We start from the raw sequence: 50830 nt of genomic DNA on the forward strand, positions 1-50830 counted from the left end.
TCGAAAGCGGCCTGCCGCGCCATTCATAGAATCCAGAGCGGGACACTTCGAGCCATGCATACATCTTCGCAACAGGCGGGGCGTCTTCGGTTTTCGAAATGGCTGCGGCGTACTCCGCGTCGATGAATTCGAACTTGTCGTCACCGAGGATCCTTTGCGAAGTACGCTGCAACTTTTTCCAGGAAGGCGACTTTTTGTCGCAGCTTCCTCAGCTCACGTTCCTGCTCGGAGCCTGGCACGCTCGTCCAAGGTGAGAGGCGGCTCTTCCCCCGCATGGTCCCGCCGGTATGCATTAACCCAATTCCCGAGTGTGCCTTCGATAAGTCCGAGTTCCCGGGCAACCTGGGCCACCGGACGTGACGTCTCGAGCACCATCTTCACTGCCTCTTCCCGATACTCAGGAGAGAACTTTCTACGCTTCTGCGACAACCGACTTCCCTTTCCGAACAGTCCCACTGTAGTGGGACTGCTGTCCGGGAACTTCGGGGCGGCTCAGTTCGATGAGCAGGGGCTTCTTCGTGCTCGGAGCATGATCGTGGAGGGGTAGGGGCAGGCAGCGGACGGCTTGTTGTTGATCGAGGAGGGTCCGATGCCGTCGGTGCTGGGGTTGATGGAACGGCGTGAGGTGCGGGCGAGGCAGGATCTGGAGTCTTGGACGGAGGTTCTGGAGCAGGCTCAGGCGGAGGTGGATGCCGCGCGGGAGCGTGTCGATCGTGCTCGGGTGGGGCGTGAGGAGCTCGAGTCGGTGCTGGCCGAGGAGAGCGCGGTCGACATGTCGGCTCCGGTGCCGTCCGGTGGTGGGGTGGATGCCACTGTGGGATCGAGCGGCTCTGGCGCGGGGGCTGGGGCGGTGTATGACGAGCGGCCGCCGGTGTGGCGGTCGGGTATGGGTGAGGAGATGCTCAACGGCTTGTATCGGGAGGTGTTCGCCGCGGTGGTGACCGCGTCGGGTCCGGTGGGCGGGGTGGAGCTTGCGCGGGCGGTGGGCCGGGAGGCGGACAGCAAGAACGAGGTGGAGAGGATCCGGCACCGTGCCTACGCGCTGGAGAAGCGGGGCTGGCTGGTGCGGGAGAAGAGCGGGCGGTTCATGCCCGCGCCCGGGCCAGTCGGTCGGGGCGCTTCTCCGGCCAACGCGGGGCGTCGCCGGCCATCCGGCGCGACAGCCTGATCGTCGCGGCCCACCACACCATCTGCTGGTGGTGATCGGCGCGGCGTTCGTGATCGCGGTTGAGGCGGCGTGAGCGAGAAAGCCACGACAGCGTTCGTTCCACCACCCACCTGCGGGCCAGTACGACAAATCCGCGTTGCCCGTCGGAGCGGCGCACGACCTCGATACGGACTCCGTGGCGGGCGAACGCCTTGGCCAGGGCCGGGCCCTGGTAGGCGCTGTCGACCCACACCAGTTTCAGCAACCGGCCCGGCTGGTCCATGAATGTCTCCAGCAGTGCGGGGGCGGCCTTGGAGTCGTGCACGTCCGCTGTCGTCACGGTGACCTCGAGGAGCAGGCCCTCGGTGTCGGTCAGGATGTGGCGCTTGCGTCCGTCGCGTGATTTGCCGCCGTCGTATCCGCGACTGTCCTCGCCGACGGTCTCGGAGGGTCCACCGACTGGCTGTCGGTGATCCCCGCACTGGGCTCGGCGTTGCGGCCTTTGCGCTCCCTGGCCGTGCGACGCAGGCGTTCGTGCAGTTCACCCACGTAGTCGTAGGTCCGCCAGCGGCGAAAGAAGTCGTAGACGGCCCGCCAGTAGGGGAAGTCGACGGGCATGGCCATCCACTTCACACCGTTGTCGACGAGGTAACGCATCGCGTCGATCATCCAATGCCACGAAGTTAGGCGCTCGGCGGCGGTGTCAAGGGGGGGCGAGATGAAGGAGGGGCCTCTGCTATCCAGGGGATCGCCCAAGATCTTCCAAAGAGAGCAGAGGCCAAGTGGCTCAGTCTGTCACGGGCGGAACCGACGTGTTCGCGCCCGGTCATATCGGTGAGTTAACCCAGGTCATCCCACCCGAGCTGGTCGATGCGGTGCTGGACGAGACCGGGGCTCGCGAGCAACGGCTGCGGAGCCTTCCCTCGCGTGTCGGGGTGTACTTTGTGCTCGCGCTCGGGCTGTTCGAGCATCTGGGCAGCGAACTGGTGTGGGGCAAAATCACGTCCGGCCTGTCCGCACGGGTGCCGCAGCCCTCCGAGAAGGCACTGCGTGATCTGCGTCGGCGAATCGGGGTGGCCCCGCTCAATCGACTGTTCGACGTCCTGGCAGGCCCACTGGCCCAGCCGTCCACGCCTGGAGTGCGCTACCGCCGCTGGCGCACGGTCGCATTCGACGGCTGCGGGAGCCTGAACGTCCCCGACCACGAGCGCAACCGGTCCTGGCTCGGCCGCACCCAGCGCCGCCACGGCCCGACGGGCTACCCCCGGCTGATGCTCATGACCCTGTGCGAAACGGGCACCCGCGGCCTGATCGCCGCTGTCTTCGGCTCCGCCTCGAAAGGCGAAACCGACTACGCCCACGACCTGGTCGGCCACCTGACCACGGACATGCTCCTGCTGGCGGACCGCGCCTTCGACAGCAACGAACTACTCGAAGACATCGCAGCTCAGGGAGCACAATTCTTGATCCGCGCTACCAGCACCCGACGACCGCCGGTGCTGGCCGTGCTGCCCGACGGTTCCTACCTGACCCGGATCGGGGGCCTGCCGCTGCGGGTGATCGAGGCCGAAATTCACTCCCGGACTGCCGCCGGCGGCGATTTCGGCGGAACCTACCGACTGCTGACCACCCTCAGCGACCACCGTACCGATCCCGCCGACCATCTCGTGCGTCTCTACCATGAGCGCTGGGAGATCGAGATCACTTACCTGGCGCTCCGTCACACTCTGCTCAAAGGCCGAGTTCTACGTTCGAAGGACCCCATAGGTCTCAACCAAGAGATGTGGGCACTGCTCACCCTCTACCAGGCCCTACGCTCCGTGATGGTGACCGCGGTGGAGACAACACCTGGCTGCGACCCCGACCGGGCCGGCTTTACCGTCGCCCTGGAGGCCGCCCGCGACACCGTCGTCAACCTGATCGGAACGAGTCCCGACTCAGGGCCGAGCAGCCACCACGACCTGGTCGGACACATCGGCGCCCGCGTCCTGCATGCACTGCTTCCTGGGCGCCGAATGCGGCTGTCCGCCCGCATCGTCAAGTGCGGAACCTCCCGATACAACATCTGGAACCGCGACGGGCGCCCACGCGACAGCACCCCGATCACCGCCATCGAGATCACCGTGCATCCCCCGGCCCTCCCCGGTGAGCACGATCCAGGCCGAGCCCTCTCGGGCCGCTGGGGCCTGGTCTGCCAGATCCTGGCCGCGAACTCCAACGAGGCCATGCACACCCGCGACATCGCACAGCGCCTCGGCCTCGCCTCCACGGGGCGCGCGCTCAGCAGTCTCACCGCGCAATTCTGCTACTGGGCTCGCAACGGCCGGCTCATCCGCACGGCACCGAGCACCTACAAGATCACCGTCCCCGAAGCCTTGACATCGCCAACAGGTCCTTAACTTCGTGGCATTGGTCGACCATCTGCCGGTGGCAATGCCCCTCCGGGCGCCCGCCCTGCTTGAGGAGCCAGGCCGGCACCGGCATCGCGGAGCGGACCTCGCCCCACTCCGCGTCCGCCATGTCACTCGGATAGCAGCCCGCCCGCCGCCCCGGAGCGATCGAACCGAACCGGTGCACGTAGCAGTCACACCCAGGGGTGACCGCGGTGGACGCGGGCACAGAGATACTGCTCAACTGATCAGGCAACGGGCTTCCTTGGTCGTGCTGGGTGTCGTAACCGCGTCACTACCAAGGGGCCCGTTCTTTCATGCCCGCGGCCGTACCCGTACCTCCGTGCAGATGGTCACCCGCGCCGCACGCCTCGAACGAGATCCGGTTTGCCACAACGCACTCATCTGCTCTCGTGAGATGTGCGGGCACGTCGTGTGGTTAACGGGATCTTCGAGTGCGCACAGGCGCGCCGAAGGCCGCGGGCAGTGCCGCTGGACGTGGATCGTGAAGCGTTGAGCGGAGAGCGGGCGGTGGACATGGCCGCCCGACGGCGTCAGTTCGAGATACGGATGGCTTCTATCGCCGTGTCGTAGAGGTCGAACAGCGGAGTCGAGCCCCGAAGCCGCAGCCATTCCTCGGTGGCGGCCTGCAGGCAGGTGATGGCCGTCGCGACGATGGCCCTGGCCGCGAAGCTGCGCGCCCCGGACGCCGGCAGCTTCGGTTCGATCAGGGGGGGGCGAGCAGGTCGGTCCACCTCGCCTGCTTCTCGGCGTGGCCGGCCCGCAGGGAGTCGTTGTCGAACAGCATCGAGACGAGCTCGAGGCGGTTCTCGGGGCTGGCCTGAATCTCGTCGAGCACCACGAACGAGTGGCGCAGCGAGACCCAGACGTCTTCATCGGCGGGCCGGGTGCCCCGGTCGGCCCTTGAACCGTCCGCCGGCATGGGCGTTGGGACTGGGTGCGACCGTCCACGGTTGCGGCGGCGGCCCGAAGGAGCCGTAGGCGCCGGGTTCGGGTGTGTGCTCATACCCGGCGGGCACCGTTGGCCACTGCTCATCGGGTTTCGGCTGTTCGCCGGGTGTGCGACCGGTCATGCGGAGAGTCTGGCTGGTACGGCAGTGTTTCCAGAATAGATTTTCGGACTATTCCCCCGACGGGGCGATCACCGTGCCGCGTGCGAGGAGGCCACCTCACCCCATGTTCAGACCGCCTCCTGAATCCCGTCCTGGATCCGGATGCGAGTCCATCCTGACGACGCGGGCCGTCTACTCTCGGGCAAGAGACCGGGGAAGTGGGGTTGTCACGGTGCGTGGACGGATAGCGGGCCGGCCGGTGGTGCTCGCCGTCGCCGCGGTAACGGCGGTCCTTGTTGGGGCCGGAACGTACTGGTTCCAGCCGTGGAAACTGTGGCAGGACGAAACGGTGCGGGACGCGCTGTCCTCAGCCTCACCGACCCCGACAGCGATGGCGTCTGGACAGCCGAAGAGGACTGCCTCGCCGTCGGCCCCGGCCGGGCCGCAGACGATCGCTGCGGGCGAGCTGATCAGTCATGAGCACAAGACGACTAGCAGTGTGAAGACCGTCCGCCTGGCCGACGGTTCGCACATGCTGCGGTTGGAGAACCTCGACACGAGCAACGGGCCGGACCTGCGGGTGTGGCTCACCGACGCGCCGGTCAAGGAAGGGAAGGTGGGCTGGCACGTCTTCGACGACGGCGAGTACGTCAACCTGGGCAAGCTCAAGGGCAACAGGGGCGACCAGAACTACACCCTTCCCGCCGATGTCGACCTCTCCCAGTACACGAGCGTCAGCATCTGGTGCGACCGCTTCGACGTCTCCTTCGGTGCCGCGGCTCTCGCGAAGGCCTGACGACCACGGACCGAGGAGCGGCCCGCGGGCTCTGTGCCGGCGGGCATCACGCCGCTGTGCGGCGCCTGTCACCAGGTGTTGTTCATCCGGGGGCCGCTCAGCCGCGCTTCACGGTGAAGGCGCACCAAGCGGTCCATCCGGTGCGGTGGTGCCGTCTTTACGCGTATCCGCCACCGGTGGTCGCCGTTGCCGAGTTCGCCTTCGGGGAGCTGGAAGGCGGCGGCGTCGCTGGTCAGCGATCCAGCGCACCTTCGGTGCGCGCCGGGGGCGTGGTAAATGTCGTGGCGCGCGCCGGGGGTGCTTCTGTCCGCTTTGACGGGGCCTGTTGCTGGTCCGGGATGGTGGTGGGGTTCGTTCCGGCCGAAACCGATGCCTCTGTGATGCCTGTGAGCTCGCAGGTCAGCGTGGTGCTGGGGGCCTTCCGCGGGAACCGTGGAGTGTTGCTGTGAGCACGTGCGTCAGAATTCCTGATTCACCCTGGCCCTCCCGGAACGGCATACCGAGCGGGAGGGAGCGGGAGCGTGGACGTACTGCACGAACGGTGCGCCGGCCTGGACATCAGCAAGAAGGACGCCAAGGTGTGCGTCCGGACCCCGAGTACGAAACGGCGGGGATCGTTCACCACCGAGACCACGACCTGGGGTTCGACGACGAACGCGGTCCTGGCCTTGCGCGAGCATCTGCTGGCCGCTGAGGTCACGCTGGTGGTGATCGAGGCGACCTCGGACTACTGGAAGCCCTTCTACTACGTGCTGGCCGACGATCTGAACGTGATCCTGGTCAACGCCCGCCAGGTCAAGAACCTCCCCGGCCGCAAGACGGACGTCTCGGACGCTGCCTGGCTGGCCCAGCTCGGCGCCCACGGGCTGGTCCGCCCCTCCTTCGTCCCGCCGCAGCCCATCCGGGAACTGCGCGACCTGACCCGGGCCCGCACCACCGCGACCCGGGAACGCTCCCGGGCCGTCCAGCGCCTGGAGAAGCTGCTGGAGGACACCGGCATCAAGCTGTCCGCGGTCGCCTCCGACATTATGGGCGTCTCCGGGCGGGCCATGCTCGAAGCCCTCGTCAGCGGGGAACGCGACCCGCAGACCCTCGCGGAGATGGCCAAACGCAAGCTCCGGAGCAAGATTCCCGAACTCACCGAGGCGCTGACCGGCCGCTTCCGTGAGCACCACGCCTTCCTGGTCCGGCTGCATCTGAACCAGTACGACCAGCTCACCACGATGATCGACCAGCTCAGCGGACGCATCGAGGAGGCGATGGCGCCCTTTCGTGACGCCCTCGACCTGCTCGACACCATCCCCGGCATCAACCAGGCCACCGCCGAAGTGATCATCGCGGAGACCGGCGGTGACATGACCCGCTTCGCGACGGCCAAGCACCTCGCGTCCTGGGCCGGGGTCTGCCCCGGCCACCACGAGTCCGCCGGCCGCACCAAGAACACCAAAGTCCGGCCCGGCAACCCCTACCTCAAAGGCGCACTCGGCCTCGCCGCGTTCGGCGCGGTCAGAACCAAAGACACCTACCTCGCCGCCCGTTACCGGCGGCTGACCGCCCGCCGCGGCCCGCTCAGAGCACTGGTCGCCGTCGAGCACTCGATCATCACCGCGATCTGGCACATGCTCACCCACCACCAGCCCTACAACGAACTCGGCGGCACCTACTTCACCCAACGCGACCCCGAACGGGCCACCCGCCGCGCGATCAACCAGCTCAACCAACTCGGCTACACCGTCACCCTCAACCCAATGGAGACCGCGGCCTGACCCTCCCCGAACCGGACACCCGGCAGCCGACAACGGCCACCGGGCACACAACCCTGCCCACACCCACCCTGACCTGCTGCTATTTACGCGTCAGCTGCTTGCGTACGACTTGCTTGCCGTCCGCGGCGTCGACCCCGAAGACGACCTTCCGGCGGGGACCTGCGGCGTTGCCGGTCTCCTCGGTACTCGTGGATGGTCACCTGGCCGAACTTCGGCGTCTCGGCGGCCGGCTGCCGCGAACTGCTGGCCACCACCGGCGTTTTCGCCGGGCTCTCCTCGGGCGTCGGCTGGCAGGTCTCCCAGTACCTGCGGGCCCGCTCGCCGGAGGGCGGCCGATCGTCTTCCTGGCGCCGGACCGGGCCACCGGTACGTGGACACGGGCTTCCCACCCCGGAGGGCCCGGTCGCACAGGACCCGGGGTAAACTCCCCGACGGTGATCGAGGACTTGGCCCAGCTGCCCGGCCCGTGGAGTGCCATGGACTGGGCCCGGTGCCCGTACGAGGTGCACGACGACCCGCCGCCGTACGTCCTGGCCACCTACTAAAACTGTTTGCCGCTCGTACCAGCCCTACCACCCTTACCAGCCGTACCGCCTGACAGACCCTCACGCCGAGAGGCCTGCACACCGTGACCAAGATCGCCGTCATCGACGACGGCCCGAAGAGCGACTACGCCGCCATGCTCCCCGAGCTGGCCGGCGAGCCCCACGTCTACGGCCACCACGAGCTGGCCGGCACCGAGGGCTTCGCCCCCTATGAGCACGTGCGGGACTGCGAGTTCGTGTCCTACCCGGAGCCGATGACCGGCTGCTCGGCGGCCGCCGACGGGTCGTTCACCCACCGGATCACGGACAACGAGTACGACCTGGAGCGGACCGCGCGGATCAGGCAGGACCTCGGCAACCCGGGCCGGTCCCCGCAGAGCGCGCTCTCCTTACGCGACAAGGAGATGATGAAGCGCACGACGGAGCAGACCGCGCCGGCGGCCCGGTACGCCCGGCTGGAGACCGTCAGCGACCTGACCGGCTTCGTGGCGGAGACCGGCTACCCGGTGGTGGTCAAGCCGGTGGGGCAGGGCGGGTCACGGGAGATCGTGGTGCTGCACGACGACGAGCTGGTGGAGTTTGCCCGGCGGCACTGGCGGGACGGCCTGATGGTGGAGCAGTCCGTCGAGGACCCGATGTACCACGTGGACGCGGTCATCATCGCGCCCGGCTACCGCTCCGTCGCCTCCTCCGGGTACCTGCGCAGCTGCCCCGGAGCGCCGGCGGGGGAGAAGGCCAGCTCGCTCCAGCTGCACCCGGAGGAGAAGTTCGCCGCCCGGCTGGAGGAGTTCTTGGACCAGGTGCTGGACGCCTTCGCGACGCCGGAGGCAAGCGCTTACCACCTGGAGGTTCTCCACACCCCCGACGACCGCCTGGTGCTCTGCGAGATCGCCTCCCGGGTGGGTGCCCACCGCATTCCCCAGCTCACCAGGGCCACCCACTGGGTGGACCCGCGCCGCACCCGGCTGCGCCAGCCGGTCGGCCTGCCGGTACCGTCGGGCCCCGCCGAGGCGCCCGAGCAGCGTGGCTCGATCTCGGTGGTGCCGCAGGGCCGCCCGGTCGGCGCCCCGCCCCGCCCGCCCTTCGAGCGGATCGACCACTACGAGGTCAACCAGGCGCCGGCCCCCGGCGCCAAGCCGGCCAACAGCAGCTCGCACCCGTGCTTCGTCACCGTGCGCGGCGCCGACCTCGACGAGGTCGAGCAGCGGGCGCCGCAGGCCGAGTCCTGGCTGATGGCCAATCTGGTGGAGCCCGCGGAGGAGGCCGCCGGCACGGTGGCAGGGGAGGTGATCCGGACGTGAGCACCTGGCGCCGAACCTCCGTGACCGGCCGGGTCCTGCTGCTGACGGTCCTGCTGACCGGGCTGACCACCTTCATGTTCCTTCCGCTGTTGGCCGTCCGGCTGGCCGCCCAGGGTCTGCCGACCGGTCAGGTCGGGCTCCTGGTCGGGCTGCTGTCCGCCAGCACCCAGGGCTTCTCCCTGGTCAGCGGGGCGGTGGTGGACCGGATCCGGCCACGGACGGTGCTCGGCGCCGGCTTCACCCTGCGGATCGCCGGGTACCTGCTGCTCGCCTTCGGCCTGACCGGCTCCGCCGTGCTGCCCGCCCTGCTGGCCGGGATCGTCTCGGTCGGGATCGGCGGCTCGCTGATCGGCCTGTCGATCAAGACCCGGCTGGTCCGCGAGGCGGGCGAGGCCCCGCGCGAGATGCTGGCGCTGCGCTCCACCTTCGTCAACGTCGGCGTGGTGGCCGGCCCGGCGCTCGGCGCGGCGATCTACCCGCTCGGCTTCGGCTGGATCCTGGCCGCCTGCATCACCTCGCACCTGCTGCTCGGCCTCTACCTGACGGCCCGTGACGGGCAGGCGGTGCAGGTGGCCGCTGCCCGGGCGGCGGGTACCTCGGCCGCCGCCCCGGCCGAGCCGGGACGGTCCCTTCGCCACTGGCTGCCGCTGCTGCTGATCGGCACCGCCTACTGGGCGCTCTACAACCAGCTGAACGTGGTGCTGCCGATCACGGCGCAGCGGCTGACCGGCAGCACCGCCGCCATCACGCTGGTCTTCACCGTCAACGGCGTGCTCTGCGTGCTGTTCCAGTACAGCCTGCTGCGGCACGTCTTCGGCCGGGCCTCCTCCCGCACCCTGCTGGTGCTCGGCTTCCTCTCCTTCGCCGCCGCCTACCTGGTCTTCGTCCCGCTCGGCGGCTGGGCCGCGCTGCTGGTCTTCATACTGCCGGTCACGCTGGCCGAGATGCTGATCTCGCCCAGCCTGGACGAGCAGGCGGTGAAGGCCGTCTCGGCCCGTCGCACCGGGCTGGCCCTGGGCGCGATAAGCGGGGCCGGGGCGCTGGGGAGCCTGCTCGGTGCCTGGGGCGGCGGCCTGCTGCTCCAGACCCTGGGCGAGGGGAGCGGGACCTGGATCGTCGTCAGCTCGGTGGCGGCCCTGGCGGCGGCCACCGCCCTCCTCCTACCGAAAGGCTCCAAGACCATGCCTGAGACCATGCCCACCGCCGTGCTGCTCAGTCCCCGCGACAAGATGATCGCCGCCGCCGAGTCGCTCGGTCTGGCCGTGGTGGTGGTGGACGACCCCACCCAGCCGAGGCCGCCGGCCACCGGCTGGCCGGTGATCGAGACCGTCTGGACCACGTCCAGGGACGAACTGGTGGCCAGGCTGCGGGAGTTCGCTTTCACTGGGCCGGTGGTCTGTTTCGGCTTCGGCGAGCTGGGCTCGGGCATCTCGGCCGAGGTGAACCAGGAGCTGGGCTGGCCGGGCAACCCGCCGGAGGCGCTGGCCGCGTTCAAGAACAAGGCCCGACTGCGCGCCCTGGTCGGCGACCGGGCCGGCAAGCCGGTGGCGCACGTCCTCGGCCGTACCACCGCCGAGCTGGCCGCCGGGATCGAGCGGATAGGCCTGCCCTGCGTGGTCAAGCCGGTGGACGGCAGCGGCAGCGCGGGCGTACGGCTGCTGACGGACGGTCAGGATGCCAGCCGCTTCCTGCGTGAGGCTGAGGGAGCAGGGCCGCACCTGGTCGAGGAGTACCTGATCGGCGCCGAGTTCAGCGTCGAGGCGGTGAGCGTAGCGGGCCGCCACCGGATCCTCGCCGTCACCGAGAAGCAGACCACCGGCGCCCCGCAGTTCGTGGAAACCGGCCACACCCTCCCGGTCCGCCTCCCGTCGGAGGACGCCGCCGCGGTGGCCGCCCTGGTCCAGGCCACCCTGGACGCCACCGGGTACCGCTTCGGCCCCTCGCACACCGAGCTGATGCTCACCGCCGACGGCCCCCGGCTGATCGAGTCGCACGGCCGCGCCGGCGGGGACCGGATCAGCGACATGCAGCAACTCGCGCTCGGTGAGGACGTGTACGCCCTCACCATGGCCGCCCTGTTCGGCCTGCCGCTGCCCGCCGGGCGGGAGCACCCCCGGGTGGCCGGCATCCGCTACGTCACCTTCGACGGCACCCTGCCGATGCCCGAGACCAGCACCGAGCTGGTCGCCTCGCTGCCCGGGGTGACCGAGGTGCACATCACCGTCCCGGCCGGCCGGCTCCCCGCGCCGATCCTCAAGTCCGGTGACCGGCACGGCTTCGTGCTGGCGGTCGCCGACACCCGGGACGAGCTGGAGGCACGCCTGGAGTGCGCCGTCCGGACCCTCACCGCCGATGCCGTCGCCACCCGTTCCTGAGCACCCCTCAGCCTGCCGCAGCTCCGCTCTCTACAAGATCCTGGTCTCCGAGACGTCCACCGTCGAGCTCAACAACCACTCGGTCATCCCCAGCGCGCTGCACCGCGAGGGCCATGAGGTGCACATCGGCGGCATCGGCGCCCTCAACGTGCACGAGAGCGTGGTCGTGGCCGACCGGGTGCGGCTCACCGAGGAGTTCGCCGCCGAGGGGCGCCGACCTCGCCGCGCATCTGCTCACTCGACCCCAGCAGCCGAACTCGGCCAGTGGCACGAAACCGCCGCCGAGCGGGCCCGCACCCGCTGCGGTCGCCACGCCGCGCCCCTCGCCGCACCCATCAGAAGCCGCATCTCAACGGATCATGGAACGTGCAGGTCGAACAGTGTTCCTGGTCGGGTGATCTTCCGGCTGTACGCGCATGAAGGCAGGGCCTCTCGGTAGCTCGGGGATGCGAATCTGACCGAGCGATGCCGGGAGGCCCTGTTGTCGTTGTCGTACTCGCCCGCGCCTGCCGAGTTGAACTCGTCCGCCGTGTCGTACGATTGCCTCGCGCACGTGTACGGCAACGCGGCTGATCATCCGGACCGGGAACGCTGGTATCCGTCGGGATGGCGGACGCGGAGTGGGCGGCCATCCGCCCACTGCTGCCGGTGCCGGCGTGGTTTCAGGGCCCTGCCCGCGACCAGCGAGGCGGTGATCCAGTGGTCGATGGAGGTCGACGCGCACCTGGCAGGGCGTACCCGCCTGACGGTGGCCGTGGCCTGCGACCCGGCGGGCGCATGGTGGTGCCGCTGCGCCTGCACGGCCATACCCGCGCCGCGGCCTTCGGCCACGAGGGCAACCGGCTGACCGCCGACGCGTGGATGCTGTGCGAGGTGCCCGCGTCGCGCTGGGCGGGCCTGCCGGGCAACGGCGAGGTCCCTCATCGTGGGTGTAGCGCTACCTCACGAGCACATCCCACCGCGCACCGTCGACGTCTTCCAGCGGTTTGACGACCTGGTAGAAGCTGCAGGGGCAAGCTCAAGCTCAGGACGGACTGCGTCCGAGGCCGAAAGTCGATGGCCCGAGAACCGTGAGCGCTTCGGTCGGCCGTGCCCCTGACGGATCATCGCCAGGGGCACGGCCGTCACGCGGTGCGGACGCCCTGCCGTAGTCAGCGGTCTTCTGCAGAACCTGACACCTGGGCGATCCACTCCTCCACTTCGTAGGAACCGCGCGGCATCGCAGCGGACAGGTTCTCGTAACCGTCCTCGGTCACCAGCACGTCGTCCTCGATGCGCACCCCGATGCCGCGGAACTCCTCCGGTGCCAGCAGGTCGTCCGCCTTGAAGTACAGGCCCGGCTCGACCGTGAGGACCATGCCCGGCTTCAGCTCGCCGTCCATGTAGTCCTCGCGCAGCAGCAGTTGGCAGTCGTGTACGTCCATGCCCAGGTGGTGGGAGGTCCCGTGGACCATCCAGCGGCGGTGCCAGCCGCCGCGCTCCGGGTCGAGGGTCTGCTCGAGCGTGACTCCCTCGGGCAGCAGTCCCCACTCGTGCAGGTGGCGTGCGATGACCTTGTTCGCGGCGGCGTGGATGTCGCTGAACTTGTTGCCGGGCTTCACCGCTTCCATGCCGGCCTGCTGTGCCGCGTGGACCGCGTCGTAGATCTTGCGCTGTACGTCGGTGAAGCGGCCGCTCACCGGAAGGGTGCGGGTGATGTCGGCGGTGAACAGGGAGTCGATCTCGATCCCGGCGTCGACCAGGATCAGGTCACCCTCGCGGACCTCGCCGGTGTTCTTCGTCCAGTGGATGGTGTTGGCATGGTCGCCCGCTGCGCAGATCGACTCGTACCCGGTTCCGTTGCCCTCGTGCCGCGCGTACAGGCCGAAGACGCCCTCGACCCATCGCTCACCACGGCCCTTGCGGACGGCCTCCGGCAGGGTGGTGATGATCGCGTCGAATCCCTTGTGGGTGGCGGCGATCGCCTTGCGCATCTCGCCGACCTCCCACGCGTCCTTGACGATCCGCATTCCTGACAGCACGTGGGCCAGCTCCTCGTCGGCCTCCTCCTGCTGCTCACCGGTCAGGGACGCTCCCGCCTGGGTGCGGGTGGTGTCGACGAGCTCGGCGAGCTTCCGGTCGGCCGACCGGACCACGCGCAGCCGGGACGCGGCGCCGTCCTTCGCCAAGTCAACGGCGAACGAGTCGATGTGACGGACAGTCAGTCCGAGTTGTGACTCGATGTCGGCGATGGTCGGGCGGTAGCCGACCCAGAATTCCCCGTACCGGGAGTCGGTGTAGAACTCCTCTGAGTCCCGCGGGGCCGGCGGACGGAAGTACAGGACGGCATGGTGTCCGCCCTCGGGGCCTGGCTCCAGTACGAGGACGCTGTCGGGCTCGGCGTGCGAGCCGAGCCCGGACAGGTGGGCGAAGGCGGTGTGCGGCCGGAAGGTGTAGTCGGTGTCGTTGCTACGTACCCTCAGGCCGCCGCCGGGGATGACGAGCCGCTCGCCGGGGAACCGCTGGGACAGGGCCGCCCGTCGGCGGGCCGCATGATCGGCGACCTCGGCGCGGGGCGCGGGCGGACGGTCGTCGGCCGACCATCCGGAGGCCATGAACTCGCGGAACTCGGTGTTGGCGGGAACGTCGCGGTGGCCGGCCTTGGGCTGATTCTCGCTGATCATGCCAAACATCCTGTCATATCGGTCAACTGTGCGAACCCCTGTCGATCACTCAAGATTCTTGCGTGGGACGGTCGTCGGAAACGGTGTTCGCGTCCGCGGGTCGTCGGTCCCCTGCAGGGTTGCCCCCCTCGCGGCAGCGCACCATGAACGACCGCTCGAAGACGATGACGACCTCTCCCGTCGACTTGGCGCCCGTCGTCTCCACCGTGATGATCCCCTGCCCCGGCCGGGACCGGGACAGCCGCTTGTCGAGGATCCGGCTCGTCGCGTAGAGGGTGTCGCCGACGTAGACGGGGTCCTTCAGGCGGATCTTGTCCCACCCCAGGTTGGCCACCGCCCGCGCCGACAGCGCCTGCACGGTCATCCCGCCGACCAGGCACAGGGTGATGCCGCTGTTCACCAGGACCCTCCCGTACTCGGCGCCGGCGCTGTAGTGCTGGTCGAAGTGGAGCGGATGCTGGTTCATCGTCAGCAGGGTCAGCCAGGTGTTGTCGGCCTCGGAGAGGGTGCGCCCCGGCCAGTGCCGGATCACCATGCCCGGCTTGAAGTCCTCGAAGTCCCCGCCGTGTTCCTCGACGTACTCGTTGTCATCGACCTGACGCAGGGTCATGCGGCTTCACTCCGTTGATATCGCTGAAAGAGGACTGCACGCCGGTACGAGGAGCAGAGCGCGAGCGGTGCTGCCATCAGATCGCCACCATCACGTTGTCGGAGCTGCTCATCCCGCCTCGGACGCTGACGATCCCGGCGGAACCGTCGCCGAAGAACCTGCAGAACAACCCGGCCGGTCGACCGCCGAACACCAGAGGTCCCAGCACCGGGGCGACATCGACGTCGTGCGGCTCGTCGGAACCGTCGGCGATCAGCGCGACCCTGCAGGTCTGCGGTTGCACGAACTCCTGCACCACGCTGGTGCCGCCGCCGACAGCCTCGCCGACGGCCGACTCCCACACGGCCTGGTCGACCTCGCGGCCGATGACCACCTGCTTCCCGCTCTCCCCGAGGCCGGCCTTGAGCACCAGCAGGTCCCGGTTCCCCAGCACGAACGGGAGAAGGTCGACCTGCTGACCCTGGCGGTCGGTCTTCCGCTCCGAAAGGATCCGGGTCCACGGCAGGTAGCGCTCGACGAGCCTGCGCTCGGCCTCGGTCATCCAGGGCCGCCCCTCCGACAGCAGGCCCATGGTGAGCTTGCTGTGCATGAAGGTCGACGTCTGGGTGCCCACCAGCACGCACCCGTTGTCCAGAGCGTCTTGGACCGGCGTGGTGTCGAGGCCCACCTCCAGCCAGTCGGGAATGGTGAAGTTCCGCAGTCCGATCGGATGACGCAGGTGCGGCGCGCAGTCCCACGCCTGATGCAGCTCCTCCGGCTCGAAGAAGCGTGCAGTCAGGCCGTGACTGTTGTAGTAGTCGGCCTCCAACTCGAAGTACCGCCGCTCCACGCCGATCACCTGGGAACTGCCGACGACGGCCACCCGCGGTGCCAGCGCCAACTCGGCACTGAGCGAACGGAACATCTCGGCGCGTACGGCGAGCGGGTTCGGAGAACGGTACGGGGTCCGGCCCTCCTCGTCGGCGTGCAGCCTGTTCCACACCGACAGACGGCTCTGCGTCTCCACCACGCCACCGAGCGCGCCGCTGACGTTGAACTCCACGAACTGCGGCCCGTTCGGCCCTATGACCAGATCCGGACGGACCACGCTGTCGGCGTACCGCTCCTCGATGAAGGAGTCGTCCATCCACAGCCGGTCCTCGTCGGCGGGCATGTCATAGGCCGCCAGTCTGTCCGCGTTGGTGCGCCCGGTCTCCAGGGCGGTACGGCGCAACAGCTCGATCAGCGCGACGCTCACGCGGAAGATCTCGGCGTAGGCCGCGCGCGGGATCGCCATCGGTGCCGCGGGAAGGACCTGCTGGTGCGGCCAGCCGGTGTCCCGGAGCTCGTGCCGCAGCATCTGCCGGATCGTGTCCGCCGACGCGGCGGGCCTCAGCCGGTGCCCGCCGAACCAGGGGTGCCCGTTTCCCGAACCGAGGTCCTCATGCGTGTCCATCCGACACTCCCTCCCTTGCTGACGGAACGGCGGACGGGTCGCCCGGTCCCTGCTCGGCCGCACGGCGCTGCTCGAACAGCGCCACCGCGGCAGCGGTGTCCTCGATGGCCATGCCGACCGTACGCAGGACCGAGGTCCGGCCGGCGACGGCGACCTCGCCGCTCACCAGCCTGCCCAACTCGTACAGGTCCTCGGCCTTGATCAGGCCGGCGGCCAGTGCCGCCCGGATCTCACCCGCGCCGTCCAGCGCCGCGGCCCGGTCCTCGACGATGGTCACGGCGTCGACCAGCAGGGCCGGGTCGAGCTCGACGGCGTCCGGGTGGGTGCCGCCGATCACGTTCAGATGCGCCCCGGAGGCCACCCAGTCCGCCTCCACCACGGGTGTGCCGTCATCGGTGGAGGTGGCCGTGCAGATGATCGCCGCGTCGGTGACGGCATCCCTCGCGGTGTCGCAGACCGTTACGCGGACGGGTCGGGGTGCGGTGTGCCGGATCCAGTCCGCGAGCTTCTCGGCGCCGGCGCGCGTGCGGGAGTGGATCCGGACGGTGCGGACCGGGCGTACCGTCGACACCGCCCTGATCAGGGCACGCGCCTGCACCCCCGCGCCGATCACCGCCAGGTCGTCGGCGTCGTCGGGAGTGCACCAGCGGGTCGCCAGAGCGGCGACCGCGCCGGTGCGGACCGCGGTGAGCTCGGCGCCGTCCAGTAGGGCGGTGATCTGCCCGGTCTCCAGGTCGGTGAGCGCGACGATCCCGTGGATCAGGGGCAGCCCGCGGGCCGGGTTGCCCGGGGTGAGCGTGGTGACCTTGACGCTGCCCACCCCGCGCTGCTCCCAGATGGCAGGGCTGACGAGGAGGACGCGCCGGTCACCGTGCTCGACGACGGTACGGTCCGGGGACCGGGTCCGGCCGGCGGCCAGGTCCACGAACATCTCGCCGAGCACGTCGATCACGCGGGTCATCGGCAGGGCGCCGGCCATGTCGGCGGCCCCGACCGTCACCGGTGCGGCGGTCATGCCTCTCCGCCGTCTCCGGCGTCGCCGACATCGCTGCCGAATCGACTCGTCCAGGCGTCCCCGCGCGAGACCGTGTCGCGCGCCCGCCGGGCGAACGGAGGCCCGACCATGTTGCCGTCCAGGACGGCGATGCCGCCGTTGGCCGCGGTCACGGCCGCCGCCACCCGGCGTGCCTGCCCCAGTTCGTCGGCCCGGGGCCGCAGGATGCGGTTGATCACGTCGAGTTCGCTCGGGTGCACGGTGACCTTGCCGTGAAAGCCGAGTGCCCGCACCCGGCTGGTCTCCTCGGCGAGGACGTCCGGTTCGGCGAGCCGGTAGTTGGCCGTGTCGATGCACGCCGTGTCGAACCGGGCGCAGGACATCGCCATCGCCTGGCGGGCCGCCAGCATGTTCTCCCAGGTGATGTCGACCCCGAGCGTGGCGGCCAGATCGGCCGAGCCGAACACCAGGCCGTCGGCGGCGCGCGCGACGGAGTCGATGCGGGTGACCGCCTCGACCGTCTCCAGCGTCACGTAGATCTCCGGATACGCGCCCGCCGATGCCAGCATCCGGCGCAGCAGGTCGACCTCGTCCGCCGAGGTCACCATCGTCATCAGGACGATGCCGGGCTTCACCGGACTGTCGGCCAGCATCAGTACGTCGTGCACCGCGGCGAGGCTGCCGAGCTCGTTCACGCGCACGGCGACGTTCATCGGCCGCGCCGACTTCTCCAGCGCGGCCCGGCAGACCACGCGGGCGGCCGGCTTCTCGGCGGGCGGTACGGAGTCCTCGAGGTCGATCAGATGAACGTCCGCGTCGTACGACCAGGCCTTCACGACCCGTTCCAGTGACAGGGCCGGCGTGTACAGGATGCTGCGCGGTACCGCCCTGACCATGCCGGTCACTCGGTCACCGACCCGGGCAGCTCGGCCGCCGGACGCGCCCCGGCCTGGATCAGTGCGGCGGAGAGCCGTCTGATCTGCTCCTCGGTCTGGCCGGCCCGCAGCATCACGCGCAGTCCGGCGGTACCGCGGGCGACGATCGGGAAGAACACCGGCGAGGTGTAGAAGCCGGCCGCGAAGACCTGCCTGGCGGCCTCGACGACCGTCGCGTCGCTCATCGGCACGACGCGGATCGGGAACGTGCTCTCGGCCTGCTCGGTCGTGACGAGCGAGTCGAACAGCGCGATGTTGGACCGCAGGCGCCCCTGCAGGTGTGTCAGTTCCTCGGTGCGGTGGATCTCGGCCGAGGCTATCGCCGCACCGACCGCGGCGGCGTTCATCTTCTGCGAGTAGCCCAGCGGGCCCGCGAAGCGTTCGATGAGCCGCCGGGTCTCCTCGGAGTAGCCGTCGAGCAGGATCGCCGTGCCACCGGCCCCGAATCCCTTGGTCAGGGTCGCCACGGTGATGGTCCGCTCGTCCAGCACCGGGGAGTGTGAGCGCACGTAGCCGATGCCGCGTTCGCCGTATGCGGACAGCGAGTGCGAGTCGTCGTAGAAGACGAGCAGGTTGTACTTCTCCTGCAGTTCGGCCAACTCGACCACGGGCGCGTAGCCACCGAGGCTGTCCGAGCCGTCGACCACGTAGCAGACGCGTTCGTAGGTGCGGCACATGTCCTCGAGGAAGTCGAGGTCATGGTGACGGCTGGTCACGACCTCGGTCTCGTCGGCGCAGCTCGGCTTGACGTTGCCCATCGAGACGTGCGCGTTCTTGTCGAAGACCATCAGCGGCCGGGTGCCGTTGCCGAGATGACCCGACGCGATCAGCGGAAGCAGGCCGGTGCTGGCCGCAGCGGTGGAGAGCGCGCTGATCACCATCGCGCCGAACAGCTCGCCGAGCGACTCCTCCAACTCCAGCAGGACCGACGTCTGGACGCGAGTGCGCGGGATGCAGTGGTCCAGCACGCCGAAGCGGCGCAGTGACTCGACCGCACCGTCGATGACCTTGGGGTGGGTGTCCAGGTCCAGGTAGGAGCAGACCGTGAAGTTGACGAACTCGTGCCCGTCGGCCATGTGAAACATGCCGTCCTGGAGGTCACCGACGACGCCGGCGACCCCGTTCTCGTAGGACGTGTTCCAGAAGGCGTTGCCGATCCCGATGAGCTTGTCGTTGTTGCGGTACAGGTGGGTGGGCGTGATGGATTTGCGGTCGCTCATCAGGAGTTCACCTCGGTGGGCCTGTAGCTGTAGACACCCTTGAATCTCCGGTAGGCGTACGTGTACAGCGCGACGCCGAGCACGTGCGGCCTACGGAGGATCTTCTTGGACTTCAGCCAGAAGTTGACGTTGATGTTCATCTCGTCCAGCGACTCGGCCTGGTGCCACCAGCCGAGCGGCAGGTAGAGCATGTGGCCCGGTTCGAGGACGAAGTCACGGCGTTGGGCGAGCTTGGCCGCCAGTCTCGGGTATCGCTTCAGGTCGACGTCGTCGAGGTCGACCACTTTGGACTTGTCCCCGAAGCCCCGCAGGACGGACCTCGGGTAGTACTCCCGCACACCGGGTGGGGCGATGATGAACCGCTTGCGGCCTTCGAGCGCGATGTTGAAGTTCTCGAACTCGTCGAAGTGGCTCTTGGTGAACACGCCCTGGTGGCTGATCCACAGGTTGGCCGCGTACAGGGCGCTGCCGTAGCCGAAGAGGTCCTCGGCGTCGAACCCGATGACGGCGTTCACATCGGCCGGACTGCTCCGTATGTTCGACACCACCCGGTGCCAGGTGTCCGAGCTGGTGAGGTGTCGCTCGTCCGCGAAGAACTCGCGGAGCTTGATGTCCCGTGTCTCCCAGCGTCCCGGGTGGTTCTTGTCACCCGGCTCGGTGAACAGGGTGACGGTCATCTCGGCCAGGCGCGCCGCCACCTCGTCCCGGCCGAGTCCCTGCACGCTGCTCGGGAGCTTGATCACCACGGGGCGGTCGGCCTTGTACAGCCCCTGGGGGCCGATGGCCATGAATTCCTCGAACGACATGCGGGTGACTTCCACACCCACCGTCCCGTTCGCCTCGGGCACAGCTTCCGGTACTGCCATGTCGTTTGCCCTCCTTCTCTGGAGCCGGGTCACATACCTTCGTCAGCCGTCAGCCGTCTGCTCTCAGCCGTCAACCCTCAGCTGTCGGCTCTGCGGCTGCTCAGCTCGGCCACCACGTCCACGATCAGGTCCTCCTGGCCGGCGATGGCCTGCCGTCGACCGAGTTCGAAGAAGACGTCGCGCGGGTCCACACCGGCGGCCGCGGAGAGTTCGACGACCCGGTGCTTGAATCCGGAGAACACTCCCGCCAGGCCGCTGACGATGCTCATCGAGGCGGTCACCGGTGGAGCCGGCATGAGTTCGCGCTCGGCGAGCTCGGCGGCGTCGAGCAGCGCGTACAGGTCAATGCCCGTGGCGTACCCGCTCCGCCCAAGCACCGGGACCAGTACTTCGAGTTGGGTGTTGCCCGCCCCGGCGCCGAAGCCACGGGCGCAGCCGTCGATGATCAGGGCGCCGGCGTCGGCCGCGGCCACCGAGTTGGCCACGGCCATCCCGAGGTTGTTGTGTCCGTGAAAGATCACCGGGACGGTGTCGACCGCCTCGACGATCGCACCGATCCGCGCGGTGACGTCCGCGGGGAGGAAGTGGCCCGCGGAGTCCATGATCCCCACGGCCTGCGCCCCGTATCCGACGGCCCGCGCGGCCTGCTCGGCCAGCTTCTCCGGGGAGGCCATGTGGCTCATCATCAGAACGCAGTGCGCCTCGCCACCGGCATCCCGCAGGAAGCCCAGGTGACGCTCGGCCAGTGACGCCTCCGTGGCGTGCACGCCGATGCGGAAAACGTCGACCCCGTGGGCGATCGCCCGCCGGAGGTCGTCGGAGGTGCCCCAGCCGGGCAGCATGAAAATGCCCATCCGGCTGTGGCGCAGCGCCTCGCGGACGGTCGACAGCATCTCGTCGTCACTCACAGCGGCCTGCCCGACCTGCAGCGAGGAGGCGCCCAGACCGTTGCCGTGGCCGACTTCCACCACCGGAATCCGCGCGGCGTCCGCCGCTTCCGCGTAACGGCGCAGCGCGGTGAGCCCGAGCCGGTGCCGGACCGCGTGCTGGCCGTCCCGCAACGTCGGGTCGTGGATCACCACGTGCTTCATGAGGTCACTCCCGTCCGGGACGCCCGGTCCGGCCGGATCGCGTACTGCTCGGCGACCATGACGGCGGCGGAGTTGATGATGTCGAGGTTTCCGGCGTACGGCGGCAGCACGTCGCTGTGCGCCAGGACCTGGAGGGTGATCGTCACCAGGTCGCCGACCGCCGTGCAGGCAACGACCTCGTACCCGGGAGCGAACGACCGCGTCTGCTCGGCCACCTGATCGACCACCGCGCGCACCGCCACTGGGTCGGCGCCGGCCATGCGGGCATGGATGGCCGTCCGGAAGGTCGCCGGTGGCACCGCCGGACTGATGTTGAGGATCGCCTTGACGTCGGTCACCCCGGAGAACGTCGTCACGGCGTGACCGGTGGTCGCCACGTACTCGTCGAGGTTCAGCCTGGTCGCCCGGCCCGCGACCTCGCTGGCCACGGTCGAGACGACCTCGAAGTACGTCACGGGGAAGTGGGCGGCGAGCGCGTGCACGACCGGCACGGACGCCTGACCGCCGCAGCTGATCAGATTGACGTTGCGTCCACCGGCCGGCGACACCCCGGTCACGGTGGGCGCCACCATCTGCCCGACCTTGCTGGGCGTCAGGTCGATCACCAACGTCCCGAGCGGCTCCAGCAGTGGCCAGTGGTCCCGGTGGGACGCGGCGCTGGTGGCGTCGAAGACGACGTCGAACGGGCGCGGGGCCGCCAGTACGGCCTTGATGCCGCCGGCGGTCGTGGCATAGCCGAGGCTCTCGGCGTACCGCAGGCCCGCCGACTCCGGGTTACGTCCGGCCACCAGCCGGCAATCCAACGCCGGTGACCGGTCGATCTTGCTCACCAGGTCCCGGCCGATCGCCCCGGTCCCGATGACGGCGACGGTCACCGGTTCGGCGACCTCCGGACGGGCGCTCTTCAGACCCGCCGCGGGACTCAACGTATGCCTCCGTGGGACCCGAGGTGGCAGGTCCGCGGATGACGCGAGAGGCAGCGGCGAGTGATGCTGCTAGGCCTCGCCGCATCCGGTTCGTAGGTTCCCATGAACGTTGCCCTCATTTTCGATGTGCGCGGCTGCTCGTGACAGCCTTGACTGCAGACACTCAGATGACTCACCGGGATGTCCTCAGTTCCGGACCGTGCGTCGACGCGGTCCGGTCACGGTGCCTCTGGTGCAGCCGACGGCCGACCGTCAGTGTCGGCAGGCCGCCGCGAGGCGACGCGTGAGGAGTCGACGCGTGGTCGCGCGTTCGGAGGACGGAGAAACCGAGACCACTCGGCCGCCGGCCGTCGCGCCGAATCAATCGCACGCAAGCACGAAGCGGGGTCCTGAACGCAGTGATGTGAAAGCCCAGTTGTCAGCATGCCCTCCCAAGCATGCCCTCCCAAGCATGTACGTTCCCGCCACCGATTCAGCGCCAGCGGCGGCGAACATATCAGAAGACGACAGGGCGCGGCCTCCCTCCGACGGGACGGAACTTGATCTTCTTGGGAGACGTGCGGCCCGTTCGCCCGGCGGACTTGATCTTTCCCTCGACGCCGCTGCGGACGCCGACTATTGTCGAAATCTGCGTGCACCTGACCGAAACAAACCTCGGTGGACGACGGCAGATTGATGGGGCATCAACTATGGGGTGCATCGAAGGGGGACCAATGGACTGTCGGCTGCACTGCCACACAGTGTCATGAGCGCGTCGACAACCGAAAAGGTCGGCCCGCAACGGCTGCGCCTGGGCGCTGATTTCTCCCGACTGTGGTGGTCCGCCGCAGTCTCCTCGCTCGGTGACGGGGCCACGATCGCCGCCGGCCCCCTGCTGGCCTCCCAACTGACCGACGATCCCCGCCTGATCGGCGCGGCCTCGGTCGCATTCACCGTGCCGTTCATCCTGTTCGGCATCCCGGCAGGGCTGCTGGGTGACCGCGTCGACATCCGGAAGATGATGGTCCGCGTAGACGTCGCCCGGGCCGTCGTGCTCGCAGTGCTCACTGCCGGGATCCTCGGCGGCTGGGGCGGGTTGCCACTGCTCTACGTGTGCATGTTCCTGCTCGGTACCGGTGAGGTCATCGGCCGCAACGCCGCGCAGGTGCTCGTCCCGTTCATCACCCCGAAGGCCGGTCTCTCCACCGCCAACGCCCGCATCATGGCCGTGCAGGAGGCAGGTACCGGCTTCGTCGGCCCGCTCCTCGGTGCGCTGATGTTCGGTGTGGCGGTGGCCCTGCCCTTCGGCGTGGATGCGGCCACCTTCCTGTGCTCCGCCGTCCTGCTCAGCCGCATCCGCCGTACCCGGCCGATCGAACGCGGACCGGACAGGGCCGGCGTCATGTCGGAGATGATGGCCGGCGCCAGATGGCTGTTCTCGCATCACCTGCTGCGCAGCCTCGCCCTGGTGTCCTGTCTCATCAATCTCGCCGGGAACGCGATGCTCGCCGTGCTCGTGGTGCACAGCGGGAAGGTGCTCGATCTGGGCCCGTTCGGATACGGCGTCCTGCTCGCCTGCCAAGCCGTGGGAGCCGTCCTGGCCTCCCGGTTCGCTCCGGCCCTGACGGAGCGTCTGGGCAGGGAGGGAGCGCTGGTCGCCACCGCCGTCCTGATCACCGTGAGCGAGACGGTGCTGGCCGCGGTGCCCTCGGTGTACGCGGCCGGCGCGGCCCTCGCGATCTTCGCGTGCGGGACGGTGACGTGGAACGTCGTCGTGGTCGTCCTGCGGCAGACCCTGGTGCCGCAGCACCTGCTCGGGCGGGCGAACAGCGTGTACCGGCTCGTCGCCTGGGGCGGACTGCCCATCGGTGCGGCGGCCGGCGGCATCGGCGCCGCCGAGGTCGGCACCCGCGCCGTGTTCGGCGCCGGCGCGGTCGTCATGGCGGTTGTCGCAGTGGCGCTCTTCGTGGCCGCCCGCCGCCAGTGGATCACACGCGCCGAGCAGGCTTCGCCATCCACGGAAACGAACTGAGCGAACAACCTGCCGACGGGCGGCGCTGCGGTGCGCCGGGCAGCCGGTACCGCAGAACACAGTCGTAGGGAGGGCGCGGGTTTCGCAGTGACCGGGGGACACCGTGTGCCACCAGCTTCTCATGAGGCCTCGATGGGCCGGGACACACCAGAGGTCGGCCCGGTGCCCACGGAATCGCCACGAACCGACGCCCGGCAGTCGAGCGGCCCAGCCGCGGGCTTGCCCGGAACCACCTACTAGCGAATCGGGATCTGCAATGACGACCACGAGCCTGCCCAAGCCACCCAGATCGCGGTTGGGCCACGCGTACGGGGAGCAGCTCGCGCAGCATGCGTTGGCGGACGGCCACCACCCCACGGCCGCCGCCCGGGAGTCTGCCACGCTTACGCTGGCGTACCAGGACCGGTTCCTGAACGGCCCTGCCTTCCTCGGCGAGACCGAGCGCCGCACCGTCGTCGAAGACCTCCACACGGTCTACGAGCTGCTGCGCTCACTGCCGGAGCGTGTGTTCGGCGGAAGCATCACGGCGCTGGCGGCGGCGGTCGGCATGGATCCCGCGCAATCAGCACTGATCACGCGGAGCGCCCGGACCGGGGCACTCCTCCCGCTGGGGCGGGCCGATCTCTATCATGACGGTGCGGGCTTCAAACTTCTCGAGTTCAATCTCACCAGCGCGCTCGGCGGCTTCGAGAACGCCGACATCAACCGGGCGATGCTGGCGTATCCGCCGCTTGAGGAGTTCGTACGGCGGCACGGGCTCCGCTACCGGGACACGCTGGGCCGCATGGTGCGGACCATGAAGGCCGAGTGCGCCGCGAACATCCCCACCGACCGGGCACCCGTCGTCGCCGTGGTGGACACGGTGGACAACTTCGCCGTCGTGGGACCCCGGCTGCGGGTGTTCGCCGCGAAGCTGGCCGACTACGGAGCCGAGGGGATCGCCTGCGACCTCGGCGAGCTCACGTACCCGAACGGCCGTCCGACGGTCTCGGGCCGGGCCGTCGACGTCATCTTCCGGTACTTCCTTCCCGAGGACCTCAGCGACCCCTCCTCGGCGGCCCAACTGGAGCCGCTGCTGGTCGCGGTCGAGCAGGGCAAGGTGGGCTTGTTCAGCCGGCTGGACGCCGAGCTGTACGGCAACAAGGGCACCCTGGCGATTCTCTCCGACGAGCAGCACCGTGACCTGTTCGACGCCGCCGAACTGGCGTGCATCGACCGGCTCCTGCCATGGACGCGGTACGTGCGGCCGCGCGCCACGGACCCCGGCGGCTCCCAGGTCGACATGCTCGCCCACGCCCTGGCCCACCAGCACGAGCTGATCCTGAAGCCGACACTGCTGCACGGTGGCAACGGAATCACCGCCGGCTGGGAGGCGGACGCGGCGGATTGGGAGAGCAAGGTCACCTCGGCCATGAACGGCCCGTTCGTGCTCCAGCACCGTGTACGTCCCGCCGCCGAGCCGTTTCCCGACAGCGTCGGCGGCCTACAGGAACTCTTCCTCAACTGGGGCCTCTACGTGGGTGCACGCAGTGCCGACGACGACGGATACGCCGGAGGCTTCGTACGAGCCAGTGCCGATCCAGCCGTGGGGGTGGTCAGCATGGGCACTGGCGCCACGGTCGGTTGCGTCTTCCACGGTGGTCACTGAGCTCGCTCCGCTGTGACGGGCACCCTTGGTGTGGTGGTCAGGCCGCGAGGGCGGTCTCGGACTCGGCGGGGCTGCGGTAGCCGAGGCTGCTGTGCAGCCTCGCCATCACCGGCTTCCGCTCGTCAAGCTGCTGGGGAACGTCGAACACGCCGATCTCAATCAGGAGTTCGCCGTGCCTCGCCTGAGCGGCACTCGCTCTGCCAATGCTCCACGCCTGCGCCGCGCGGGAGTTCGGCCGTGGAGCGTCGGCTTTACGCGCCGTCGACCGGCCGGAGGCGTACCGCCAGGCTGCTGTATCCGCGGAGGAAGGTCGAGTACACCGGCTCAGGTTCTCCCTGGGCTTCGATCGTGTCCACGGTACGCAGCAGGGCATCGATCACGGCGGCGATCTCGGCCCGGCCCAGGTAGGCACCCAGGCAGAAGTGCGGGCCGTAACCGAACGTCAGATGCCTGTTCGGGGTGCGGGCCGGATCGAAGACATAGGGGTCGGCGAAGACCGTCTCGTCCCGGTTCGCGGATACGTTCCAGGCCGTGACGGTGTCTCCTGCGGCTATGGTGCGGCCCCCGATCTCGACCTCGGTGGTCGCGGTGCGGCCGAGGTGCATCGCCGGGGTCGTCCACCGAAGGATCTCCTCCACGGCGGCCGGGAGCGACGCCCGGCCGCTCCGCAGTGAGTCCCACGAGTCGGGGTTCTGGCTGAAGTGCCAGACCGCGCTGGTCGCTGCCAGCCGGCTGGTCTCGTCCCCGGCCAGGATCAGCCCGTAGCAGTTGAGGACGAGTTCCTCCTCGGTCAGAGGGGCACCGTCGACGTGGGCCGTGGCCAGCGTGCTGATCAGGTCGTCCTTCGGCACTGCCCGGCGGAATTCGGCGAGTTCGGCGAAGTAGAGCAGGATCTCGCTGCGGGCCAGCCAGACGTCCTCGTCGGACTGTTCGGCGTCGTCGGAACTCAGGGCCTGCTTACTCAGACGCAGGAGCTCCACCCGGTCGGACGGCGGCACACCCAGCAGGTCGCAGATCGTTCCCATCGGTATGTGGTCGGCGACCTCGGCCGCGAAGTCGCAGGTCCCGGCGGCGACCGCGGCGGCGACGCGCTCGTCGGCCCGCACGCGCACCTTGTCCACGACGTGCTGCAGGGCGCGGGGGGAGAAGGACTTCAGCAGTGTGGTGCGCAGCGCGGTGTGACGCGGTGCGTCCATCACGGCCAGCATCTTCCCGCCCGCCGGGTCACCGCCGTTCATCAGGGAGGTGAGCATGTTGCCGCGCTGCGAGACGAATCGCTCGGGGTCCTTGTAGACCGCGAGGACGTCCTCGTAGCGGGTGAGCACCCAGAACTCCGGCGTGGTCTCGGTCGCCGGGTGGAGGTAGACAGGATGCTCCTCGCGCAGGCGCCTCCAGACGTCCTCCATCGCGGGCTGGACGAAAGTGGCCGGGTCGGTGAGGTTCACCTGGGCGAGGTCCTCGGCGACCGTACGTGGCGACATGATGATCGTTCTCTCAGGGGGCTTGGGCTGAAAGGCGGTTGGCTGACGTGGGAACGTCGGGTCAGGCGGTCTGTTCGAGTCGGCGGGCGACGATCGGTCCGACGACGGCCAGCGCGGCGGGAGTCATCAGGCGAAGATGCTCGACACCGACGACGTGGCGGTCGATGGTCCCGCCGATGTACGGCCGCCACACCTCGGCGAGTCCGGTCGGATCCCCGGCCTGGTCGGTTGCTTCGAAGAAGAGCAGGTCCCCGTCGAAGTGGGAGGGGCGCACCGCGTCGCTGACCCGGATGTTGTTCGCGGTGACGGCGGTGATCGCCTCGATCGTCCGGGGTCCCACACCGGCCAGCGGGCTGCCCTGTTCCTGCAGGATTTCCTGGACCCGCGCCGCACTCAGCGGTCCGTCGCCGGGCTCCGCGTGGAATGCGTCAAGACCGTCGAAGGCCAGGTGCAGCACGTCACGCGGGGACGGCGATCGGGGAGCAGTCCTGGCCCCGCCGTGGTGCGAGTCCAGGACGGCGAGCAGCCCGACCTCCTGGCCTTCCTCACGCAGCCGGGCCGCGATGGACTGGGCGACGTTGCCCCCGAACGACCAGCCGATCAGCCGGTAGGGGCCGGTCGGCTGAACGCGGCGGATCTGGTCCATGTAGTCGCCGACCATCTCCTCCATGGTCTGCGCGACGGGCTCGGTGCCCGCCAGGCCACGCGCCTGGAGCCCGTACACCGGGATGCCCTTGGGCAGATGGCGCAGCAGTGCCGAGTAGCACCAGGCCATGCCGCCGCCGGGGTGGACGCAGAAGACGGGCGTCCGCGCGCCCGTGGGCCGGAGGGCGAGTACCGGCGTCAGGACGTCGTTACTGCTGTCCGGGCCACCGGACTTGTGCACGGCGCCCGCCAGGCCGGCCGGGGTGCGGAGCTTGAGCAGGTCGCGCATGGTCAGCCGGACGCCGAGCTCCGCCCTGATCCGGCCGACCAGCTTGGTCGCGCCCAGCGAGGTACCGCCGGCTTCGAAGAAGTCGGTGTGGACACCGACCGTCGGCACGGCGAGGGCCTGGGCGAACAGTCGGCAGAGGACCTCCTCGCGCGGATCGCGCGGTCCGACGTCGGAGTCGGCGTCGGCGTCGGGCTGGGCGCGCTGCGGCTCCGGCAGAGCCCGGTAGTCGACCTTGCCGTTGGGCGTCAGCGGAAGGCCGGCCAGCACGACGAAGGCGGACGGCACCATGTAGTCGGGCAGCATCTCCGCGAGTCCTCGCCGGATCGCCTCCTCCTCGGGCGACGACTCGCCCTCCTCCGGCACCAGGTAGGCGACCAGGCGCTTGTCGTGGGCCTCGCCCCCGCGCGCCACGACCACCGCCTGAACGTTCGGCGCCACGATCGCCAGGGCCGTCTCCACTTCGCCGAGCTCTACCCGGAAGCCCCTGATCTTCACCTGGTTCCCGACCCGGCCGAGGAACTCCAGCTCCCCCTGCTCGTTGCGCCGGCCCAGATCGCCGGTGCGGTACATGCGGGTTCCGGGTGCGCCGAACGGGTCGGCAACGAACCGCTCGGCGGTCAGGTCGGCGCGGCCGAGGTAGCCGCGCGCGACGCCGGCGCCCGAGATGTACAACTCCCCGGCTTCGCCCGCCGGGGGCGGCTCCAGCCTGTCGTCGAGGACGTACACCCGCATACCGTCGAGCGCGCGGCCGAGCGGCACGTCCCCGGCGGGTCGCGCGGTCATCGGGTGATGTGTGGCGAACAGTGTCGTCTCGGTCGGCCCGTACATCGCCCGGACGACAGTGCCGGGGCACGCGTCCAGGACCCGCCCCACCGCCGTCGGGGAGACCACGTCCCCGCCCGTCATCACCTCGCGGACGCCCGCGAAACAGTCCGGCGCCTCGTCCGCGACCACCCGGAACAGACCGGCGGTCAGCTGCAGACCGGTGATGCTCTCCTGCCTGACGAGGTTTCGCAGGGTGTCGACGTCGATGTCGGGCGGGGCCATCACCAGCTGTCCACCGCGCAGCAGCGGCACCCACAGCTCGTAGGTGGACACGTCGAAGGCGTACGGGGCCAGCATCAGCACCCGCTGGTGGGCGCCGCCGTCCCACAGACCGTCGTCGACCAGGGCCAGCACGTCCCGGTGGGTCACCGCGACGCCCTTCGGTGTCCCGGTCGATCCCGAGGTGTAGATCACGTAAGCCAGTTGGTCCGCCCGGGACTCCACGCCGGGGTCGGATTCGGCGGTGGCGGCCGGTGCGGCAGGGTCGAGGACCGTGAGACCGTCGTGCGACGGCAGCCCGCGCCCGCGCATGGCCTCGTCGGCCAGCATGACCCGGACGCAGGCCTGGCTCATCGTCAGCCGATGGCGCGCGGACGGGTTTCCGCTGTGCAGCGGGAGGTAGGCGCCGCCTGCCTTGAGCACGCCCAGGATCGCCACCGCCAGGTCGACCGAGCGCTCCATGAGGACCGCCACGGGCTCCTCGGGGCGCACGCCCAGTTCCAGCAGCCGGTGCGCCAGCCCGTTCGCCCGTCGGTCCAGCTCCGCGAAGGTCAGCCGGTCCCGGCCGGAGGTGACCGCGACCGCATCCGGCGCGAGCCTCGCCTGTGCGGCAAAGCGCTGCTGGACGGACTCCTGAGCCATCACTTGCTCCACTCCTTTATCAGGGCCGCGAGACGGTCCAGCCCGAGATCGATCTGCTGCGGGGTCACCGCGCTGGTGGAAAGCCGCAGTTGGTGCTCGCCGCCCGGACCGTCGTAGAAGTGGCGCATCGGCGTCCACAGCACGCCGTACTCCCGGGCCGAGTGCTCCAGCAACGCGTCGTCGACGGGGAACGGCAGTGTCAGCACGACGAAGAACCCTCCGGCCGGCGCGTTCCACTCCACCCCGGCCGACCCGGGAGCATCTGAGGGGAACCTGGTGGCCAGACCGTCGAGGATCTGCCGGAGATTGCGGGTGTACGCCTCGCGTTCGCGGAGGTTGGCGGCGACCAGACTGCAGCCGTGCACGATGAGCTTGCCGCCCACCACCGCCTGGGCGATGGGGGAGGTGTTCACCGTCAGCATGCTCTTGATCTTCGAGAGCTGATCGGACAGCAGACCGATCCGGCCGGCGCCGTCGGCCACCCGTTGGTCGGCCACCACATAGCCCACCCGGGCGCCGGGCAGCGCCGTCTTGGCGAACGACCCCAGGTAGACCACGCTGCGGTGCTCGTCGAGCGCCTTGAGGGTCGGGGGCCGCTCCTCGCCGCCGTGGAACAGGCCATACGGGTTGTCCTCCAGGAGCAGCAGGCTCTCCTCCCGGGCGATGTCCAGCAGGCGTCGTCGCATGGCGTACGTCAGGCTCAGGCCCGAGGGGTTGGCGAAGTCGGGCATGACGTAGCAGGCCCTCGGCCGCAGGCCGTCGCGCCGGGCGCGACGCACCACCGCGACGAGATCGTCGAGGTCCACCCCGTCGGCCCCGCCCGAGACGGGCAGGACCGGCATGTCGACCAGCCGCGCAGCGCCGGTGAGGCCCACGTAGGTCGGCGCCACTGCGAGCAGCACGTCCTCGGGGCCGGCCCGCAGTGCGCGCAGGATCAGGTACATGGCTTCCTGGCAACCCACCGTGACCACGACGGCCTCGGGATCGGTCTCGATCCCCTCGTCGACCGCCAGGTTCCGGGCCACCAGCTCGTGCACGATGCCCTTGGTCCGGCCGTACTGGTAGAGCGTGCGCCGGACCTCCGCGGGCGACATGCCGCGGTCGCGGGCGAGGTGGTCGGTGAAGACGCGCAGGTAGGTGTGGACGTCCTCGAGGTCGAAGAACTCCTCGTTGGGTCGGCCGGCCGCGAACTGGACGGCCTGCGGATAGCGGTTTGCTATCTCGTTCAGCAGGTTCATCGATGACAGCGCGGGGTCCTCGAGTGCTCCGTGCAGGTCCGCCGTGCTGAGGTCGACTGTCAGCCGGTCGGCGATCTCAGTGGTCATGTCCGCCTTCTCCGCATCCACTCGGTCCTTGTCGCAGGGCGGCCTTCGGACCCAGCAGCGTGCGCAGTCCACCGGCCTCGCCTGGGTCGGCACAGCCGGCGAGTGTCAGGCAGTCGGCGAACTCCGCACGCAGCAGCGACAGCACCTGCCCGGCTCCCGTCGCGCCGCCGAGCGCCAGACCCCACAGCAGCGGCCGGCCCACCATGACACCCGACGCTCCCAGGGCGAGCGCCCGCAGGATGTCGGTCCCGCTGCGCACCCCACTGTCCAGCAGCACCTGGCAGTCGTCTCCCACGGCTTCGCGCACCTGGGGCAGCACCGCCACGCTGGCCGGTGAGCCGTCCAGCTGCCGGCCTCCGTGGTTGGAGACCACCACGGCGTCGGCGCCGCAGGCGACGGCCCGTGCCGCATCCCCACCGTCGAGGACTCCTTTGACGATCAGCGGCAGCGCGCTCTGCTCGCGCAGCCACTCAAGGTCCTGCCAGGTCACCGAGGGGTCGAACACCGTCCTGGTGTGTTCGGCGACCGCCGACCCGCCGGCGACCCGCCCGTGCGCCTCGGAGGGACCGGCGTCCAGGTTGACGGGGCTCACCCAGGAGGGAAGCACGAACTCGTTGCGCAGGTCGCGCAGTCGCCGCCCCATGACGGGCACGTCGACGGTGATCACCAGGGCCCGGCAGCCGGCCTGCTCGGCGCGTCCGATCAGGCCGAGCATCCGTCCGCGGTCGCTCAGCCAGTACAGCTGGAACCAGATCGACGCCCCCACCTGCGCGATGCTCTCCAGGGAGCAGCTGCTGAGCATGCCGACGGTGAACGGTACGTCAGCGGCCCGCGCGGCGGCGGCCATCGCCAACTCGCCCTCCGGGTGCAGCAGCCGGTGGTAGGCCATGGGCGCTATCGCGACGGGCATCGCGCAGGCGGTACCGACCAGTCGGGTGTGCGTGTTGCCGGCCCCTGCTCCGCGCAGCACGCGGGGCACGAGGGCCACGTCGTCCAGCGCGGCCCGGTTGGCCTCGAGGGTGCGCTCGCTGCCGCTACCGCCCTGGACGAAGTCCCAGACGTCGGCGGGAACCCGGGAGGCGGCCAGCCGTTCCACGTCGTCCAGGCACACCGGGGGCCCTTCCGTGAGCGAGACCTCGGCTTCGAACCGACCGGTGCCGGTGGGGCTCACCTGAAGGCGCCTTCGTTGGCACGCTGCAACTCGACCGCCTCGTAGAGCGCCTTGATGTTCCCCGAGCCGAACGTGCGGGCGCCGGCGCGCTCGATCACCTCCATGAAGAGGGTCCGGCGCGGGTGCACCGACCGGGTGAATATCTGGAACAGCTGCCCGTCGTGGTCCTCGTCCATCAGGATGTCGTGGTCCCGCAGGTCGTCGATGGAGTGCCAACGCACCGTCAGCCGGTCTGCCAGCAGCGTGTAGTAGGTGTCCGGAGTATTGAGAAAGTCGACTCCGCTCGACCTCATGTTCCGGACCGAGCGCACGATGTCTTCGCTGTTCCAGGCGATGTGCTGGACGCCGGGACCGTCGTGCCCCTTGAGGAACTCGTCGATCTGGCCGGGCTCGCGGGACAGGTCGGGTTCGATCAGGGTGAGCGTGACCGCGCCGGACCTGCTCTGCACCACCTTGGAGTTCATCGCCTGGGCGCCGACGACGACGTCCTCGGCGAAGATCATGTCGAAGCCGAGGACGCGCCGGTAGTGGTCGACGGTCCCTTCGAGGGTGCCGGCCTCCAGGCAGACCGCGAAGTGGTCCACATCGGTCAGCCCCATGTCCTGTGCGGGCTCGCGCCGGGCGACCGGACGCAGGCCGGGAAGCGCCCCCTTCGCAGCGCCGGCCCGGCGCTCCACGAACATGTGCGACACATCGCCGAACGCCGTGATCGACGCGGTCACCACACCGTCGCGTTCGACGGGCGGTGCCAGGGGGCGCGCCCCGCGGCGGACGGCCTCACGGAAGGCGGCCGTGGCGTTGGGCACGCGCAGGGCGATGTTCCCCACGCCGTCGCCGTGCCGCTCGACGTACACGGCCGCCGGGTGCTCCTCGTCCAGGGCCTCCGTGAGCACCACGCTGATGCGGCCGCTGCCGAGTGCCACCGAGCGGGCGCCGGTGTGGGCCGCCTCGTGCTCGTTGTCGGCCTCGACAGTGAGGCCGTACTGGTCGACCAACCAGGCCGCCTTCGCCCGTATGTCGCGGACGTACAACTCGATGTGATTGACGGTCATGTCGTCGAACGGAACTTCGTGTGCCGTGGTCATCCGGGCATTCCTCTTAGCTCTTCGGCGGCCGGCTGTCAGGCCGTCGCGTCCAGTTGCGCCGCGAGGGTTCGCGGCCGCATGTCGGTCCAGTGCTCGTTCACGTGGTCGAGGCAGTCCGGCCGACCGGCCGGGCCGTAGGCCGTGTTCCAGCCGTCGGGTACCGGAGCGAACACCGGCCACAGCGAGTGCTGGCCCTCATCGTTGACCAGCACCAGGTACTGGGCGTCCGGGTCCTCAAAGGGGTTGCTCATGCTGACTCCTCGTGCTCACAGGCGAATCGGTCGAATGCGGAACGGTGGTGAAATTAGGTTTCACCCGGAACTTGGTACGTCGGCCTGGTCCGTTCGGCCCAGCGAACGACACGAGGCATCGTCAGTCCGACGAGGACGAACACCGCCCCCATCACCAGCCAGCCGGGCGCACCCCAGGTGATGCAGAGCAGACCCAGGACTGACGGCGCGCCGGCGCTCGCAAGCCCTGGACCGAGCCCGAACAGTCCCGAGTACTGCCCCTGTGCATGCGCCGGCGCAAGCGAGAAGTTCAGCTCGAACGAAGCTGCGGAAGACCAGAGCTCGCCGACCGTGTGCACCACGACACCGGCCGCGATCAGCGCCGTGGCGAGCCATCCAGGCATCCCCGCGGTAGCGGCGATCAGGGCCATGCCGATCAGGAACGCCAGCCCGGCGCGGGGCATCGCGCGGGCGGCGGCGGACGGGCTGTCGATCCCACGGCTCGCCCTGACCTGGAGCACCACCACCAGGCCGGTGTTCAGGAGGGCGGTCGCGCCGACCAGCCACTTCGGCGCGTCGCTGTGGTCGACGATCCACAACGGCAGCGCGAAGACCAGGACGTAGCCCTGGATCGACATGATCCCGTCGAGCACGGTCACCACCACGAACGGGGTGTCCTTCAGCGCGATCCAACGACCGGTGCCGAGCGGCGACTTCACGGGCGGCAGGAACGGGAGCCGGGAGACCACGGCCGCGCTCGCCGCGAACGACAGGGCATTGCCCAGCACCAGAGCCAGATAGGCGCCGCGGGTGTCCATTTGCACGGCGACTCCGGCCGCGATGGCGCTGGTGCCCCCCGCCAGGTTGCCGATCGCGCGCAGATAGGACCGGTACCGGGTGGGGTCCGGCCCGGCGAAGCCGCGGATCAGCGGCCCGCGCGCCGCCTCGCTGGACGAGGCGGCGACCTGGATCAGGGCGACGACCACCATGAAGAGCCAGAAGGTGTGGACGAGCACGAGCGACGCCATCGCAATGGCCTCGGCGATCAGGGTCACCAGGTAAATCCGGCGCGGCCCGTGCCGATCGGCGACATGCCCGATCGGAATCCCGGCGAGCAGCCCGACCAGGGCAGCGACGCCCGTCCCGAGACCGACCTGTGTCACCGAGAGACCGACCGAGCGGGTGAAGAAGAGCGCGGCACTGATCATGAACAGACCGTTGCCGATCTGCCGGACGAAGCTCGCGAGCGCGAGGGTGCGCCGAGGACCGCGCCCGGGGATCAGCCCGCGGGCGACCCAGAAGCTCTGCCTCGGCGGCTCGCTCCCGGTCCCGCTGTCGTCGGACCGCGTGGTGGCGTCCGTGATGTCCGCTGTCATCGGTTTCCGGTTTGGTTGAGGAGCCGTTCGGTGAGCACGCGTCCGATCGCGGCGGCAGCCCGAGGCGTGGTCATCTCCACGTGCTCGCAGTCCAGGCCGTGGACCTCCACGGTGCCCGTCACCTGTCGCCGCCACTCGCCCGGCAGGGCCTCCGCGAACGGGGTGCGCTCGGCGACGAAGAGCAGCACGTCGCCATCGAGGCCGGGGGCCCGGTACCGCACGCCGAGCCGCTGGTTGTTGAGCAGGACGTCCACCAGAGCGTCGGAAGTCCCGCCGTCCATGTCGGACAGCTCGGGGTAGGTCGCGCGGATGGTTTCCAGGAAGCGTGACCGGGACAGGCCCTTGTTCGGATGAACGCCCGGGAGGATGCCGAGTCCCTCGAGGACCTCGGCCATCAACTCGCCCTCGCCCGAACCGTCCTGCTCCGCAGGGGTGACATGAGCACCGGTCCAGTCGGGGTGTGCGTCCAGTACGGCGAGCAGTTCCACCCGCTCGCCCTGCGCCTGGAGGATCGCGGTGATCGCCTGCGCGACCATACCGCCGAACGACCAGCCGAGCAGCCGGTACGGTCCCGCCGGCTGCACCGACCTGATCTGTGCGAGGTAGTCGGCGGCCATGTCCTCGACCCGGCCCGGCAGCTGGTCCGTGCCGTTCAGACCGCGGGCCTGCAGCCCGTACACCGGCACCTCCGCCGGGAGATGCGGCAGCAAGTTGGCGTAGCCCCAACTCACCGCAAGGCCTGGGTGGATGCAGAAGAGCGGCGTTCGTCCACCGGTCGGCCGCAGCGGCAGCAGCGGGCGCAGGGCGCCGGCGGCGGACTCGCCGTCGGCGCCGGACAGCCGCTCGGCCAGTGCGGCGACCGTAGAGGCGTCGAACACGGCCCTGACCGGAAGGTCGCACCCCAGCTCATTGCGGATCCGGCTGACCAGCCTGGTCACCAGGAGCGAATGCCCGCCCAGGGCGAAGAAGTTGTCGTCGATGCCGACCCGGTCGAGTCCCAGCACCTCCGCGAAGATTCCGCAGAGCTGTCGCTCCTGCTCGGTGCGCGGGGCTCGGCCGGCCGACAGCGCGGCGAAGTCGGGGGCCGGCAGCGCGCGCCGGTCAAGCTTGCCGGTCGGGTTCAGCGGCAGCGCGTCCAGAAGGACGAACGCCGACGGGATCATGTACTCAGGCAGCTCGGCAGCCGCCAAGTCCCGCAGCTCGACGGTCTCGAGTCCGGTGGTCCCGCTCGGCACGACGTAGCCGACGATCCGCTGGTCCCCCGGCTGGTCCTCGCGTACGACGACGGCCACCTGGGCCAGCCCGTCGTGTTGGGCCAGTACGGCCTCGATCTCGCCCAGCTCGATCCGGAAGCCGCGGACCTTGACCTGACTGTCCGTGCGCCCGAGGTAGTCGATCTCGCCCTCGGCCGTCCATCGCACGATGTCACCGGTACGGTACATCCGGCAGCCGGCCGGACCGAACGGATCCGCCGTGAAGCGCTCCGCCGTGAGGCCGGGGCGGTTCAGATACCCCCGCGCCAGGCCGGTCCCTGCGAGATACAGCTCACCGGCCACCCCGGGTGGCACCGGGCGCAGCGCCGCGTCGAGGACGTAGGCCCGGGTGTTCTGGATCGGCCGGCCGATCGGCGGTGCACCCTGGGCCTCCTCGTCCGTGTACCAGGCGGTCGCGTAGACGGTGACCTCGGTGGGTCCGTAGATGTTGGCGATCCGGCTGCCGGGCACAGCCGCCCGGATGGTGTTCAGTGCGTGCGCGGACAGGGCCTCGCCCGCCAGCACCACCATGTCCGCGGTGACGGTGCCCCGGCCCTTGCCGATCATGTGGGACATCACGGAGGGCACCGCGCTGACGAGGCTTCCGCTCCACCCGTCGGCCGGGCTCTCGAGGAGCGCCAGCACATCACGGACGATCTCGATGCAGCCGCCGCCGAGCAGCGGGCCGAACATCTCGAAGACGGACACGTCGAAGTTGAGCGAGGTGGCCGCCAGGACCTGCGACAGGCGCTGCGGGCCGATGTCGCGGCCCGCCCAGGCGGCGAGGTCGACGACGTTCTGATGCGGGACGAGCACGCCCTTGGGGCGGCCGGTGGAGCCCGACGTGTAGATCACGTAGGCCGCGTTCGCCGGGAGCAGCGCGGTGAGCCGGTCCCGGTCCGTCGGCGCGGTGTCCGGCAGGCCGTGCAGCAGTTCCTGCACCTCGGGAGCGTCCAGGAGGATCCGGGTGCCCGGCGTCGCGTCGCCGGGAAGCACCGAGGCGACCTCGCTGCTCGTCAGGATCAGGGCAGGCCGGGCGTCCTCCAGCATGAAGGCGATCCGGTCGGCCGGATAGCCGGGGTCCACCGGCAGATACGCGGCCCCCGACTTTAGGATGGCCAACAGTGCGACCATCATCTGCGCCGAACGCGGCAGCGACAGTGCGACGAAGCTCTCGGGTCCCGCGCCCCTGGCGATCAGCAGCCGGGCGAGCCGGTTCGCCTGCGTATCCAGCTCCGCATAGCTGAGGACGGCGCCCGCGAAGCGGACGGCCGGTGCGTCGGGTGTCCGCCGGACCTGCGCCTCGAACAGCTCGGGCAGGGTGCTGTCCTGCACCTCGGCAGCGGTCGCGTTCCACTTGACCAGCACCCGTCGGCGCTCCTGGGCCGACAGCACCTCCCAGCCGCCGATGGCGGCGTCCGGGTCGGCGGTCACGGCCGCAAGCAGCCGCTTCAACCGGGCCACCAGCACCTCGACCGAGTCGCGGTCGAACAGGTCCATCGCGAACTCGACGCTGCAGTCGAAGACGTGACCGTGATCGGTGAACGAGAACGACAGATCGAACTTGGCGGTGTCCGCCCCACTCTCCAACGGCACCACGGTCGCACCCGGTAGCTCGACCTCACCCGCTGCAGCTGCGTCGTCGACCGACAGCATCACCTGGAAGAGCGGGTGCCTGGACATCGACCGCACCGGATTGAGGACCTCCACCAGCCGCTCGAACGGCACGTCCTGGTGCGCGAAGGCCGCCAGGTCCGTCTCACGAACCCGGCCGATCAGCTCGCGGAACGAGGGATCGCCGGAGACATCCGTCCGGAGCACCAGGGTGTTCACGAAGAACCCGATGAGATCGTCCATCTCCGCGTCGGGACGTCCGGCCACCGGTGTGCCCAGCACGATGTCGGTTCCGGCCCCCAGACGGGACAGCAGCGTCACCAACGCGGCCTGGACCACCATGAACACCGTCGCACCCGACTCCTTGGCCAGGCCGACGAGGGAATCGCGCACCTCACGACCGAGCTGGAACTCCAGCAGGTCACCGCGGTTGCTCGCCTCGGCCGGACGGGGTCGGTCCGTCGGTAGTTCGATCAGTTGGGGCAGGTCGGCGAGCGCGGCCCGCCAGTAGTCCAGCTGCGCGGAGATCAGGCTGCCCCGGTCCTCCTCACTGCCCAGCAGCTCCCGCTGCCAGAGGGTGTAGTCCGCGTACTGCACCGGCAGCGGGGCCCACTGTAGCGGCGCGCCCGCCAGCCGAGCCCGGTAGGCGGCACTGAGATCGGTGCCCAGCGGCCGCCTGGACGCGCCGTCACCGGCGATGTGGTGGAAGAGCACCATCAGCACCTGATCGTCCGCACTCAGGGAGACCAGGGTGCCCCGGATCGGCAACTCCGCCGACAGGTCGAACGCATGGCCACCGAGGGCTTTCAGCACGTCAGGCAGTTGCTGCTCGGTGCAGCCGGCTCGGTGCAAGGTGACCGGAGCCGGCTGCAGGATGTCCTGCAGCACCCGGCCCTCGACGTTGCGGAACACCGTGCGCAGGCTCTCGTGACGCTCGATCACGTCACCCAGCGCTCCTTCCAGGGCATCAGCGTCGACCGGGCCGGAGATGCGGTAGGCCACCGGCAGGTTGTAGGTGGCGCCGGGCCCCTCCAACTGGTCCAGGAACCACAACCGCTGCTGCGCGTACGACACCGGCACCTCGGCCGGGCGCTCCATCGCCGCCATCGCCGGACGCGCCCGGCCCGCAGTTTCCAGCCGCCGCGCCAGCTCGCCCGGAGTCGGCGCCTCGAACACGGCACGGACCGGCAACTCGAGGCCCAGGGTCGTACGCACGAGGCTCACCAGCCGAGTGACCAGCAGTGAGTGACCGCCCAGCTCGAAGAAGCTGTCGTCCATGCCCACGGCATCCGCGCCCAGGATCTCCGCGAACAGTCCGCACAGCACGCGTTCCTTGGGAGTGCGCGGCTCCCTGACCGACACTCCCGTGTAGGTCGGTGCGGGGAGCGCCCTCCGGTCGAGCTTTCCGTTGGACGTCAGGGGGAAGGACGGCAGGGCGACGAACGCGGCCGGAACCAGGGCCTCGGGCACGGCGGCCGCGACATGGCGGCGCAGTGCGTCGGTGGGCGGGGGCTCCTCTCCGGCCTGGGCCACCACATAGGCGACGAGGCGCTTGTCGCCCGGCCGGTCCTCCCGCAGGACCGTCGCGGCCTGGGCGACCCCGGGATGGCCCGCGATCACCGAGTTGAGTTCCCCGAGCTCGACCCGGATGCCCCGGATCTTCACCTGGTCGTCGGCGCGTCCGTGGAACTCCAGGGTTCCGTCGGACCGCCACCGGACCAGGTCACCGCTGCGGTACATGCGGTCGCCGCGTGCGCCGAACGGGTCGGCGACGAACCGCAGCGCCGTCAACTCGGGCCGGTTGAGGTACCCGTGGCCCAGGCAGTCCCCCGCCAGGTACAGCTCACCGATCACACCGACCGGGACCGGGTGCATCCGGTCGTCCAGGACATAGGTCCTGGTGTTCCAGATCGGTGTGCCCAGCGGCGCCGTCACCGGCCAGTTGTCCACCGCGGTCGGCAGCGTCGCGCCGGTGACGACGTGGGTCTCGGAGGGGCCGTAGTGGTTGTGCAGCCGCAGTGCCGGGCGGGCCGAGTGGAAGTCGGCTGCCTGGGGGGTCAGTTGGAGCGTCTCGCCGGCCTGCAGCACGTGCCGCAGGGCGTCCAGCTTCAGACCCTGCTCAAGGGCGGCCTCGTAGACGGCCGAGAGCACCAGGTCAGGGGCGTGGAACTCGGTGATCCCCTCGCGGTCCAGCCACTCGGCGAGCTTGGCCGGGTCGAGGCGGGTCTCTTCGTCGGGCACGCACAGGGTCCCGCCGGCCAGCAGGGCGGAGAGGATCTCGTGTTCGGAGACGTCGAAGCTGACCGCGCTGAACTGGGACACCCGGGAGCCGGGCTCGGACGGAACGACGGACGAGCTCCAGGCGAGCAGGTTGATCAGGACACGCGCCGGGAGCACGACCCCTTTGGGGCGCCCGGTGGAGCCCGAGGTGTAGACGACGTAGCTCGGGGTCTCCCGGGTCAGAGGAGCGGGCCGGTCGGCGTCGCGCGGGTCGTGGGCCGGGGACGCCGCGAGCTCCGCGCCGACCGAGGGGGAGTCCAGCGCCAGGAGATCCCCGGCAAGGGCTCCGGCGGCCGACTCGGTGGTCAGGACCAGTGCGGGCCGGGCGTCGTCCAGGATGAAGCGGACGCGGTCCTGCGGATATCCGGGGTCGATGGGCAGATAAGCGGCCCCGGACTTCAGGACGGCGAGGAACGCCGTGATCAGGCCGGTACCGCGACGCAGCATCACACCGACGTAGTCACCCGGTCCGACACCGCGGGACAGCAGCAGGTGTGCCAGGCGGTTCGCCCGCTCGTTCAGATCCGCGTACGACAGCTCGCCGTCCTGCGCCGACACCGCCGTCGCGCCGGGGGTACGGCTGACCTGCTGCTGGATCAGCTCGGGCAGGGAGGTATCCGGAAGCTCCACCCGGGTGGCGTTCCAGCCGGTCAGCATCCGGCTCCGTTCGCCGTCGAGGAACAGGTCCACCTCGGACAGTCGCCGGTCGGGATCGGCCACCGCATCGGCCAGCAGTATCCGGAGGCGCTGCGCCAGGAGTTCGGCGGTGGTCGTCAGGAAGAGGTCGGTGGTGAACTCCAGGCGGCCGGTGATCCCCGCCGCCGTTCCGTCCGGGCCGTATTGCTCGGTGAAGCTGAACAGGAGATCGAACTTGGCGCTTTCGGTGCCCAGTTCCTCGGATTCGGTCTCCAGCCCCGGAAGCGAGAAGCGGTACCCGCCGGGATTCTCGAGCACCAGCATGACCTGGAAGAGCGGGTGAACCGCCAGCGAGCGGCTCGGGCTCACGGCCTCCACGACCTGCTCGAAGGGCACGTCCTGGTGCTCGTACGCCGCCAGGTCGGTCTGCCGGACCCGGCTCAGCAACTGGCGGAAGGTGGGGTCGCCCGAGGTGTCGGTGCGCAGTACCAGGGTGTTGACGAAGAAGCCGATCAGCTGCTCGAGGGCCGCGTCGGTCCGCCCGGCGATCGTACTTCCGATCGGAATGTCGGTTCCGGCGCCCGTCCTGGTCAGAAGTGCGGCCACGGCGGCCTGCAGCACCATGAACACCGTCGTGCCCGTTGTCCGGCTGAGCTTGCCGATCAGTTCGTGCAGTTCGGGACCGATCACCAGCGGCACGGCCCCGCCCCGGTGGCTCGCCACCGGAGGGCGGGCGTGGTCGACGGGGAGTTCCAGCTCCTCGGGGGCGCCGTCCAGGGTGGTGCGCCAGAAGTCCAACTGGCGGCAGATCAAGCTCTCCCGGTCCTGCTCGGAGCCCAGTACGGCGCGCTGCCAGAGGGTGTAGTCCGCGTACTGGACCGGCAGGGGCACCCAAGCTGGCGCCCGCCCGGCCAGGCGGGCCGCGTAGGCCTCGTTCAGATCACGGGTGAGCGGCTCCATCGACCAGCCGTCGCTGCCGATGTGGTTCATCGTCAGGAGCAGCACGTTCTCGCCGGGCCCCGCCAAGAACAGCCTGGCCCGCACGGGCACGTCGGTGGTCGGGTCGAAGGGCTCCATCCCGGCCGATCGCAGCGTGGCGGGAACGTCCTCGACCTGTTCCAGCGGCAGCGCGGGACGTACCCGGTCCACCGGCAGAACGACCTGGTGGGGGCTGCCCTCGTGCTCGGGGAACACGGTGCGAAGGCTCTCGTGCCGGGCGAGGAGATCACCCAGTGCGGCCTCCAGGGCGGCCCGGTCGAGATCTCCTCGCATCCTGACGGCGATCGGCAGATTGTAGGTCGCCGAGCCGCCCTCCAGCCGGCTGAGGAACCAGAGGCGGTACTGGGCCGCCGACAAGGGTACCGGCCCGCTCCGGCCCGCCGGCAGCAGTGCCGGGCGCGCTGTCGGGGCGTCGTCCAACAGCTCGGCCAGAGCCGCCACCGTGGGGTTCCCGAAGACCGCCGCCACTCCCAGGTCGACACCGAACGACGAACGAATCCGGCTGACCAGCCTGGTCGCATGCAGTGAGTGGCCGCCGAGCTGGAAGAAGTCGTCGTCGATACCGAGGTCCGCGACCCCGAGAACGTGCCCGAGCAGCCCGCAGAGCTCCTCCTCACGCCGGTTTCGCGGCGACCGGCCACCGGCAGGACCGCTTTCCTGGCGCGGGGCGGGCAGGGCGCGGTAGTCGACCTTGTGGTTGGAGGTCAGCGGCAGCCGGTCGATGGCGACGATGGCGGAGGGGACCATGTACGCGGGCAGCTGCTGTGTCAGGTAGCCGCGCACCGCATCGATGTCGGCGGAGGAGTCCTCCTGCGCAACGATGTACGCGACCAGCTGCTTGTCTCCCAGCCGGTCCTCGCGAACGGTGACCGCGACCTGACGGAGGCCGGGGAACGCGGCGAGCGTGGACTCGACCTCGCCGGGCTCGACGCGGAAACCGCGGATCTTGACCTGGTTGTCCACGCGGCCGACGAACTCGATCAGTCCGTCGGCACTCCAGCGGGCCAGGTCCCCGGTGCGGTACATCCTGGTGCCGGGCGGACCGAAGGGGTCCGCGACGAAGCGCTCGGCCGAGAGCCCGGGACGGTTGAGGTAGCCCCGGGCCAGTCCGGCTCCGGCCAGATAGAGCTCACCCGTCACACCGGTGGGGGCCGGGGTCAGGGTGTCGTCGAGGACGTACGCACCCATACCGTCGAGCGGACGGCCGATCGGCACCTGGTCGGGCACCGACGCGGCCTCCGTCCACGGCGACTGCGATGCGAACAACGTGGTCTCGGTGGGGCCGTAGGCGCCGCGGACGATCGTGTCCGGGCATGCTTCGAGCACCCTGCGCACGGCGGTGGCGGAGATGACGTCACCGCCCGTGATGACCTCCCGGACTCCGGCGAAGCACTCCGGGTGCTCTTCGGCGATCACCCGGAACAGTCCGGCCGTGATGTCCGCGCCGGTGATTTCCTCCTCGACGAAGAGACGGGCGAGGCGGTCCACCGTGAGTTCGGACTCAGCGGCGATCACCACCGTGCCGCCGTGCAGCAGCGGGTACCAGAACGCATAGGTCGAGGGGTCGAACGCGTAGGAAGCGACCAGCAGAACCCGGTCGTGAGCGCCGGGAGCCGCGAACATGCCGTCGTTGACCAGGTCGACGATGTCCTGCTGGGTGATCGCCACGCCCTTCGGTGTTCCGGTGGAACCCGAGGTGAACATCACATAGGCGAGCTGATCGGGGTGGGCGGGGACGTCCGGATCGGTGGACAGGGCGTCCGCGGTCTCCTCCGGGTCGTCCACCAGGACGGTCACGGGGACCTCCGGCAGCCAGTGGTCCCGCCTCGTGGTGTCGGCCAGAAGCACGGAGGCCCGGCACTCCTCGGCGATCCACTGCATCCGCTCCTGGGGATAGGCGGTGTGCAGCGGCAGGTAGTACGAACCCGACTTGAGGATGGCCAGCAGTCCGACGACCAGGTCGACCGAGCGATCCGTCAACACCAGCACCGGACGTTCAGGGCCTGCGCCCTCGGCAATCAGCCGATGGGCCAGCCGATTCGCCCGGTCATCCAGTTCCCGGTAGGTGAGGCTGCGGCCCGCACACCGCACCGCCACTGCGTCGGGTGTGCGCTGCGCCTGCTCCCGGAAGGACCTCTGCACCGAACTCGTGATCATCTTTCAGTCTCTCCAAGAGATTTGGCGGCAACGCAGCGCGCACACCTGGTCTGGGCGTCCACAGACGGTGGACGCCCAGACGAGTTCAAGAGCACCTTCAGACGGCTGCCGCGTGGCCGGCCAGCAGCCCGCCGGCCTCCGCCCCCTGCTTCACGTTGATCACGAGGTTGCCGCTCGCCGCGTCCGCCCAGCGGACGAAGGTGCCGGCGTACTTGCCTGCGAACACCAGCGGGCCGAGACAGACGTAGTAATCGCGGTACTCAGTGCCGTTGAAGCCCTGACTGGTCCACAGCTCATCCAGTCGCTGCTGGCAGACGAAGCCCGAACCGGCCGCCGCGGCGCCGATGGCCGCGGTCCACTCCTCGTCGGACACCTGGTCCCCGAAAACGATGCCCCGGCCGCCGTAGTCGGACCCCGGCTTGAGCACCATGCGGCTCCGGTTGGCGAGGGCCTCGGAAGCCGTCCCCTCGGTCACCCGGAACGTCCTGGGGACGTAGCGCCGAATGAAGTCCCGCTCGGCCTCGGTGAAGCACTCCGCGAAGGAGTCCGCGGTCAGGAGCTCCAGATTGGCCTTGTGGTCGAACAGCGCGCTGGTCGGCGGTGCAATGAAGTCCACCAGCCCTGCGGCGTCCGCCTCCATCAGTCTGACGGTGACCTCGGACGGGACGAACTTCCGGGTCTCGAGCCAGGTGTACATGGTGAACACGACGTCGATGCGCCGGCCCTCGTAGTACACGCCGTCGGCCCGGACGTCGAGATCCTGCACCAGGCCGTTGGCGTAGGCGAACCCGAAGGAGCCGACCAGCTTCTCGAAGGCCTGGCGGCCCGAGTTGATGTCATCGCTGTCCGCGATGGCCTCGAACACCACGGGCCGGCCGTCAGACTGGCGCGGACGCACGAGCGACCGGAAGGCCTCGCCCCAGATGCTCCGCATCTCGGGGGCGGAGACGTCGTAGCCCGCCTCCTGGAGATGCCGGAAGTAGCCGGAGCTACGGAACTGCTTCACGTACGGATCAACGGTGTTCATCCCGCCCAGCGGCGCCGAGACATTGACCTCGACCACCTTGGGACCGCTGGCCGTGAGCACGAAGTCCGGGCGGGCGAACTGGCTGGCCATCTGGAGGTTGCGCTTGTTGAGCGACCTGGTGAGCAGGCCCGAATCCTCGTGAGCGAGCCCTTGGAACTCCATCCAGGCCGTGATGTCACCGCCGAACACCCGCTCCGGGATGCTCTGCAGCAGACCGACCACGGTCCGGGCGGCGTAGGAGAGTTCGTCGACGAACTCGGACGAGAAGAGCGGCGGTGGGAAGATGTGCGGCCATCCCTCGCGGTAGATGCCCGCCGCGAAGGCGTCCGCATCCTCCCGCGCCGCCTCTAGACCCACGGTCTCCTGGTACTTGCTCCAGCTGTCCACCAGGTCCGGGGCGAGCATCGTGGACAGCTCGTCGGCGCGCGTCATGCCGGCAGCGCCTTCAGATGGCCGTCGCGCACCAGGGCCGCCAGGAGGTGCTCCACGACCTCCGGGGTCTTGTCGACTCCGGTCGCGAGGAACGTCCACTTGGTCGCACCCGGGTTCTCCAGGTTCAGCTCGAGGATGTAGGGGAAGGCCAGGTCGATGCCGGCGAAGTAGATGCCCTGGCGCATGAGGGACTCACCGAGCTCGCGGCAGAACGCGTCCTCCTCCGGCGTGAGCTCCATGTCGGCGAAGCCGTTGCCCAGCGTGGCGTTGGCCCGGTGATCGTCGCGGTTGTGGAACCGGCGGAAACCACAGACCGGCACGCCACCGGAGATCAGGACGCGCTGCTCGTTCTCCACGACGTTGGGGACGTACTTCTGCATCGTGATGTACTTGCGGGACAGGCCGATGTTCTGGCGGCCGTAGTTCTCGTACCGCGACACCTCGTTGCCGGTCGCCGACTGCAGCAGGGCGCGGAAGTTCTTCTCACGGGCGTTGACGTAGTAAATGTCGGCGCCACAGCCCTCGTTGCCCGGCTTGATGATCCACGCGGTCTCGGGATCGTCGGTCACCACCTTGTTCAGCTCCTTGAAGCTGTTCGAGACGTAGGTGGTGGGCAGGTGATCGCGGGGCACGCCGCCCGGCAGGCAGGTCTTGCTGTTCAGGAACAGCACCGCGGCCGCGTCGTTGACGAAGGTGACCCGCTGGTTGAGCACCCAGAGCAGCTGGTAGGTCTCCAGGAAGAGGTTCGGGTGCGGGCTGGTGAGCAGCCAGACCAGATCGAAGTCCTCGCAGCTGGCCTGCTCGAGCCGCTCCTCCGGGAACGGCATGCCGTCGAAGTACTCCTGGTCGGCCTGGAACATCTCGCACACCACGGTGCCCTCTTTGATGCCCAGTGTCTCGATATCGGCCACATGGACCTCGTGACCGCCCCGGAACAGTCCGTTCGGGATGATCGACTGGTTGTCGAGACGCCACTGCTGCATGTGAGATATCAACACCAGAACTTTGTAGCCCACAGCTCAACTCTCCTTTGAAACGTACGGGTTCAGCTGCGCAGGTCTTGCGCGAGCACGTCGAGATCGGCGCCGAGCGCGGCCGGGTCGGGCCCCGCCAGCAGCACGTATCCGATCCGGTCGTAGTTGGTCTGCGCCGTCCGGTCGGACGACAGTGCACCGGGCTGCACCCGGCCCCGCCGGAAGGTCGGCAGCCGGGTGAAGGACTCGTAGACATCCTCGTGCGTCTTGCCGGCGGCGACCTCGTCCGGCAGGACGAACCTGCTGGAGGCCGCGGCGAACTCCGGCGCCGAGCGAGGCTGCAGCTCCGTCGTGCGCAGGTGGAAGTCGAGATAGTGGGCGACCATGTCGATCCCCGTACACCAGGCGACCAGTTGCGTGATGTGGCCGCCGGGCAGCCGGGGATTGATCTCGATCAGGTGCGGCCCGCTGTCATTGATCCGCAGCTCCACATGGGCCGCTCCGCAGCGCAGTCCGGTGGCCTCGACCCACCCGACCACCTGCTCGCCGACCTCCTTCGCCTGCTGCTCGGGAAGCGGCGCGGGGAAGATGTGGCCGCGCTCGACGAAGCTCGGCGGGGCTCCCAAGAACTTCCTGGTGAGGCCGGCGACGCGCCAACCGTGGTCGGCCTTCCAGTACAGCTCGCAGCTGTACTCGTCACCGTCGATGTACTCCTCGAACAGCACGGCCCGGACTGGCTTGTACTCCCGGACGTTCACCACATGGCTGCGGTAGCGCTCGGTGACCGAGCCGACGTCGGAGGGCGTCCGGCACAGCTGCACCGAGACGCTGCCGCTCTCGTCCACGGGCTTGACGATGACCGGATAGGGGAGCGATTCGAGGTCGACGGAGTCGAGTTCCTCCTCGGGGACCGTCAGGGTCCAGATCCCGCCGGGCAGATCCTTCGTCAACTCGCGGGCGACGTCCTTGTACCGAGCCGCCACCAGCCCGGACACATCGGCGTGCGGAAGTCCGAGTGCCATGGCGCAGAGCGCCGCCGTCACCAGGTGGTAGTCGTCGAACGAGATGATCGCTTCCACGTCCTCGTTGCGGAGGGCGCGCAGGATCTCGGCCACGTTGTAGGTGTCACAGGTGACCACCGTGTCGCACAGGTCCAGCGGGTTGTCCGGGAGCGTCTCGTAGAACCCGCGCTGCATGGTGACGAAGACGGTGCGGTAGCCGCGCCTGGTCGCCAACTTGATCGCGTCGGACGTGGTCCCTGTCGAGTTCGCCTCAAGAAAAACGATTGCCATGTACTTGTCCGAAACCCTTTGATTGTTTAGTCGTTGGCGAGCGTGACGTCTCTGAGCCCGAACTCGGTCGGAACCTGCTCGTTGGCCGGGCGGGAGGCGGCTGCGATGAGCCCCCCCGGGTTCGTGATCCCGGCGGTCTCGATCTGTTCGGCCAGGCCCTTGGCCCGCAGCCAGTCCGAATCGAAGGACTCACCTAGGTAGTTGACGCCGCCGTCGGCCGCCATGACGACAATTCGGCTGCCGGGGTACCGGTAGGCGTGGTGCACGGCTGCGAACACGGCCGCGCCTGCGGACTCACCGACCAATAAGCCCTCGCTCCTGGCCAGGACGCGCATCGTGGCGATGCCCTCGTAGTCCGCGACCAGGTGGACCCGGTCCACCACGGAGTGGTCGAGGTTGCCGGGCTTCCAGGCCAGTCCGAGACCGCGCATCGAGTACTTGGAGAACGGGTAACCGAACGCGGCCGATCCTGCGGCGTCCACGCCGACGGTGACCACGTCGGGCAGCACCTTCTTCACCGCCGCCGATAGCCCGCTGATGTGGCCACCGGTGCTGACCGCGGAGACAAGTGCGTCGAACTCCGGTACATCGTCAAGGAGTTCACGACTGGTGAGCTCGAAGTGGGCCCTGACGTTGTCAGGGTTGTTGTACTGATCCGGCCAGAACGCGTCGGGAGTCACGGACAGCAGCTGCTGGACCCGCTCGATACGCGGCCACTGGTAGCCACCCGACTCGTCGGGCGTGTCCACCAGCTCGATCTCCGCACCGAGGGCGGTGGCGAAGTCGACCATGCTCCTGGGCGCCTTGGGGTCTATCACCAGGATGACCCGGTAGCCGGACGTCGCACCGATCAGCGCCAGCGACTTGCCCAGATTTCCGGACGTCGACTCGATGATCGTGCCGTGCGGCTTCAGCCGGCCGTCACGCTCCGCCGCGGAGATCATCGAGACCGCCGCGCGGTCCTTGATGCTTCCCCCGGGATTGAAGGATTCGAGTTTGACAATAATTTCCGAGCCGAATGTGCTCAGGCTGCGCAGTCTGACCACAGGCGTGCGGCCCACAGTCTCCAGAATCGAATTGTAAATCACTTGTCATCCCCCAATGACTCAGAGAATGTCGTTCTCGACCGGAACGACCGGGGTGGTGTCCCGGCTGGCCGGGAATTCCGGCGGCCAAGAAATTCCGGGTGCATTGCTCACCGTACTGTAGGTGATCAGGAGAAGCGTACGACGGACGGGTGACAAACTGTCGGACGGCGAGTGAACGAGCTCGGATGGAACGCGAATAGGGACCCTGCCGGGCCCATCGTGAGTTCCTTTCCGTATTTCTCCGCCGGCTCCTCAGTCCTTTTCCGTGGGCACGGTGAACTGAACGATGGCGGACACGTGGCTGCGCCCGTCGCCGCCCGGTTCGGCGTCCGCGGTGTGGTCGGCTCCGCCGAGACCCCGAACGTGGGTGCCCGGGACCCTGGAGCGGGCCGTTCGCCTGCGTGTCGTCGAGGAGGACGGAGATAGGGACGGCGTTGGGCCCCTCCGTACCGTCTCCCTCGGCCCAGAAGGCGAAGTCCTGGTGCTACGGCCACGCGGCACCGTCGTAGGGTGGCGTGAGATTGACCTTGAACTGGTAGACGTACACGGGCTCCTTGAGGAGCTCCTCCGCCAGTTCGGCCAGGGACGGCAGGGTGATCGGCCGGGCGCAGACCTCGTCGAAGGGGTGGCACCCGTGAATCGCGCGGACCGTCGTCCCGTCGGCCTCAAGGGCGACTTCCGGACGAATTTTCCGGCTGATTCCGTCGATGCTTTGCCGAAGCCTCTCGGGGCTGGGGTCGCCGAGCGGAATGGCAGACCTGTACCAGCCACTTTCGACATAGTCGGGCTTGGTGGTCCGGAGTAATTCGCTCGGTGCAGTCATATCGCAAAACCCCCGAATTGCCAACGCTTACTGCGATATTTGCGACCGCTCGCCGAGACGCTATCACCCGGGTCGGCTCGATGACCAGCGCCTTTCGGTTTGAATGGCTCGATTGCGATGTGGAAATAAATGGCCTAATGGACAATTCGGGCATATCTTCCGCTTCGTTGGCGGATTTACGTCTGTCTCGTGAGGCAGGGAGCTGGCGAAAGCGACTTCTACTCATGGCGGGGGTGTTGCAGGGCCGCTGAGTATTCCGGGAATATCCGGTTTGATCACTGGCGGCGCAGGGTGTGGGCTGCGGGGATCGCGGTACCTGCTTGGCAGGTGGGAGCAGCAGGTTGTCTCGCGGTCGCGGCTGCGGTCGGTGGTGCGGTGCAGGTCGGGCGCGTCCGTCCACGGCAGGGCGCGCAGCTGGGCGGCCAGGGTGGCTGATTGTTCTTCACGGTGAGCCGGTAGCGGGCGCCTCGCTCCACAACGGGGTAGGTGCTGTGGGCATGTTGGGCGTGCAGGGCGTTCGCGGCGACCACCGCGTCGACGTGCCGGACGCGGGACGCCGGACACCACGAACACCTGGCTGCCATCGGGGCGCCTGGTGCCGCGCAGGCACTTGCCGTCCACGGTGTACGCGCGGCGGCGCTGCCCGGCGGGCCGTTTCCAGCCATGCGGTGCGGACGGCGCGGCTCGCGCTCGGGCACCCCGTCCGGCGTGAGCCGGCCCGGGGCGGGCGGCCCGGTCAGCGTGCTGAGCCGAGCGAAGCCGGCAGCCGTGAGGGCGGCGGGGTCCACCGCAGCGTAGGCATCACACGGGGTGCGCGCATCGGGGTAGCGGTGGCGCCCGGTGATCGGATCTTAGGAGGCTCCGAGCCGGACCGGCGTGCCCGGATCGCAGTGGCTGGCCCACTCCGCGCTAGAGGCAGGGGAGTTGTGGCCCGCCGAGCTCCATCTGCAGCCCATCGACCGACCAGGTCCCGGAAGTTGGAGCGGGTGTCGCGGTGCGGGGACCAGGGCCCCACCTGTTCCCACAAGGACCCGCGCAAGCGATTGGCCAGGTCAGACACCCCATGTCGTTTGGTGTCAAGCGGGGTGGGGGTGGGCGTGGTGGGACCAGGCGGTTGCTTCGTCGTAGTGGGTGCGGGTTTTGAGGCAGCCGTGGAGGATGCCGACGAGTCGGTT

At 69.3% G+C, this 50830-nt stretch carries 36 protein-coding genes and 1 pseudogene; 10 read left to right on the forward strand and 27 right to left on the reverse strand.

The annotated features are described in order from the left end of the window. Nucleotides 1–213: 213 nt before the first annotated feature. Nucleotides 214–456 carry a transposase gene (locus OTB20_RS42930; RefSeq protein ID WP_420716539.1) on the reverse strand — a complete coding sequence of 81 codons (243 nt, stop codon included), beginning with the start codon at nt 454–456 and terminating at the stop codon, nt 214–216. 133 nt (nt 457–589) lie between these two features. Between OTB20_RS42930 and OTB20_RS33940 the strand changes: the two genes are divergently transcribed. After that, nucleotides 590–1168, forward strand: a complete 579-nt coding sequence (locus OTB20_RS33940; RefSeq protein ID WP_267823498.1) for a hypothetical protein — start codon at nt 590–592, stop codon at nt 1166–1168. Here OTB20_RS33940 and OTB20_RS33945 read toward each other — a convergent pair. Continuing rightward, a pseudogene (locus OTB20_RS33945) lies at nt 1086–1529 on the reverse strand (transposase); the annotation flags it as partial. The gene OTB20_RS33940 and the pseudogene OTB20_RS33945 overlap by 83 nt on opposite strands. After that, nucleotides 1520–1816 (reverse strand): transposase, encoded by a 297-nt coding sequence (locus OTB20_RS33950; RefSeq protein ID WP_324290451.1) that lies wholly within the window; start codon nt 1814–1816, stop codon nt 1520–1522. The gene OTB20_RS33950 and the pseudogene OTB20_RS33945, both read right to left, overlap by 10 nt. A gap of 113 nt (nt 1817–1929) precedes the next feature. On the opposite strand from OTB20_RS33950, the gene OTB20_RS33955 reads away from it, so the two are divergent. Further along, nucleotides 1930–3546, forward strand: coding sequence for an IS4 family transposase (locus OTB20_RS33955; RefSeq protein WP_420716540.1), 1617 nt, complete (start codon nt 1930–1932; stop codon nt 3544–3546). Between the two features lie 545 nt (nt 3547–4091). Here OTB20_RS33955 and OTB20_RS33960 read toward each other — a convergent pair. Beyond that, entirely contained in the window at nt 4092–4292 is a 201-nt protein-coding gene (locus tag OTB20_RS33960; RefSeq protein WP_267823504.1) for a hypothetical protein, read from the reverse strand. Beyond that, a complete protein-coding gene (locus OTB20_RS33965) occupies nt 4265–4480 on the reverse strand; it encodes a hypothetical protein (protein WP_267823505.1) in 216 nt (71 codons plus the stop codon). The genes OTB20_RS33960 and OTB20_RS33965 overlap by 28 nt, the downstream gene beginning before the upstream one ends. A 389-nt stretch (nt 4481–4869) precedes the next feature. Between OTB20_RS33965 and OTB20_RS33970 the strand changes: the two genes are divergently transcribed. From OTB20_RS33970 to OTB20_RS33995, 6 genes are all read left to right on the forward strand, one after another. Then, nucleotides 4870–5406: a DM13 domain-containing protein gene (locus tag OTB20_RS33970; RefSeq protein ID WP_420716542.1), complete on the forward strand. Its 537-nt coding sequence runs from the start codon at nt 4870–4872 to the stop codon at nt 5404–5406. A gap of 521 nt (nt 5407–5927) precedes the next feature. After that, entirely contained in the window at nt 5928–7172 is a 1245-nt protein-coding gene (locus OTB20_RS33975) for an IS110 family transposase (RefSeq protein ID WP_267823507.1), read from the forward strand. A gap of 192 nt (nt 7173–7364) precedes the next feature. Then, the gene (locus OTB20_RS33980; protein WP_267823510.1) at nt 7365–7595 is read left to right on the forward strand and encodes a hypothetical protein; all 231 of its coding nucleotides are present in this window, start codon (nt 7365–7367) and stop codon (nt 7593–7595) included. A 205-nt stretch (nt 7596–7800) separates the two neighbouring features. Continuing rightward, the gene (locus OTB20_RS33985) at nt 7801–9018 is read left to right on the forward strand and encodes an ATP-grasp domain-containing protein (RefSeq protein ID WP_267823512.1); all 1218 of its coding nucleotides are present in this window, start codon (nt 7801–7803) and stop codon (nt 9016–9018) included. After that, nucleotides 9015–11393 carry an MFS transporter gene (locus OTB20_RS33990; RefSeq protein ID WP_267823514.1) on the forward strand — a complete coding sequence of 793 codons (2379 nt, stop codon included), beginning with the start codon at nt 9015–9017 and terminating at the stop codon, nt 11391–11393. Before OTB20_RS33985 ends, OTB20_RS33990 begins: the two co-directional genes overlap by 4 nt. After that, complete coding sequence (locus tag OTB20_RS33995; RefSeq protein WP_267823516.1) at nt 11371–11832, forward strand: hypothetical protein; 462 nt, start codon at nt 11371–11373, stop codon at nt 11830–11832. Before OTB20_RS33990 ends, OTB20_RS33995 begins: the two co-directional genes overlap by 23 nt. 712 nt (nt 11833–12544) lie before the next feature. On the opposite strand, the gene OTB20_RS34000 is transcribed toward OTB20_RS33995, so the two are convergent. The 9 genes from OTB20_RS34000 to OTB20_RS34040 all read right to left on the reverse strand — a co-directional run bounded on the left by OTB20_RS34000 (nt 12545) and on the right by OTB20_RS34040 (nt 22133). Beyond that, on the reverse strand, nt 12545–14056 hold the full coding sequence (locus OTB20_RS34000; RefSeq protein ID WP_267823518.1) for an aminopeptidase P family protein: 1512 nt from the start codon (nt 14054–14056) through the stop codon (nt 12545–12547). A 49-nt stretch (nt 14057–14105) separates the two neighbouring features. Continuing rightward, nucleotides 14106–14666, reverse strand: coding sequence for a MaoC family dehydratase (locus tag OTB20_RS34005; protein ID WP_267823520.1), 561 nt, complete (start codon nt 14664–14666; stop codon nt 14106–14108). A gap of 76 nt (nt 14667–14742) precedes the next feature. Next, entirely contained in the window at nt 14743–16101 is a 1359-nt protein-coding gene (locus OTB20_RS34010; protein ID WP_267823522.1) for a hypothetical protein, read from the reverse strand. Beyond that, nucleotides 16088–17116: an ornithine cyclodeaminase family protein gene (locus OTB20_RS34015; RefSeq protein WP_267823524.1), complete on the reverse strand. Its 1029-nt coding sequence runs from the start codon at nt 17114–17116 to the stop codon at nt 16088–16090. The genes OTB20_RS34010 and OTB20_RS34015 overlap by 14 nt, the downstream gene beginning before the upstream one ends. Then, nucleotides 17113–18000, reverse strand: coding sequence for an HpcH/HpaI aldolase/citrate lyase family protein (locus OTB20_RS34020; RefSeq protein WP_324290452.1), 888 nt, complete (start codon nt 17998–18000; stop codon nt 17113–17115). The genes OTB20_RS34015 and OTB20_RS34020 overlap by 4 nt, the downstream gene beginning before the upstream one ends. Further along, the gene (locus OTB20_RS34025; RefSeq protein ID WP_267823526.1) at nt 17997–19250 is read right to left on the reverse strand and encodes an aminotransferase class I/II-fold pyridoxal phosphate-dependent enzyme; all 1254 of its coding nucleotides are present in this window, start codon (nt 19248–19250) and stop codon (nt 17997–17999) included. The genes OTB20_RS34020 and OTB20_RS34025 overlap by 4 nt, the downstream gene beginning before the upstream one ends. Next, nucleotides 19250–20116 carry a cupin-like domain-containing protein gene (locus OTB20_RS34030; protein ID WP_267823528.1) on the reverse strand — a complete coding sequence of 289 codons (867 nt, stop codon included), beginning with the start codon at nt 20114–20116 and terminating at the stop codon, nt 19250–19252. The genes OTB20_RS34025 and OTB20_RS34030 overlap by 1 nt, the downstream gene beginning before the upstream one ends. Nucleotides 20117–20193: 77 nt before the next feature. Next, the gene (dmpG, locus tag OTB20_RS34035) at nt 20194–21207 is read right to left on the reverse strand and encodes a 4-hydroxy-2-oxovalerate aldolase (protein WP_267823530.1); all 1014 of its coding nucleotides are present in this window, start codon (nt 21205–21207) and stop codon (nt 20194–20196) included. Continuing rightward, nucleotides 21204–22133 carry an acetaldehyde dehydrogenase (acetylating) gene (locus OTB20_RS34040; protein WP_267823532.1) on the reverse strand — a complete coding sequence of 310 codons (930 nt, stop codon included), beginning with the start codon at nt 22131–22133 and terminating at the stop codon, nt 21204–21206. Before OTB20_RS34040 ends, dmpG begins: the two co-directional genes overlap by 4 nt. A gap of 745 nt (nt 22134–22878) precedes the next feature. Between OTB20_RS34040 and OTB20_RS34045 the strand changes: the two genes are divergently transcribed. Together OTB20_RS34045 and OTB20_RS34050 are read left to right on the forward strand one after the other, a co-directional pair. Continuing rightward, nucleotides 22879–24144 (forward strand): MFS transporter, encoded by a 1266-nt coding sequence (locus OTB20_RS34045; protein ID WP_267823534.1) that lies wholly within the window; start codon nt 22879–22881, stop codon nt 24142–24144. A gap of 256 nt (nt 24145–24400) precedes the next feature. After that, nucleotides 24401–25792, forward strand: coding sequence for a hypothetical protein (locus tag OTB20_RS34050; protein WP_267823536.1), 1392 nt, complete (start codon nt 24401–24403; stop codon nt 25790–25792). Between the two features lie 251 nt (nt 25793–26043). Here the strand turns inward: OTB20_RS34050 and OTB20_RS34055 are convergent, their stop codons facing one another. The 13 genes from OTB20_RS34055 to OTB20_RS34115 all read right to left on the reverse strand — a co-directional run bounded on the left by OTB20_RS34055 (nt 26044) and on the right by OTB20_RS34115 (nt 49655). Continuing rightward, a complete protein-coding gene (locus OTB20_RS34055) occupies nt 26044–27273 on the reverse strand; it encodes a cytochrome P450 (RefSeq protein WP_267823538.1) in 1230 nt (409 codons plus the stop codon). 61 nt (nt 27274–27334) lie between these two features. Continuing rightward, nucleotides 27335–29893, reverse strand: coding sequence for an amino acid adenylation domain-containing protein (locus OTB20_RS34060; protein WP_267823540.1), 2559 nt, complete (start codon nt 29891–29893; stop codon nt 27335–27337). Beyond that, nucleotides 29893–31218: a PLP-dependent aminotransferase family protein gene (locus OTB20_RS34065; protein ID WP_267823542.1), complete on the reverse strand. Its 1326-nt coding sequence runs from the start codon at nt 31216–31218 to the stop codon at nt 29893–29895. The genes OTB20_RS34060 and OTB20_RS34065 overlap by 1 nt, the downstream gene beginning before the upstream one ends. Beyond that, nucleotides 31208–32389 carry an alpha-hydroxy acid oxidase gene (locus OTB20_RS34070; protein ID WP_267823544.1) on the reverse strand — a complete coding sequence of 394 codons (1182 nt, stop codon included), beginning with the start codon at nt 32387–32389 and terminating at the stop codon, nt 31208–31210. The genes OTB20_RS34065 and OTB20_RS34070 overlap by 11 nt, the downstream gene beginning before the upstream one ends. Next, complete coding sequence (hppD, locus tag OTB20_RS34075) at nt 32386–33474, reverse strand: 4-hydroxyphenylpyruvate dioxygenase (protein WP_267823546.1); 1089 nt, start codon at nt 33472–33474, stop codon at nt 32386–32388. Before hppD ends, OTB20_RS34070 begins: the two co-directional genes overlap by 4 nt. A 35-nt stretch (nt 33475–33509) precedes the next feature. Continuing rightward, nucleotides 33510–33725: an MbtH family protein gene (locus OTB20_RS34080; protein WP_267823547.1), complete on the reverse strand. Its 216-nt coding sequence runs from the start codon at nt 33723–33725 to the stop codon at nt 33510–33512. A 53-nt stretch (nt 33726–33778) separates the two neighbouring features. After that, nucleotides 33779–35080: an MFS transporter gene (locus tag OTB20_RS34085; protein ID WP_420716541.1), complete on the reverse strand. Its 1302-nt coding sequence runs from the start codon at nt 35078–35080 to the stop codon at nt 33779–33781. Beyond that, entirely contained in the window at nt 35077–44019 is an 8943-nt protein-coding gene (locus tag OTB20_RS34090; RefSeq protein ID WP_267823549.1) for a non-ribosomal peptide synthetase, read from the reverse strand. The genes OTB20_RS34085 and OTB20_RS34090 overlap by 4 nt, the downstream gene beginning before the upstream one ends. A gap of 97 nt (nt 44020–44116) precedes the next feature. Next, complete coding sequence (locus OTB20_RS34095; protein ID WP_267823551.1) at nt 44117–45478, reverse strand: hypothetical protein; 1362 nt, start codon at nt 45476–45478, stop codon at nt 44117–44119. Further along, nucleotides 45475–46476, reverse strand: a complete 1002-nt coding sequence (locus OTB20_RS34100) for an ATP-grasp domain-containing protein (protein WP_267823553.1) — start codon at nt 46474–46476, stop codon at nt 45475–45477. The genes OTB20_RS34095 and OTB20_RS34100 overlap by 4 nt, the downstream gene beginning before the upstream one ends. Nucleotides 46477–46523: 47 nt before the next feature. Then, entirely contained in the window at nt 46524–47744 is a 1221-nt protein-coding gene (locus OTB20_RS34105) for an ATP-grasp domain-containing protein (protein WP_267823555.1), read from the reverse strand. A 26-nt stretch (nt 47745–47770) separates the two neighbouring features. After that, nucleotides 47771–48805: a cysteine synthase family protein gene (locus tag OTB20_RS34110; protein WP_267823558.1), complete on the reverse strand. Its 1035-nt coding sequence runs from the start codon at nt 48803–48805 to the stop codon at nt 47771–47773. A gap of 511 nt (nt 48806–49316) precedes the next feature. After that, on the reverse strand, nt 49317–49655 hold the full coding sequence (locus tag OTB20_RS34115) for a hypothetical protein (protein ID WP_267823559.1): 339 nt from the start codon (nt 49653–49655) through the stop codon (nt 49317–49319). Nucleotides 49656–50830 lie beyond the last annotated feature (1175 nt).

Origin of the sequence: Streptomyces sp. H27-H1 (assembly GCF_026627445.1) — a bacterium.
Lineage (GTDB): Bacteria > Actinomycetota > Actinomycetes > Streptomycetales > Streptomycetaceae > Streptomyces.

Coding starts and splice junctions, on each gene's coding strand:
- OTB20_RS33940 (WP_267823498.1), top strand. CDS start 590: ATGCCGTCGGTGCTGGGGTTGATGGAACGGCGTGAGGTGCGGGCGAGG.
- OTB20_RS33950 (WP_324290451.1), bottom strand. CDS start 1,816: ATGATCGACGCGATGCGTTACCTCGTCGACAACGGTGTGAAGTGGATG.
- OTB20_RS33965 (WP_267823505.1), bottom strand. CDS start 4,480: ATGCCGGCGGACGGTTCAAGGGCCGACCGGGGCACCCGGCCCGCCGAT.
- OTB20_RS33980 (WP_267823510.1), top strand. CDS start 7,365: ATGGTCACCTGGCCGAACTTCGGCGTCTCGGCGGCCGGCTGCCGCGAA.
- OTB20_RS33995 (WP_267823516.1), top strand. CDS start 11,371: ATGCCGTCGCCACCCGTTCCTGAGCACCCCTCAGCCTGCCGCAGCTCC.
- OTB20_RS34000 (WP_267823518.1), bottom strand. CDS start 14,056: ATGATCAGCGAGAATCAGCCCAAGGCCGGCCACCGCGACGTTCCCGCC.
- OTB20_RS34005 (WP_267823520.1), bottom strand. CDS start 14,666: ATGACCCTGCGTCAGGTCGATGACAACGAGTACGTCGAGGAACACGGC.
- OTB20_RS34010 (WP_267823522.1), bottom strand. CDS start 16,101: ATGGACACGCATGAGGACCTCGGTTCGGGAAACGGGCACCCCTGGTTC.
- OTB20_RS34015 (WP_267823524.1), bottom strand. CDS start 17,116: ATGACCGCCGCACCGGTGACGGTCGGGGCCGCCGACATGGCCGGCGCC.
- OTB20_RS34025 (WP_267823526.1), bottom strand. CDS start 19,250: ATGAGCGACCGCAAATCCATCACGCCCACCCACCTGTACCGCAACAAC.
- OTB20_RS34030 (WP_267823528.1), bottom strand. CDS start 20,116: ATGGCAGTACCGGAAGCTGTGCCCGAGGCGAACGGGACGGTGGGTGTG.
- dmpG (WP_267823530.1), bottom strand. CDS start 21,207: ATGAAGCACGTGGTGATCCACGACCCGACGTTGCGGGACGGCCAGCAC.
- OTB20_RS34045 (WP_267823534.1), top strand. CDS start 22,879: ATGAGCGCGTCGACAACCGAAAAGGTCGGCCCGCAACGGCTGCGCCTG.
- OTB20_RS34050 (WP_267823536.1), top strand. CDS start 24,401: ATGACGACCACGAGCCTGCCCAAGCCACCCAGATCGCGGTTGGGCCAC.
- OTB20_RS34055 (WP_267823538.1), bottom strand. CDS start 27,273: ATGTCGCCACGTACGGTCGCCGAGGACCTCGCCCAGGTGAACCTCACC.
- OTB20_RS34060 (WP_267823540.1), bottom strand. CDS start 29,893: ATGGCTCAGGAGTCCGTCCAGCAGCGCTTTGCCGCACAGGCGAGGCTC.
- OTB20_RS34065 (WP_267823542.1), bottom strand. CDS start 31,218: ATGACCACTGAGATCGCCGACCGGCTGACAGTCGACCTCAGCACGGCG.
- hppD (WP_267823546.1), bottom strand. CDS start 33,474: ATGACCACGGCACACGAAGTTCCGTTCGACGACATGACCGTCAATCAC.
- OTB20_RS34080 (WP_267823547.1), bottom strand. CDS start 33,725: ATGAGCAACCCCTTTGAGGACCCGGACGCCCAGTACCTGGTGCTGGTC.
- OTB20_RS34085 (WP_420716541.1), bottom strand. CDS start 35,080: ATGACAGCGGACATCACGGACGCCACCACGCGGTCCGACGACAGCGGG.
- OTB20_RS34090 (WP_267823549.1), bottom strand. CDS start 44,019: ATGATCACGAGTTCGGTGCAGAGGTCCTTCCGGGAGCAGGCGCAGCGC.
- OTB20_RS34095 (WP_267823551.1), bottom strand. CDS start 45,478: ATGACGCGCGCCGACGAGCTGTCCACGATGCTCGCCCCGGACCTGGTG.
- OTB20_RS34105 (WP_267823555.1), bottom strand. CDS start 47,744: ATGGCAATCGTTTTTCTTGAGGCGAACTCGACAGGGACCACGTCCGAC.
- OTB20_RS34115 (WP_267823559.1), bottom strand. CDS start 49,655: ATGACTGCACCGAGCGAATTACTCCGGACCACCAAGCCCGACTATGTC.